Annotated in this window: 62 protein-coding genes; 58 read left to right on the top strand and 4 right to left on the bottom strand. The window is 62.3% G+C overall.

The annotated features are described in order from the left end of the window. The 8 genes from WC683_08260 to WC683_08225 form a co-directional block, all read left to right on the top strand. Positions 1 to 417: site-specific DNA-methyltransferase (locus tag WC683_08260; GenBank protein ID MFA4972595.1), on the top strand; the 417-nt coding region annotated here is incomplete at its 5' end. Beyond that, entirely contained in the window at positions 417 to 719 is a 303-nt protein-coding gene (locus WC683_08255; protein ID MFA4972594.1) for a hypothetical protein, read from the top strand. The genes WC683_08260 and WC683_08255, both read left to right, overlap by 1 nt. Further along, positions 716 to 1,534, top strand: a complete 819-nt coding sequence (locus WC683_08250) for a hypothetical protein (GenBank protein ID MFA4972593.1) — start codon at positions 716 to 718, stop codon at positions 1,532 to 1,534. Before WC683_08255 ends, WC683_08250 begins: the two co-directional genes overlap by 4 nt. A gap of 19 nt (positions 1,535 to 1,553) precedes the next feature. Then, a complete protein-coding gene (locus WC683_08245) occupies positions 1,554 to 1,841 on the top strand; it encodes a hypothetical protein (protein MFA4972592.1) in 288 nt (95 codons plus the stop codon). Positions 1,842 to 2,120: 279 nt separating this feature from the next. Then, positions 2,121 to 2,288 carry a hypothetical protein gene (locus WC683_08240; GenBank protein MFA4972591.1) on the top strand — a complete coding sequence of 56 codons (168 nt, stop codon included), beginning with the start codon at positions 2,121 to 2,123 and terminating at the stop codon, positions 2,286 to 2,288. 51 nt (positions 2,289 to 2,339) lie between these two features. Further along, entirely contained in the window at positions 2,340 to 2,636 is a 297-nt protein-coding gene (locus WC683_08235) for a hypothetical protein (protein ID MFA4972590.1), read from the top strand. After that, a complete protein-coding gene (locus tag WC683_08230) occupies positions 2,629 to 2,859 on the top strand; it encodes a hypothetical protein (protein MFA4972589.1) in 231 nt (76 codons plus the stop codon). Before WC683_08235 ends, WC683_08230 begins: the two co-directional genes overlap by 8 nt. Continuing rightward, complete coding sequence (locus WC683_08225; protein ID MFA4972588.1) at positions 2,834 to 3,241, top strand: hypothetical protein; 408 nt, start codon at positions 2,834 to 2,836, stop codon at positions 3,239 to 3,241. Before WC683_08230 ends, WC683_08225 begins: the two co-directional genes overlap by 26 nt. A gap of 34 nt (positions 3,242 to 3,275) precedes the next feature. Here WC683_08225 and WC683_08220 read toward each other — a convergent pair whose 3' ends face one another. Then, positions 3,276 to 4,709: a recombinase family protein gene (locus WC683_08220; protein MFA4972587.1), complete on the bottom strand. Its 1,434-nt coding sequence runs from the start codon at positions 4,707 to 4,709 to the stop codon at positions 3,276 to 3,278. A 2-nt stretch (positions 4,710 to 4,711) separates the two neighbouring features. After that, a complete protein-coding gene (locus WC683_08215; GenBank protein ID MFA4972586.1) occupies positions 4,712 to 4,906 on the bottom strand; it encodes a hypothetical protein in 195 nt (64 codons plus the stop codon). A gap of 687 nt (positions 4,907 to 5,593) precedes the next feature. Here WC683_08215 and WC683_08210 point away from each other — a divergent pair. The 38 genes from WC683_08210 to WC683_08025 all read left to right on the top strand — a co-directional run bounded on the left by WC683_08210 (position 5,594) and on the right by WC683_08025 (position 30,017). Continuing rightward, a complete protein-coding gene (locus WC683_08210; GenBank protein ID MFA4972585.1) occupies positions 5,594 to 5,776 on the top strand; it encodes a hypothetical protein in 183 nt (60 codons plus the stop codon). Further along, a complete protein-coding gene (locus WC683_08205; protein MFA4972584.1) occupies positions 5,769 to 6,017 on the top strand; it encodes a hypothetical protein in 249 nt (82 codons plus the stop codon). Before WC683_08210 ends, WC683_08205 begins: the two co-directional genes overlap by 8 nt. Before the next feature lie 31 nt (positions 6,018 to 6,048). After that, on the top strand, positions 6,049 to 6,348 hold the full coding sequence (locus WC683_08200) for a hypothetical protein (protein ID MFA4972583.1): 300 nt from the start codon (positions 6,049 to 6,051) through the stop codon (positions 6,346 to 6,348). Further along, positions 6,335 to 6,460, top strand: coding sequence for a hypothetical protein (locus WC683_08195; protein MFA4972582.1), 126 nt, complete (start codon positions 6,335 to 6,337; stop codon positions 6,458 to 6,460). The genes WC683_08200 and WC683_08195 overlap by 14 nt, the downstream gene beginning before the upstream one ends. Positions 6,461 to 6,582: 122 nt before the next feature. Then, positions 6,583 to 6,759, top strand: a complete 177-nt coding sequence (locus tag WC683_08190; GenBank protein MFA4972581.1) for a hypothetical protein — start codon at positions 6,583 to 6,585, stop codon at positions 6,757 to 6,759. A 96-nt stretch (positions 6,760 to 6,855) separates the two neighbouring features. Beyond that, the gene (locus tag WC683_08185; protein MFA4972580.1) at positions 6,856 to 7,626 is read left to right on the top strand and encodes a hypothetical protein; all 771 of its coding nucleotides are present in this window, start codon (positions 6,856 to 6,858) and stop codon (positions 7,624 to 7,626) included. After that, positions 7,623 to 7,871, top strand: a complete 249-nt coding sequence (locus WC683_08180; protein ID MFA4972579.1) for a hypothetical protein — start codon at positions 7,623 to 7,625, stop codon at positions 7,869 to 7,871. Before WC683_08185 ends, WC683_08180 begins: the two co-directional genes overlap by 4 nt. A 16-nt stretch (positions 7,872 to 7,887) precedes the next feature. After that, on the top strand, positions 7,888 to 8,076 hold the full coding sequence (locus tag WC683_08175) for a hypothetical protein (GenBank protein ID MFA4972578.1): 189 nt from the start codon (positions 7,888 to 7,890) through the stop codon (positions 8,074 to 8,076). A gap of 3 nt (positions 8,077 to 8,079) precedes the next feature. Then, complete coding sequence (locus WC683_08170) at positions 8,080 to 8,967, top strand: hypothetical protein (protein MFA4972577.1); 888 nt, start codon at positions 8,080 to 8,082, stop codon at positions 8,965 to 8,967. Further along, entirely contained in the window at positions 8,900 to 10,303 is a 1,404-nt protein-coding gene (locus WC683_08165; GenBank protein ID MFA4972576.1) for a replicative DNA helicase, read from the top strand. Before WC683_08170 ends, WC683_08165 begins: the two co-directional genes overlap by 68 nt. Next, the gene (locus WC683_08160; GenBank protein ID MFA4972575.1) at positions 10,303 to 10,527 is read left to right on the top strand and encodes a hypothetical protein; all 225 of its coding nucleotides are present in this window, start codon (positions 10,303 to 10,305) and stop codon (positions 10,525 to 10,527) included. Before WC683_08165 ends, WC683_08160 begins: the two co-directional genes overlap by 1 nt. Next, the gene (locus WC683_08155; GenBank protein ID MFA4972574.1) at positions 10,524 to 10,841 is read left to right on the top strand and encodes a hypothetical protein; all 318 of its coding nucleotides are present in this window, start codon (positions 10,524 to 10,526) and stop codon (positions 10,839 to 10,841) included. The genes WC683_08160 and WC683_08155 overlap by 4 nt, the downstream gene beginning before the upstream one ends. Before the next feature lie 471 nt (positions 10,842 to 11,312). Further along, complete coding sequence (locus tag WC683_08150) at positions 11,313 to 11,486, top strand: hypothetical protein (protein MFA4972573.1); 174 nt, start codon at positions 11,313 to 11,315, stop codon at positions 11,484 to 11,486. A 110-nt stretch (positions 11,487 to 11,596) separates the two neighbouring features. Further along, the gene (locus WC683_08145) at positions 11,597 to 12,199 is read left to right on the top strand and encodes a hypothetical protein (GenBank protein MFA4972572.1); all 603 of its coding nucleotides are present in this window, start codon (positions 11,597 to 11,599) and stop codon (positions 12,197 to 12,199) included. 217 nt (positions 12,200 to 12,416) lie between these two features. Beyond that, positions 12,417 to 12,566, top strand: coding sequence for a hypothetical protein (locus WC683_08140; protein MFA4972571.1), 150 nt, complete (start codon positions 12,417 to 12,419; stop codon positions 12,564 to 12,566). Beyond that, positions 12,563 to 13,237 (top strand): hypothetical protein, encoded by a 675-nt coding sequence (locus WC683_08135; protein ID MFA4972570.1) that lies wholly within the window; start codon positions 12,563 to 12,565, stop codon positions 13,235 to 13,237. Before WC683_08140 ends, WC683_08135 begins: the two co-directional genes overlap by 4 nt. Positions 13,238 to 14,219: 982 nt before the next feature. Then, positions 14,220 to 14,594, top strand: a complete 375-nt coding sequence (locus tag WC683_08130; protein MFA4972569.1) for a hypothetical protein — start codon at positions 14,220 to 14,222, stop codon at positions 14,592 to 14,594. Next, complete coding sequence (locus WC683_08125; protein MFA4972568.1) at positions 14,591 to 14,947, top strand: hypothetical protein; 357 nt, start codon at positions 14,591 to 14,593, stop codon at positions 14,945 to 14,947. The genes WC683_08130 and WC683_08125 overlap by 4 nt, the downstream gene beginning before the upstream one ends. Before the next feature lie 4 nt (positions 14,948 to 14,951). After that, the gene (locus WC683_08120) at positions 14,952 to 15,332 is read left to right on the top strand and encodes a hypothetical protein (protein MFA4972567.1); all 381 of its coding nucleotides are present in this window, start codon (positions 14,952 to 14,954) and stop codon (positions 15,330 to 15,332) included. Further along, positions 15,329 to 15,682 (top strand): hypothetical protein, encoded by a 354-nt coding sequence (locus WC683_08115; protein MFA4972566.1) that lies wholly within the window; start codon positions 15,329 to 15,331, stop codon positions 15,680 to 15,682. Before WC683_08120 ends, WC683_08115 begins: the two co-directional genes overlap by 4 nt. Positions 15,683 to 15,776: 94 nt before the next feature. Then, the gene (locus tag WC683_08110; GenBank protein MFA4972565.1) at positions 15,777 to 16,109 is read left to right on the top strand and encodes a hypothetical protein; all 333 of its coding nucleotides are present in this window, start codon (positions 15,777 to 15,779) and stop codon (positions 16,107 to 16,109) included. Positions 16,110 to 16,324: 215 nt separating this feature from the next. Beyond that, on the top strand, positions 16,325 to 16,516 hold the full coding sequence (locus WC683_08105; protein MFA4972564.1) for a hypothetical protein: 192 nt from the start codon (positions 16,325 to 16,327) through the stop codon (positions 16,514 to 16,516). Next, positions 16,489 to 16,689: a sigma factor-like helix-turn-helix DNA-binding protein gene (locus WC683_08100; GenBank protein MFA4972563.1), complete on the top strand. Its 201-nt coding sequence runs from the start codon at positions 16,489 to 16,491 to the stop codon at positions 16,687 to 16,689. Before WC683_08105 ends, WC683_08100 begins: the two co-directional genes overlap by 28 nt. 353 nt (positions 16,690 to 17,042) lie before the next feature. Then, positions 17,043 to 17,234: a hypothetical protein gene (locus tag WC683_08095; GenBank protein ID MFA4972562.1), complete on the top strand. Its 192-nt coding sequence runs from the start codon at positions 17,043 to 17,045 to the stop codon at positions 17,232 to 17,234. After that, a complete protein-coding gene (locus WC683_08090) occupies positions 17,231 to 17,749 on the top strand; it encodes a hypothetical protein (protein ID MFA4972561.1) in 519 nt (172 codons plus the stop codon). Before WC683_08095 ends, WC683_08090 begins: the two co-directional genes overlap by 4 nt. A 692-nt stretch (positions 17,750 to 18,441) precedes the next feature. Then, the gene (locus WC683_08085) at positions 18,442 to 18,828 is read left to right on the top strand and encodes a hypothetical protein (protein ID MFA4972560.1); all 387 of its coding nucleotides are present in this window, start codon (positions 18,442 to 18,444) and stop codon (positions 18,826 to 18,828) included. Then, positions 18,806 to 20,074, top strand: a complete 1,269-nt coding sequence (locus WC683_08080; GenBank protein ID MFA4972559.1) for a terminase large subunit — start codon at positions 18,806 to 18,808, stop codon at positions 20,072 to 20,074. The genes WC683_08085 and WC683_08080 overlap by 23 nt, the downstream gene beginning before the upstream one ends. A 10-nt stretch (positions 20,075 to 20,084) precedes the next feature. After that, a complete protein-coding gene (locus WC683_08075) occupies positions 20,085 to 21,083 on the top strand; it encodes a hypothetical protein (GenBank protein MFA4972558.1) in 999 nt (332 codons plus the stop codon). A gap of 1 nt (position 21,084) precedes the next feature. Further along, positions 21,085 to 22,524: a right-handed parallel beta-helix repeat-containing protein gene (locus WC683_08070; GenBank protein MFA4972557.1), complete on the top strand. Its 1,440-nt coding sequence runs from the start codon at positions 21,085 to 21,087 to the stop codon at positions 22,522 to 22,524. Between the two features lie 9 nt (positions 22,525 to 22,533). Further along, on the top strand, positions 22,534 to 24,027 hold the full coding sequence (locus tag WC683_08065) for a hypothetical protein (GenBank protein MFA4972556.1): 1,494 nt from the start codon (positions 22,534 to 22,536) through the stop codon (positions 24,025 to 24,027). Beyond that, complete coding sequence (locus WC683_08060) at positions 24,027 to 25,679, top strand: phage minor head protein (protein ID MFA4972555.1); 1,653 nt, start codon at positions 24,027 to 24,029, stop codon at positions 25,677 to 25,679. The genes WC683_08065 and WC683_08060 overlap by 1 nt, the downstream gene beginning before the upstream one ends. Positions 25,680 to 25,885: 206 nt before the next feature. Further along, positions 25,886 to 26,476: a hypothetical protein gene (locus WC683_08055; protein ID MFA4972554.1), complete on the top strand. Its 591-nt coding sequence runs from the start codon at positions 25,886 to 25,888 to the stop codon at positions 26,474 to 26,476. 4 nt (positions 26,477 to 26,480) lie between these two features. Next, entirely contained in the window at positions 26,481 to 26,888 is a 408-nt protein-coding gene (locus WC683_08050; protein MFA4972553.1) for a hypothetical protein, read from the top strand. 15 nt (positions 26,889 to 26,903) lie between these two features. After that, positions 26,904 to 27,995: a hypothetical protein gene (locus tag WC683_08045; protein MFA4972552.1), complete on the top strand. Its 1,092-nt coding sequence runs from the start codon at positions 26,904 to 26,906 to the stop codon at positions 27,993 to 27,995. A 15-nt stretch (positions 27,996 to 28,010) separates the two neighbouring features. After that, positions 28,011 to 28,604, top strand: coding sequence for a hypothetical protein (locus tag WC683_08040; protein ID MFA4972551.1), 594 nt, complete (start codon positions 28,011 to 28,013; stop codon positions 28,602 to 28,604). Positions 28,605 to 28,721: 117 nt separating this feature from the next. Beyond that, positions 28,722 to 29,108 (top strand): hypothetical protein, encoded by a 387-nt coding sequence (locus tag WC683_08035; GenBank protein MFA4972550.1) that lies wholly within the window; start codon positions 28,722 to 28,724, stop codon positions 29,106 to 29,108. 73 nt (positions 29,109 to 29,181) lie between these two features. After that, positions 29,182 to 29,625, top strand: a complete 444-nt coding sequence (locus WC683_08030) for a phage virion morphogenesis protein (protein MFA4972549.1) — start codon at positions 29,182 to 29,184, stop codon at positions 29,623 to 29,625. Next, positions 29,622 to 30,017: a DUF3168 domain-containing protein gene (locus tag WC683_08025; protein ID MFA4972548.1), complete on the top strand. Its 396-nt coding sequence runs from the start codon at positions 29,622 to 29,624 to the stop codon at positions 30,015 to 30,017. The genes WC683_08030 and WC683_08025 overlap by 4 nt, the downstream gene beginning before the upstream one ends. Here the strand turns inward: WC683_08025 and WC683_08020 are convergent. Continuing rightward, positions 30,014 to 30,553 carry an HNH endonuclease gene (locus tag WC683_08020; GenBank protein ID MFA4972547.1) on the bottom strand — a complete coding sequence of 180 codons (540 nt, stop codon included), beginning with the start codon at positions 30,551 to 30,553 and terminating at the stop codon, positions 30,014 to 30,016. The genes WC683_08025 and WC683_08020 overlap by 4 nt on opposite strands. Before the next feature lie 130 nt (positions 30,554 to 30,683). On the opposite strand from WC683_08020, the gene WC683_08015 reads away from it, so the two are divergent. From WC683_08015 to WC683_07970, 10 genes are all read left to right on the top strand, one after another. Continuing rightward, the gene (locus WC683_08015; GenBank protein ID MFA4972546.1) at positions 30,684 to 31,196 is read left to right on the top strand and encodes a methyltransferase domain-containing protein; all 513 of its coding nucleotides are present in this window, start codon (positions 30,684 to 30,686) and stop codon (positions 31,194 to 31,196) included. Next, on the top strand, positions 31,196 to 31,333 hold the full coding sequence (locus tag WC683_08010) for a hypothetical protein (GenBank protein ID MFA4972545.1): 138 nt from the start codon (positions 31,196 to 31,198) through the stop codon (positions 31,331 to 31,333). The genes WC683_08015 and WC683_08010 overlap by 1 nt, the downstream gene beginning before the upstream one ends. Further along, on the top strand, positions 31,330 to 32,379 hold the full coding sequence (locus tag WC683_08005; protein MFA4972544.1) for a glycosyltransferase: 1,050 nt from the start codon (positions 31,330 to 31,332) through the stop codon (positions 32,377 to 32,379). The genes WC683_08010 and WC683_08005 overlap by 4 nt, the downstream gene beginning before the upstream one ends. Positions 32,380 to 32,383: 4 nt before the next feature. Continuing rightward, complete coding sequence (locus WC683_08000; GenBank protein MFA4972543.1) at positions 32,384 to 32,779, top strand: hypothetical protein; 396 nt, start codon at positions 32,384 to 32,386, stop codon at positions 32,777 to 32,779. Positions 32,780 to 32,796: 17 nt separating this feature from the next. Then, positions 32,797 to 33,063, top strand: a complete 267-nt coding sequence (locus WC683_07995; protein ID MFA4972542.1) for a hypothetical protein — start codon at positions 32,797 to 32,799, stop codon at positions 33,061 to 33,063. Further along, entirely contained in the window at positions 33,060 to 33,452 is a 393-nt protein-coding gene (locus WC683_07990; GenBank protein ID MFA4972541.1) for a hypothetical protein, read from the top strand. Before WC683_07995 ends, WC683_07990 begins: the two co-directional genes overlap by 4 nt. Before the next feature lie 164 nt (positions 33,453 to 33,616). After that, positions 33,617 to 37,549, top strand: coding sequence for a hypothetical protein (locus WC683_07985; GenBank protein MFA4972540.1), 3,933 nt, complete (start codon positions 33,617 to 33,619; stop codon positions 37,547 to 37,549). Further along, positions 37,549 to 38,394: a hypothetical protein gene (locus WC683_07980; protein ID MFA4972539.1), complete on the top strand. Its 846-nt coding sequence runs from the start codon at positions 37,549 to 37,551 to the stop codon at positions 38,392 to 38,394. The genes WC683_07985 and WC683_07980 overlap by 1 nt, the downstream gene beginning before the upstream one ends. Positions 38,395 to 38,400: 6 nt before the next feature. Then, positions 38,401 to 42,258, top strand: a complete 3,858-nt coding sequence (locus WC683_07975) for a hypothetical protein (GenBank protein ID MFA4972538.1) — start codon at positions 38,401 to 38,403, stop codon at positions 42,256 to 42,258. A 15-nt stretch (positions 42,259 to 42,273) separates the two neighbouring features. Then, positions 42,274 to 42,666: a hypothetical protein gene (locus tag WC683_07970; protein ID MFA4972537.1), complete on the top strand. Its 393-nt coding sequence runs from the start codon at positions 42,274 to 42,276 to the stop codon at positions 42,664 to 42,666. A gap of 5 nt (positions 42,667 to 42,671) precedes the next feature. Here the strand turns inward: WC683_07970 and WC683_07965 are convergent, their stop codons facing one another. Beyond that, complete coding sequence (locus WC683_07965; protein ID MFA4972536.1) at positions 42,672 to 43,184, bottom strand: HNH endonuclease; 513 nt, start codon at positions 43,182 to 43,184, stop codon at positions 42,672 to 42,674. A gap of 349 nt (positions 43,185 to 43,533) precedes the next feature. On the opposite strand from WC683_07965, the gene WC683_07960 reads away from it, so the two are divergent. Both WC683_07960 and WC683_07955 read left to right on the top strand, forming a co-directional pair. Then, entirely contained in the window at positions 43,534 to 45,027 is a 1,494-nt protein-coding gene (locus WC683_07960; GenBank protein ID MFA4972535.1) for a peptidoglycan recognition family protein, read from the top strand. Next, a partial coding sequence (locus WC683_07955) for a DNA methyltransferase (protein MFA4972534.1) occupies positions 45,020 to 45,458 on the top strand: 439 nt, incomplete at its 3' end. The genes WC683_07960 and WC683_07955, both read left to right, overlap by 8 nt.

Genomic DNA, 45,458 nt, shown 5'->3' with positions numbered 1-45,458 from the left:
TTTTTACCTTTCCCAATCTACGCCGAGGTGGTATGGGATCGTGGTGGGAGCATGGCGCTAAACTGTAAGCGGTTTGCCCCGTCATATGAGATGATATGGGCATTCGGGAAGCGGCGATACTGGAATGATGAAATGAATAAGATGATGGGGGTATGGCGCATAGCGCCCGCGCATGGTGATCATCCGTGCCCGTTCCCTGTTGAGATACCGAATCGGCTTATTGAGGCGTCTTGCCCACCCTCCGGAACAGTGATCGACCCGTTCATGGGCAGTGGCACCACGGGCGTGGCCTGCGCGCAGACGGGGCGCAGTTTTTGCGGCATCGAGATTGACCCGACGTACTACGCTATCGCAGAAAAGCGCATAAACACGGCGCGGGCGCAGCAGCCCTTGCCGCTCATGGAGGCGGCCCAATAATGGCAGACGACAACGGCAACGGGCGGGTGACGCTCGCTATTTTGCAGACGGATATCCGCCACCTCACCGCCGAGGTGGGCCGCCTCGCCGACCTGCTGGGGAAGACATGCGCAGATCAATCAGCACAGCGCGACCGCATCCTCACCCTGGAACAACAGCGCATTGCCGACGCGAAAACGCTAGGCGAAATGGGCGCGGAGGTCAAGCGCATAGACAGCCGTGAAAAGCGGTGGGATGCTTTTCTGGGTGTGCTCGCCACGTTGCTGGGGGCTGTCGGCGTGGGAAGTTGGCTCAAACCGTGAGGCTCATCCACCGCCGCACGGTGTACACCTCGGCCTCGGACACGTTCCGCCTGGTGGTGATTGGCGACACGCACCTGGGCAACGTGGCGAGCGACGAAAAGACGCTGAAAGCAGTCTGCCAGGGCATCGCGGATGACCCACGGGCTTACTGGCTGGGTCTGGGCGATTACTGCGAGTGTATCAATCGCCACGATCCCCGCTTTTCCACTGACGCCCTGGCGGGGTGGCTGTTCGGGCGGGAAGAGATGCGCGATATTGCGCGCACCGAGGCGGATAGATTCCTGGACTACACGCGGCCTATCGCGGGCAAGTGTGTCGGGCTGTGCGAGGGCAACCATGAGGCGAGCATCCTGCAACACAGCGAGTGCGACGTGTACAGCCGCATTGTGGAGGGCCTGGCGAGTGACGACGAGCACCGCCTCGACCATCGCGGCATGATTACCTGGAAGTTCGAGCGCAACGGCGGCGGCTCCTGGACGTGGCCCCTTTTCGCCAGCCACGGCTCTGGCGGGGGGCGCGCGGAAACCGCGCCGACGGCGGCGCTGACCCGCCTGGCTGACCAGGTAGACGGCGTGAGCGCGGTGATCATGGGGCACCTACATCGCTATGAGCACCACCCCGTCGCCAAGTTGCGGCCAGAGGGCGGGAAGGTAAGAGCGGTGACCATGCACCTGGTGAGCATCCCGGCGCTGTGCGGGGAGATGGAGTACGCAGAGCGCAAAGACCTGCGCCGCGCGCCGACGGGTTGGGTAGAGCTGGCCATAACGCCCTATGCGAGGGCGGTGGACGTGAGAGCACATTTGATGGGAGGATGAAATGCAGTTGAAAGACGCCTTGTTGTGGATTTCAACGGTCGGCGCGGGGCTGGCCTCGTTCTGGCTGGTAGAGAACGTGGCCTGGTTTGCGACGCTCTCCCCGCGAGCGCGGCGCGTGGCCGCGTACCTGGTGGCCGCCGCGCTGGGCATTCTAGCGTGGCTGGCAGGGATCGCCATGCTTTACACGCCGACGCCGGTGGGCTGGCGCGCCTGGGTGGAGGGCGCGGTGGCGGTAGCCCTGGTCGCGTCGGGCGTGGGGCAGCTCATTCACGGCGAGAAGTACCTGAGCGCCACGCCGTCAAAGTAGCCTACTCCCGGCCTCCTCCTCCGGGGGTAGGCCCTCCCTCCCGCGTGGCGCGTGCTGGCCTGAGAGAGTACGCTCTCTACAGCGGTGCGCGCCACGTGATAGCGCCTCGCTCGCCTCGGTGAGCGAGTTCAGCCGCCGTCAGGTGCACGCCTGACGGCGGTGGTGTTTTGGGAAAAACGAGTTTTAGAAATTGTCCCCTAAACCTATTGACAAATAGCATAGCATATGCTATAATGGGGTCATAGAACACGAACGCAGAGACACACAGGAGGCACAGAGATGGAAACCAAGCTGACGAGCGAGCAGCGCCGCAGGGTCGAGCAGGCGATTGATGAGTGCCAGCGGAAGATGGAAAAGGAACTTGGTTACTCTGAGGATTTGCAGGACAAGGACATGCTTGACTTCTATCGCGGCCATATCGCCAAGTTGATGGGAATGCTCAAGTAGCGCACACACCGGGCCGGGACAGCCACCGGCCCCACAACAGGAGGTACAGAGATGAAAAGCAACGCAGGCGCGCCCCCACGCGAGGGGCGCACACAACGGGTGGCGGTGTACCTGACGCCGGAGGACGCGGCCTATCTGGAGGCCATGCCGGTGGGGTCACTATCGGCGGCGGTGAGAGAGTGCATCGCGTGGTATCGGCAAACATACAGCCCCGCGTTTCTGTTGCGCTGCGAACAGGCCGGGCGTGCGCCCGCCGACGTGATTTCCGAAATGATGTGGGGCTACGCCACCATGCCCACGGCGGCAGAGGTGCGCGAGGCCATCGAAAGGGGGCCAGAGGATGAGTGACCACGGCTGGCGCAGGGTAAGCGAGGGTGAGCCTGACGAGGGGCGTCTCTGCGTAGTCATCACCTATCGGAACACTCTGGTGATGTGCAACTACGACGGCATGTTCCGCGACCACGACAACCCCGACCGTTGGATGCCGCATGGCATGGCGGTGTGGTGGCGATACTGGGAGGTGCCATTCCCGGAGGAGGTGGGGGATGATAGCGCAAGCCCGGCCTCATAACAACAACTTTGTTGTGCCCGCGCTGGGCCTGGCCATCCTGCTGGCCTTCGTGGTGGCTACGCCGTGGCTGGGGGCGGTGGACGCCGTGCCTTCGGCGCACGTCAGCAAGCACGAGGCGGGGACGCTACCCGCCAGCGTGATCAACGCCGAGATCGTGCGCGGCAACTGCCGCTGGTACTACAGCGCGCGCTATCAGCAACACCTCGCGTTGGTGGAGGTGAGCGGGATGTGTGGCGGCGCGATATTCCGGCGCAACGCGGCCGGCGCGCTTATCGAGGTGACGTGCTTCGGCGGCTCGGAGTGCACCCAGGGGGACTGCACGTATTGGCGCGGCGTCATCGCCAGCGGCGGGTATGTGCCCGTGGCCAGTATGGGCGGATAACCGCGCTATGCACAACAACAAGAGCCTGCCACGGTTACAACCATTCGATGCAGGGCGGATAGGCGCGGTGCACGATCACGCGGGCAATGAGGAGGCGATATAACTGGGATAGACGCTCCGGCGGCAACGTGTCCAGGGTATCCAGAGTAGAGGCCAGCTCCACCAGGCGGTTGTGGCGGCTGGCCTCGCGTTGTGCTATGCTCTCAATGGCGGTGATCCGCGCCTGTAGCGCTTGCTGCGCGGCCTGGATTTCGGCGCGGTGCGTCAACAGCTCGTTGGCGTCAATGCCCCCGGCCTCGTAGAGGCGATCCCAGCGCGCCCACTTGTCGGCGTTGGCGACATATGCGGCCTGATATGTCGCCAGTTCTGCGCTTTCGTCTACACGTTTATCCACTCGCTGGGCCTCGGCAAAGGCGAGAGGGTTATCCAACGCTGCTTTGACCTGGTAGAGCACATAGCCCTCCAGCTCCACGGCGCGGATGCTGTTGACCTGGCACTGTCGCCCGCCCCAGTGAGCGTAGGTGGCGCAACGCAGAATGGCTATACCGTGGTGGGGCGTGGCGTAGGTGAGCGCGCCGCCGCAATAGCCGCAACGTACCAGTCCAGAGAGGATGTAGGCGGGGTTGCGCATTTGGGGCACATGGCGGCGCTGCTGCGCGTCGTGGCAACGTTGCCACAGTTCCGGGCTGACAATGGCTTCGTGCTGCCCTTTGGTCAGAATATCGCCATAGCGCACCATGCCGGCGTAGACGGGATGAGCGATGATGTGCCGCACCGTATCACGATGCCAACGTCCCCCGGTGGGGCCGGGGATACCCATATCGTTGAGGGCAAAGGTCAGCGCCGGCGCGCCCTGGCCCTCGGCGTAGCGCTCGTGTATCCAGCGCACCCAGCGGGCCTCGGCCTCGTTGACGACGAGGTGCTTGTCTACGCGAGCGTAGCCGTAACGGGGCTTGGCCGCGCCCGGAGGCAGGCCCCGCGCAACACGTCCACGCAGGCCGGCCATGGTGCGGCGCTTGCGCGATTCGTTCTCAAGCTGGCTCACCACGCCCGACACGGCGGTGATGATGAGGCTGCTGTCGGAGCTGTGCGCCAGGAGCGCGGGGTCAACAGGTTCGACGGGCTGATTCAGGGCGTAGATTTGCACGCGGTGCTCACGGCACACGGCCATCAGCTGTGCGCGCAGGGCGTCGGTGCGCCAGAGGCGATCATAGTCACGGCACACTACCAGGTCGGTGGCATCGGCGCGGATAGTGCGCAAGAGGTTACCATATTCGGCACAATCTGCACACAACTCGTCGAGCCAGTTGTAAGCGCGGGAATGACCGGCGATGGTGATCTCACCGACCACCTGCCAGGCGCGTTGCGCGCACATCCCCCGGCAGAGGTCGAGCTGCTGGGGGATGCTGTAACGCTCTTCACTGGCCTGAGCGCCGGTAGAGACGGCGGCGACGATGACGGCACGCATGGTCAATCCTGGAAACTCCCGTCTTTGCGGCGGTGATGGTTACGTATGGGGTGGCCGCACTGGGGGCACTTCTTCGTAAACGCGCCAGCCCACCACGAGAAGCAGATTGCCCAGACGATGCGCCAGGGCATGGCGAGACACCCCTGCGCGCCGGTCTCAGTGCAACGGGAACAATCGCGGCATCCGCCTTTGGGCATTCTGGCCTCCCTGTTATCCCAACCTATCCCAACTCACTACAGTGAAAACTTGTGTATTGACAGGACGATAGTAACGCTCCTATAATGAGTGAGGTGCGCGGGAACAATTACGCAAGGAGCGCAACGATGCAAAGTGCGGAAACGGACGAGTTTACGGTTCTTTGGCTTGCGCTATCGGAGGATGAACGTCGGCAGATTCACGGTCAACTAGCAGCCCTCGCATCATCGCAAGGGCTGCCGCCCGTGCTTCTGGATGTAACGCCTCGAATAACGCCAACGCCGCATCCAATTCGGGATCATCTCCACGTCGGTAAGGCATAGGGACACCCAACGCCTGAAAGACATCCGGTGCGGGCAGCCGTAACGCCCGCGCCAAAGCCTTCGTGTTTTCCCTGGTAGGCTTAGCCACGTCATGCATCCATTGCCAAACTGACTGCGAACGTATCCCCAGCATATTCGCCAAGTCAGTTTGCCCCAGCCCCGCATGTGCCATACGCTCCGTGAGCCATTCCCCAAAACTCGCCATAGTCATTCCCCCGTTCAATCGCCGACTACGTCACAATCAGTATAGCATATAGTTTCCAGTCTGTGACTAAAATTCCTACAATTGCCTATTGACAATGCGCCGGGGGTGTGCTATACTGTGACTGTTCGAGCGAGAATCAGTTGCAAACTGGAGGTGAATCAGTGGGAAACTTGAGACGGCGCTGGCCGCACACCATCCCGGTCAATGTGACGGCAGAGATGCGCGAGCGCATTAACGCCGAGGCGGATCGGCGCGGGGTATCCTACGCAGCGATGTACCGCGAGGTGCTGGCCAGTGGGATGCGCGCGATGGGGTTAGTGGAGGAGGCCAAGGGCAATGGCTAGCACACCGACGCACGCCGCCCTGGTTGCCGCGTGGCGGATGCTGTTGAGGGGAGGTGATGAGCATGGCACACAAGGGACGATAGGCAGCTCAGTCTCTACGAGCTGCCCGCCAGTTACGCCGGTCTCTGTTGCGCAGCCATTGACGATGCACTGCGCTACCCGCTGCCAGGGCCAGCCCGCGAGCACCTGGAGCGAGCCAGAGCCAACGCCAGAGAATGCCAGCGCAGCGCGGGCGCGCTGACGGCATATCCGTACCGACACAAGGAGGAAAGATGACCAAAGAGGAGTGGGACGCATCATCCGCAGCCCTGGCCTTCTATATCCACTTTACGCACTTGTTTCCTGAGCCACTGACGCCTCACCAGGCGCGTATCTATCGGCTAACTTGCTACGCGGCACGGGACACCTTTAGCCCATTCGTCATCCACTACTGGAACTATACAGAGTGGCGCGCATTCATGGGCATGGTTGTAGTCGAGGAAGTACTTGTACCCGGCATGGGGAGTGGCGGCAGAAAGGCCATTGCGAAGGCGCTAGCAGAGAGCAAGGGGAACGACCATGAAACTGCGTGACATCTCTCGGCGCGCCGGCCCCCCGGAATGGGCGGAGGTGGTGGCGATGACCGTGGGGGCGGTGGCTCTGGCGCTGTTCCTGGTAGGGGTGCTGATCAAGGCGGGGTGGTGAGATGGACGAGGTAGAACTGCCGCGCTGGTGGATGATCGTGCTGCTGATTCTCTGTAGCATCGTGGCCGTGGCACCGGAACTGTTCGCCGACCTGATGGGCAGGATCATAGGAGGCTAGAGAGATGAACGACGATTTGTACGAGACGATCGAAAGGTTGCAAGCGAAGGTGGCAAGCTTGGAAAAGCGCGTGCAGGACTTGGAGAATCAGCCGCAAATCATGCTCAATGAGCGGGCCGCCGACCTGGTGGGCAAGGCCATTAGCAAGGCGATGGAGCATTACGAGACGGTAACGGCATAACGAAGGGCGCTCTGCTAGGTGGGACTAGCAGAGCGCCACCACGAAAGGGGCGCGAAAGATCACGCCCCATTGTACCATGAAAGGGAAGGAGTGTCAATGGAGAGTCAGGTTATCCCCGTTTCGGTTTCCTCTTCGCTGGAAAAGGTGATCATCGGCGGCGATCTCGCCGGCCTTAACCCGGCACAGCGCGTCGAGCACTATGTGGCCGTCTGCCAGAGTATGGGCCTCAACCCACTCACGCAGCCTTTTGGGTACATCCAACTCAACGGCAAGCTCGTGCTCTACGCCTACAAGAACTGCACCGACCAACTGCGGCGCGTGCATAACGTCAACGTCAGCATCACCGCCCGCGAAAAGGTGGACGACCTCTATGTCGTCACGGCCAAAGCGGTATTGCCGGGTGGACGCCAGGACGAATCTATCGGCGCGGTGTGCACGGGCAACCTCAAGGGCGATTCTCTTGCCAATGCGTTGATGAAAGCGGAAACCAAAGCGAAGCGGCGCGTGACCCTGAGCATCGTGGGGCTGGGCATGTTGGACGAATCGGAAATTGAGACCATCCCCACGGCGCACACCGTGACGGTTACGGAGACCGGCGAGGTAGTAGAACCGCCCAAGTCGCGCAGCAACAAGGCCACGCCGGAAGCGGTGAAGGCGTGGAAGACCAAAGAGGGTGACAAGTACATCAACGTGGAAGGGTACAGGGCGCACTGCGAGATGCTGCTGCTGGACAAAGAGCAGATGCTCGACGGCATTGACGCCGACAAGTTCGAGTTGGCGACCTATGGCCCCATTGAGGCCATGCAGCGTGCCACGGACATCGCTGACCGCAAGCGCACCACCCAGGGCCAGGAGGCGGCGAAATGAGCAACACCATGCGCCCGTGCCCCCGCTGCGCATCGGGGATGGTATCCGAGTATCTGGACGAGGACGGCGAGCCGCAGACGTGCCTACTCTGTCATGATCGCCTGCGCGTATCCACCGAGGCCGCCTACCAGTATCGCGTCGCCGTGGCCGAGGGACAGGACGAGTACGAGTTGATGCGCACGGCGCGCTTCCTCTACGCCAAGTACGTGGCCACGCCGGTTCCCGCCTATCCAGCGCCGTTCTGAAAGGAGCACCATGCGTGTGGGCAAGTATCTGAGTTGGCAAGAGCTTTTCGCGGCAAACGGCGTTATGCCCACGGCGAACGACGCCCAGCGCATGGTGCGCTACGCCAAGGGCAAGGCGCTGATCTACAAGCGTGTGGGGATGCGCCGGGATCGCAGTGAGTACGAGCGGGCCGTCGCTGAGCTAGACAAGTACCTGGGGGTGTAGCCAATGGCTGAGGGGCGCAGGATTGACAGCAACATCTTTGCCGATGAATGGTATGGACAGCTCGACTTTTTCGACCAACAGGTGTGGATAGGGCTATTCGCTCGCTGTGCCGATGACCAGGGGCGATTGCTGGACAATCCCGCGCTCATTCGCGCCGCGCTCTTCCCCTACAAAGACATCCCCTGCTCGGACATCGAGCGCGTTCTCGCTGGGTTCGCCACAGACGCCAAGATCGTCCGCTACGCCAAAGAGGGCAAGAGGCTGGTGCAACTGCGCAACTGGTGGGAGCACCAGCCCCTGCAATGGGCGCGCCCATCCAAGTGGGCTGCGCCTGACAACTGGACTGACCGCGTGAGGGCTACCATCAAGGGCGTCTACCAAGAATCCAACTGGAAACCCCAGGTGGATAGTCCAGGTGGAGAGGCCACCTTACCCCCCACTGTGGACGCCCCTAACCTTAACCTTAACCTTAACCTTACTGAGACTACTACAGCGCTCGCGCGCGAAAACGAAAACCGGATCACTGGCGCAAGCGAGAACACCGGCCCCCTTTTCGCGGCGATTGAACATGCCGGGGTATTGCTGAATCCGCGCCTCGCTGAGCAGTGGGGTGAACTGGCGGACACCTTCGGGATGGCCCTGGTGATGGCCGCGCTGGATGAGGCGGTGGCCTCCAAAGCAGGGGCGTCATTGCCCTACGTGAAAAAAGTGTGCGAGAACTGCAAGCGCGAGGGGCGGATGCCGGGCAAACGCAACGGGCCGCTGCCAGCGGCGGAGAAGCCGCCGCCGAAAGCGAGCGAACCGATTGTAGGCTGGGAAACGGATGTGTTCACCGGCAAGCGCGAAAGGGTTGTCATCAGCAATGGCACGAGCAGCAGCGGATCGCCATGAACCGCATAGCATTGAGGCAGAGGAAGCCGTGATTGGCTCGTGCCTGATTGATCACGACGCTATCCTGCGCGCGCGCGAGGTAGGGTTGCAGCCCTCGGATTTCTACAGCCCCGCCTGGGGCGTGGTGTACGAGGTGATGCAAGAGCTGGCCATGTCGCTGAGGCCGGTGGACATCGTGACGGTGGCCGACGCGCTGGCAGCGCGTCGCAATGGGGATGGGCGCACCATCCTGGAGCACGTGGGGGGAAGCGCGATACTCACGGCCACCATCGAAAAGACGCCCACGGCGATTCACGTGGCGCACTACGCGGGGATGGTGCGAGACGCGGCGCGGCAACGCGAGCTGATTCGCGCTTGCGCGGAAATCACCGGGCTGGCCTACAACCACGAGGGCGAGATCGCCTCGCTCTATGCTGAGGCGGGGCGGGTGTTTGCGGGGGCGGTCAAAACGGTGGGCACGCGCTCGCACATTTACGGCTCGGATGAGGTGCTTACCGAGTACCTGGTTAACCAACAGCGGCGCGAGGAGGATCTGGCCAACAATCCACACGCGCAGGTGAAAACGGGCCTGGCCAACCTGGACGCCATGCTAGGCGACATAGCGCCGGGCAAGCTACACGCCATCGTCGCGCGATCCAGCGTGGGCAAAACGATGTATTGCGAGCAACTAGCGGAGTACAACGCCATGCACGGCCACCGCGTCGCCTACTACCACCTCGAACAGCAGGGGCAGGACATGCTCGACCGCATGATCTGTCGGCACAGCGGGGTGTCGCTGTACGAGCTGCGCAACGGCTACCACGGCCCGGAGGTGGACGCGGCCATAGACCGCACGCGGGGATGGTTCGCCAACATGACCTACGTGCATTGCCCCGGCAAGGGCGCAGACTGGATCGTCGCGGACGTACAGCGCCTCCACGCCGAGCTAGGGCTGGGCTTGGTCGTGGTGGACTATCTGCAAAAGGTCATGCTGCCAGAAACCAACAAGGCCGGTCTCAACAGTGCGCAGCTCTGGGGCGGGGTGGTGGAAACGCTAAAAACGTGCGCGGAGGTGACGGGCCTGCCGATGGTGCTGGGAAGCCAGGTGCGCAAGAGCGCGTTCGGCAATCGCAACGAACCGCCGACAGCGGAGGATATTCGCAACACCGGCGAGCTGGAGGAAAAGGCCAACCAGGTGGTGATCCTGCACCGCAAGAACCCCAACGAGGGCATCCTAGCGCGCGGTTCACGGCAACTGCTCACGGCGGTGGTAGCGAAAAACACGCAGGGGCAAACCGGCGAAACAACCATCGCCCACATCGCGGGGCATTACACGCTGCGGAACTGGGAGGAGTGATGACCGACGACGGCAAGGAGCGCGGGGCTGAGCTTGAGGCGGCCCTACGCGCGGCCTATGAAGCGGGGTTCAAGCGCGGCGCGGTGTGGGAACGCACGCGCGAGTGGGTATGGAATGGACAGCCTCCCACCACGACCTATGAGATTTACTGCGCCGCCGCGTTTGCGATGGCTGAGGAGTGGTTGCGAGAGCACGCGCGGCTTATGCCGGAGGTGAGAGGATGACGCCTTCTGAGCTAGAGGCTGCGCTGCTGCTACAAATCCGCGCCGCCGGGCTGCCGGAGCCGGTGACAGAGTACCGGGCCGTGCCGGGCAGACAATACCGCTGGGATGGGGCCTACCTGGATGCGCGCATCCTCTATGAGGTGCAGGGCGGTATCTGGCGAAAGGGCGGGCACAGTACGGGGGGAGGGATCACCCGTGACTGCGAGAAAAACAACCTCGCCGTGCTGCGCAACTTTCGGACGCTCTTTTTTACCCGTGAGATGATAGAAGATGGCCGCGCCGTCCTGTACCTTCGTGCGGCGCTCTGCCTATAGGTGTCCATCGCCGTTGCAACCGCCGCCGGTGGTTCCGGCGCGAACAATCGCATAACCGTCGCCGCCTTGCCAAAGGCTCACAGGGGAGTATGGCTCCCCGGCTCCGAACATACGTACCCTAAATACAACGGCGCTGACATAGCGGCCCTGGGGACACCCAGGGGAGCCAAGCACGTGGCCCGCAACGCCTGGCCCGGCAGCGGGCAAACGGACGAAATCGCCAGGCGCGCAAGCGCCCCAAGAACAGGACATGGGGCGGGGGACATCGGGGGATGCGAACCCGCCCCGATATGGGCGGTGAGGGCACGAAACTCGCAGCGCGCGGTGCCCAGGCCTAGGTAGTGACGACCACCGTTTGGGGGTTCGATTCCGCCCACCGCCCCACGCTCTACGCCGTGCGTGACGACGCGGTGTGGTGCCTCTAGACGGCGGGGCAGGGCGCTATGAGATTCTGGAAAGGGGGGCGCGTCTATGAGGTGGTTACGTCACTTTCTGTGGATCGTGTTCGGCGTCAATCTGTCCCTGGTGTGGATAGCCTATAACACGGAGGCGGGGCGCGCCTTTATCAGCGCGAATCCGCTGCTTTTTGTGAGTATGCTCCTGGGCTATCTGGGTGCGCTCATTCGGGGCGCGACAGTGGAATAGGAGGCATCCATGGCCTGGTGGGGCTGGGTTATCGCGGTGGCCTTGCCGTGGCTGATCGGGGTGGTGCTTTTTGTAGCATTGGTGAGGGGCGGAACAAAGGGAGGAAAAGGATGAGTGATACGGACACGGAGAGGGACACCGAGATCGAGCGGCGTGTGCAGGGCATTATGATGGCAATCCTGTATGGGGTTGAAGGCCCCGTTGATCTTGACGCAGAGTTGCGCCGCCTCTATCACATCGAGTACGCGCAGATGGATAGCGATAGCGCGCTGGCAAAGTGCGAGGCAGATTTGGCTGCGGAGCGCGCCGCGCACGAGGCGACGCGGGCGGCTCTTGAATGGGAACGCCAAGAGCGGCGCATGGTAGGAGGCGATTACGTTAAGGCCCACCTGCAGGCTAGCGCGCTTGATGAGGCGTGGGGCAAAGAGCAAACCGCGCACGAGGCGACGAAGGCGCGGCTTGAGGCTTGTGTGGAAAAGTGCACCAGAATATCGCTGGCACGGTTTTCAGAGCGCGCCGAGCTTGCCCGTGTCACCGCCGACGGCGAGGCAAAGACGGCGCGCCTGCGCAACGCGGAGAGCGCGTACCAGGCGCTTGTGGAGGAGGTGCGTGCTACAGTTGACGCGCTGGGCGTGCCCTCGTCTGACGACTTGCATCAATGCCTGGCCTGGTTGCGGGATAATGCGATGCGCGGAAAGGCGGTGAGCGCATGACCGACAACGCGACGCCCAAGCCGTGCCCGTTCTGTGGGTTCCCGGACACATTTATCAATGACGTTCGCAGACAGTTTTTTGTAGAGTGCTGTCGGCCCGAATGCGGGGCGAGAGGGCCTCGTGTCTTTTGGCGAGAGATGAAAGCGCATAACAGGACGTGGGCTGAAGCCGAGGCCCTGCGCCGCTGGAACGAGCGGGCGGGAGAGGAGGCGCAGCTATGAGCACAAGGGAGTACATCATCATCCTGGTTATCCTGGTTGTTGTGGCCCTGGCATGGGGCGTGGTGGATATACGCGGCGGCTGCGTCGAGGGGCTGCCCTGCGCGACACCGACGCGGGTGTGCACGTGCGAGGAGGTGGGGCGATGACACTAAGGGCCTGGGCGCGTGATCATCTCTGGCTGTGGTGTTTTGCTTTCGCGGGGGTGATGCTATTCATCCTCGGCTTTTACACGTGCCGCACTACACCACCGTGCCCACCCTGCCCCACGCCGCAGTCTGCGCACGGCGCGCCCACGGTGACGGCCACGCCCCACCCCTGGGATAAGCCCGTCGTCGTGCCCACGGGCTTGCCGATCGTGTTGCCCACCGTGCCGCTGCCTACGCCACTGGGCGAGGGAAGCGGGGGCGTGTTTGTGGCGGCGGTTGCGGCTACCTCGCCGGAGTACGCGCAGTCGCCGCGCTGGTTCTGGCGCGACAAGGCGCTGGGCACAGCCCAGGACTATGATGCGCTACGACGCGCTATCTACGACGCAAGTATGGCCCAGCCCTGGCCGGCGAAGGGGCTATCCCTGGCGAGCATGGAAAAGGAGCGCGCCTGGCAGATCGGCTACACGCACTTACGCGAGTGGGCTACCTCTACGCCGTTTGAGGTGTGGACGCGGGGCTATGGGTTTAGATGCGTCCGCTTTGGCATCGGCGTGGTAGCCGTCTGCACCAACTCGCCGGACGGCAAGAGCACCGATCAGGTATTCGTGATCGAGGCGGCGGCAGGGGTACAGTGGCCGGAGACTAGGCCGCCGGCGACGCCGGCAAAGTAGGAGGAAATATGGTTGCGACCGACTGTGGGGTAGACGGTATTCCTCGTGCTGTTTGGGATGATGTAGCCCTAATTTGGCGCGACATCAAGACGGGTGCGAAAGTTCCCACCTATGAGTATGGCCACGAGGTGTACTACGATAGCACCTACCAGGCGCATTACGCCGATACAGGCAACCTCGTTGACGCGGAGTCACCGCGTCTATGTCCGCGTTGTGGGTGCTATCGTTTACCTGATGGCGAGGACGCTTGCCTGGGCCACATATCAGGGGTAACGGGTGCCTGTTGTGGGCACGGCGTACAGGAGGGCTACGTGCTGTACGAGGACGGGACAGTAAGCGCGCCGCCGAGTACGCCGACGAAGTAGAAGGGAGAGAAATGCTTTACTTTTACATAGACACATCTGCAACGAATGCCCCAACCCGCACGCGCCTGCATCATTGCTATTCCTGTCAGGGCGAAACGCGGCAAGAGTTTGCCGGTATCACTGGCGACGATCCGGCCTATACCACGGCCAGGCACGAAACGATAGTGCGGCATTGGAAGTGTCAAGTGTGCGGGGCAATACTGGTTGAACGCGAGGGGACAAAGGGGTAAAGGAGAGAGATGCGAATACGACTAGCCCTGCTTAGTGAAGCCATTACTGAGGTTTCCTTGTGTCGCATCAATAATCATTGGATTGACGCCTTGTTTTTCAATGAAGAATTGGTTTCCTTCACTATCAAGGAGCCGGGGCAACGCAAGACATTTTCCTTGAAATCCGATCGCCCTCAGGTACAACAGACTCTTCACGATTTTGCTATGACTAGGGAGGTGTCCTTTGTGGAGAGGGAAGAACTAATGTCGAGACTCGATACGGAGACTGAGCGGTTGTAAAGAAGAGCGATGGCCATGTGTAACTGCCACAACCCGCGCCGATGTTGCGTGGAGTGTAGGGCGAACAAGGGGACTTATGCGGACGTTGGAAAGGTAGAAGGGAGAGAGATGGCAGAGAGGTACTTTATCGCTAAAGAGGCTCGGCTTTACGTGGACTTGGATACGGTAACGCTGTGCCAGCAGAAGCATGGCGGTTGGGTATTTGGGCGGCGCGGCAATGCAAATGAATGGATTGATGACGACGCCACCGGCGCGGCCTTGTTAGCCGCTCTCGCCGCCTGGCGCGCCGCGCACCCCGAGCCGGGGCAGCAAGCGCCGACAACACCCTATCCCCCGGTTTATCCTGCGCCGGTGGTTATCCCCACGGATCGCGGCCCGTCGGATTGGCCCCCTGCTACGCCAGTATGGAGCGAGCCGCATACCGGCGACCCGTTGCCCCGGCCACCGAGCGTGACGTGCGACAGTGGGGAGGCGAGAGAATGAATGACGACAATGAGCGCGCGCTGGCAGCATTTTTTGCGCCACTCTGCGAGGCGGAAGCGGCGAGTGCTCTATCTACGGTGCTCGCTCATCTGCCTGAGGGTAGCCGACTATGTTTGGAGCACCGCGACAACGCGTACGTCCTTACGCTGGATCGCGGCCCCTTGGGGGCGGAACGCCACGCGGGGATACACTTCAGCCGCCCGGAAGCCTTGGTCTTACGATTCGGAGAGATGAGACGCGAGTACGCTGACGATAGGACAGCTGAACAAGTGGCCGCACTATTGGCGGAGGGAGAGGCGGAAAAGGTGCTTGCGCTTAGGCTGGATGAGTTGAGAAGACGGGTGGGGAGGTGAGAGGATGAGCAAACGTGATCATACGGTTTTTTGCGAGGAGTGTGGGATAACTAGATTTGATAGTTGGGTAGCTGTGCACGGGCTATGCCCTGATTGCGCCGAAAAGCGCATCGCCTCCCTGGAGGCGCAGCTTGCTCGGGTGCAGGCCGCGCTTGCCCGCTACGCCCCCACGGACGAGGAGGCGAGGTCAACGGACGAACTGGCAGCGGCGTACTTTGCGTTTTGCCAAGAGCCGAATCGCTGGGCCAGCCTATACGCGGAAGAATGCGGTGAGATCGCCGCCGAATGGGATAGCGAGGGAAGTTTCATCGCGGGCTACAAGCACGCCCCCACCGCCCGCGCCGCGCTGCAAAAGGCGCTGGCAGAACGCGAGGCGACGCCATGACGCACACTGACGCCAAGATCAACGCGCTCATCGCCACGAAGGTGATGGGGTGGCATGAGACAGATAGCGTATGGCATTTGAGCCAACGTCGGGGCTGGGCGCATGCCGATGGCGAGGGCGAATGTGTCCTGGCCGACTGGCATCCCCTCACCGACCCCGCCCAGGCGGTGCGGGCGCTGGAAACGTTCTGCGCGCGAGGTGATGTTATTTTAGAACAGATCGCCCTTGTTGACGGCCCCATGTGGCTCATCAATATGACAGTGTGGGATGGAGAATACTTTAATGCGGCGAGTGGTGAGGGAGACTTTTGCCGCGCCGTGTGCGCGGCGCTGGTGGAGGCGGTGGGATGACTGACCTCACTCTCGCCGCCGCACTGCGGGCGCTGTTCGTGCGCATTAAGCGCATGGTGTTGTGGTGATTCCGCTTTTTACCGAGGGGGCGTCAATGGGCCAGTATACTAACGGGAATGTCACGCTGTGCGGGGTGGACGCATCGTGGCAGGATGTGCACATCCCGGAGGTACGCACCGTCTATGTGTCCATCGCCGTGGAATACTCGCCGGAGCCTGGGCACCAGCACGGGCCGCTACTGGAAGGAATCGAGGGGCATGGCGACACTATCGAGGATGCTCTCGCTGACGCGGGGGCACGCCTGGATAACACCGCTGGCAACTGGCGGCCATGCAAGGGGTGCAAGCGCCTTGTGCCGCCACATCGCCTGATCGGCGGATTCTGTCAGTTCTGTGCCGAGGATAGGCTGGGGAGCATGGCAGAATGAGGGGGAATGCACAAGGGGGCGTCGCGTTGACGCCCCCGTTTTGCATACACCGTATTGCGTAAGGTGGGGAGGTGACTATGTGCTGGGAAGACATTTCCAGAATCCTCTTCCGCACGGCCTGGCGCGTCATGCTGGCTATCCTAGATGTGGTGGTAGAGGGCGTGATGCGGGCCACGTTTTTTGCTGTCTCTGGTAAGATTGAGTAGGAGGCGAGCGTGCAACAGAATTCCTGGGCTGCCGCAGTAGAAACGGCGGCGAACATCCGCAGAATATTCGATGCGCTGCAGGACTTTTTGGCTTGGCATGAGGGAATGCGTTTGGCGCCGCTGGCGCAACTCGTCGCCGATCTCAGGCTCGTGCAAGAGCATAAGGAGGGCGAGTGCAACGCGACCAAATGGACGCGGTGATTGACCTCGCCGCAGCAATGGCGCGCCTGACTGAGAAACAGCGGCGCGTCATTTCGCTTTGGGTGCAGGGGTACACGCAAGAGGAGATTGCCCAGATCGAAGGCATTGCCAGAACCACGGTGCAGGAACAACTTGATGCCGCCAGGCGGACGCTCGCAAACTCGTGTCAGTGAACACGTCAAAAAGTGCTCCGAAAAGCAATAACGGAGTAGGAGGATACGTTATTGCGTTGCGGAACTTGTGGAAAGCGAATAACCGGCACGGCCTATTTCTGCCACACCTGCGCCAGGGACTATGGTCTCATCAAGTGGATGAATACCCCACGCGAGACGTGGCCCCCGTGGTTGCGCCAGTTTGTGCGCGATTGTGACAGCGAGCGCCGCCAAGAGGCGCGCATGGCCAGCGTGGAACGGCTATACCGAGAGGATTCTGTTGACCCGGAAGAAGCTGCTGACGAGGCATACGCTTCCGGGCTTGATTGTGTTGACGCCCATTTGTACATAGCGCGCCGAGCGAAGCTGCAACCATGACTGACACTGACCGCCTGGCTATGGCCCTCGCCGCCGCGAACGGCGTGATCGCCATATTGATGGATGGCCTGGTTGACGAGCTAGACGCCGACGCGCTAGAGCAGGCGCTAGAACTGTACCGCCAATGGACGGCGCGGGTAGAGCATATCCTTGAGAGATATGCGCATACCAGGGACGGGTTGAATTGACCAACACGATTGCGGATCTGAAACACGACCCCAAGAACGCGCGCAGGCACAACCCGCGCAATATCGGCGTTATCGCCGACTCGCTGCAAAAGGTAGGGGCGGCGCGCTCCATTGTCATTGACGAGAACAACGTCATTCTCGCTGGCAACGGCGTGGTAGAGGCGGCGGGCCAGGTGGGGCTGGAAGACCTCCAGATTGTAGAGTCGGACGGCAACAAGATCATCGCCGTGCGACGCGTGGGGCTGACGCCGGAGCAAAAGACGCGCCTTGCCCTGGCCGATAACCGCGCCTCAGACCTGAGCGACTTTGACCCGCAAGCCATCGCCGCCCTGCTCGAAGAGGGCTTTGACATGGCGGGGATGTTTACGGGGGAAGAGATTAGCACGCTGATGAGCGGAGCCGCCGACGCCATTGTGCCAGACTTTCAGCCCGTTGGTGAGGATGAACAGGGGCGGCTTGATCAGAAAAAGCCGGTGACGTGTCCGGAGTGCGGCCATGAGTTCATCCCTAAATAAGCCGACGTTGCGCCTGGACTGGTGCAGCTACGAAGCCGCCAAGTACGCGGTGATGCACTGGCATTACAGCCATTCAATGCCAATGCCCCCCTTGGCAAGGATTGGCGTGTGGGAAGGCGATGGCTTCATCGGGTGCGTTTTGTTTGGCCGTGGCGCGAATAACAACCTGCATAAGCCTTACGGCATTGCCAATACGGAAATCTGCGAGCTTGTACGAGTGGCCTTGTGTGCGCACGTAGCGCCCGTTAGCAGGATCGTTAGCATTGCAATAAAGATGCTTGCCAGGAGTCAACCGCTGTTGCGTCTCATAGTCTCATACGCTGACCCCAACAACGGGCATGTAGGCGGGATCTATCAGGCGGGGGGATGGCTCTACTCTGGGGAAACGGGCGCAGATTTTAAGGCTATAGATAAGCATGGGCGAGTCTGGCATAGTAGACAGGTCTCCCATACTGGCGTGAAACGCCAGTATGGGGTGTTGCGCAGGGTTCCTAGGCATGATGATTGCACGCTTGTGCCATTAGAGGGGAAGCACAAGTATCTCTATCCCCTTGACGCGGCTATGCGCGCACAGATAGAGCCGTTGCGGAAACCGTATCCTAAACGTGCGGACGAGGCGAAAGAGACAGCGCGCCCCGCTTCCAGCGGGGAAACTGAGGGCGCACGTCCCATCCGTCCGCTTTGAGGTTCTAATGGCCGACCACTACACCGTCGCGCAGTTCCTAGCCGCCATTCCCGGCAGTGGCGGCCTGGTGACGGCTATCGCCAAAAAGGCCGGCGTGGACTGGCACACCGCGCGCAAGTACATTACCAAGCACGTCACGCTGCAAGAGGCGATTGCCGAGGAACGCGAAAAGTCCGTTGATCTGGCTGAGGCGGTGGTGATTCGCAACATCCAACTTGCCTCGCGGCAACAGAATGAGCCAGACGCGACGCCAGTGGATAGCGCCGATGCGCGTTGGTTTCTGTCTATGCAGGGCAAGAATCGCGGTTACACCACGCGCCAGGAGCTGACCGGCGCGGACGGTGGCCCCCTGATTGTAAAGCGGCTGGCCAATGTCAGCACAGACGACCTATAGCGTTGTCGAGGGGGCGCCGGATGGCGTGGTGATGCGCGGGGCGGCTAAAGAGCTATGGCTGTGCAAAGACCACGAGGTGATTATCAGTGGCCCCGCCGAGACGGGCAAGACCTATGCGGCATTGCACAAGCTCGACGCGCTGCTATGGAAGTACCCGCGCGCGCAGGCGGTGATCGTTCGCAAGACGTACAAGAGCACCGTGGGAAGCGTGCTACAGACGTTTGCCAACAAAGTGGCGTGCAAGGCGGTGCGGCCCTTTGGGGCGGCGCACCCGGAGTGGTACGACTACCCCAACGGCTCGCGGCTGTGGGTCGGAGGGATGGACAACTCAGACAAGGTGCTTTCAAGCGAGCGCGATTTTGTCTATGTCAATCAGGCCGAAGAGCTAGAGCTATCCGACTGGGAGACGCTGGCGACGCGCTGCACGGGGCGCGCGGGCAATTCCCCCTACGCGCAACTATTCGGGGACTGCAACCCCAGCGTCCTGGATCACTGGATTCGCAAGCGCGCGGCGGCGGGGGCTTTGGTTTTGTTGCGTTCTCGCCATCAGGATAACCCCGCCCTCTACGATGCGTGGGGAAACCTGACAGAACAGGGCGAGCGGTCGCTGGCGGTGTTGGACGCGCTCACCGGTGTGCGACGCAAGCGCCTGTTAGAGGGCGAGTGGGCTACCGCTGAGGGCGCGGTGTACGAAGAGTTCGCGCGGGATGTTCATGTGGCGCGGCGCACTGTGGCATGGCGCGCCGTGGTGTTGGGTGTGGACGAGGGATACACCAACCCCGGCGTGATCCTGGCCGTGGGCGTGGACGGCGATGGGCGTGTACACGTCATAGAGGAGTTCTGCCAACGCCACGTGTTGCAAGGCGCTTTCGTGATGGAAGCGCAACGCATGGCGCGGGCCTATCACGTCAGCGCGGTTTACGTTGACCCCTCGGCGGCGGGGCTGATTGCAGAGATGCGCTCTATCGGCCTGCCTGCCATTGCGGGCAACAATGAGGTGACGCCGGGGATTCAGGCGGTCAAGGCGACGTTGGCCGTAGCAGGCGACGGCAAGCCGCGTTTCTCAGCTGACCCGTCTTGCGTGAACCTGATTTCAGAGTTCGAGAGCTACATCTGGAAAGAGAATGATGGTAGCCGACGCGAAGAGCCGGAAAAGATGAACGATCACACAATGGATGCGCTGCGCTATGCGATACAGGGGATAACACGACAAGCGGCGGGCGCGGTGAGCGTGCTGCCATACTAAGAGGTGAGCAGTGGGTAAATCTACGCCGGTGAAACTGGTTGACGAGGCGAACGCCGCTATCAGCGCCACGAATCCGCTGGATGTAGCGGGCGCGGTGACGGCGACCGACCTGGACATTCGCAACCTCACCGCTACAGACGTGGTGACAGTGACGGGTGGCGCGGGGCAGGCCGCCGACGTCAAGGTGACGCTGGACTCCGAGGCGGTGGTGCTTGGCGCGGGCACGGCGGCTATCGGCAAGCTCGCGGCCAATGACGGGGTGGACATCGGTAACGTGGATGTGGCCTCTATCGCGGCGGGCACCAACCTCATTGGTAAGGTCTCTATTGACCAGGTGACGGCCAATGCCAACGAAGTCGTGGTGAAAAGTGGCACAGTAACCGCTGTTACCGCGATTACGAACGCGCTCCCTGCGGGGACTGCGCTCATGGGCAAGGTTGGGATTGATCAGGTCACTGCAAACGCGAACGAGGTGGTGGTCAAGAGTGGCACGGTCACGGCGGTAACGGGGATCACGAATGCGCTACCCGCCGGAACGAACCTCATGGGTAAAGTTGGCATAGATCAAGTGACAGCCAACGCCAATGAGGTCGTGGTCAAGTCGGGAACCGTGACGGCAGTGACGGCCATCACCAACGCGCTCCCGGCAGGCACGAACGTTATCGGCGTCACCCAGGACGGCGGCCCGGCGGCGGGTGCGGGGGTTATGGCCGCGCCGGTGCATGGCGACCTTTCCACGGCCACGGCGGTGACGGCGGCTCCCACGAGCGGGCAAAAGTGGGTGGTCACCGACATCTTTATCAGCACCGCAGCGGCGGCAGAGATTGATCTGCGCGAGGAGACCAGCGGCACCGTCGTCTTCGGCCCCATCCTCATGCCTGCCAACGGGTATGCGCAGTTCACGCCGCGTGGGAAGCTAAAACTCCCCACGGCGGACAGGAAGGTCATGGGCAAGTCGAGCACCGCCGACCATGTGACCATCCAGGTATCCGGCGTGTCGGAGGCGTAACGTGCCCTACCCGGTAGCAGCGGCACGAGGCAAAAGCGGCGGGCCAGAGGACGCGCTCTACGTGGCCAAGACGGGCAACGATAGCAACCGTGGCGATAGCGCCTCGCCCTATCTCACCATCGCTAAGGCGCTGACGGTTGTAGCGGCGGGCCAAACGATCTATGTGCGCGCTGGCACGTATACGGAAAATCTTTCCATCCCTCGCAGTGGCACGGCGGGCAAGCGCATCACGTTGCGCGGCTTCCCCGGCGAGACGGCTACCATCGCGGGCGGCGCGTCGGCGTGCATCAAGTTCTTGGACAATTACCAGTATTGGACGATCTCTGACCTGACCTTTACCAGCACCGCTTCGCTCAACTATGGGGCGATGGGGTCAGCCATCGAGCAGGACTCGGCCACGGGCGTAGACAATCTGATCGTGGAGCGCATCAGCGCCAACTGTGCGGTGATCCTGAGCGGCGCGAACAACATCATTCGCAACAACACATTCAATGGCACAGGCAACACCACGTATGCCATCAACGGCGCGATCTTTTTCCGTGAAAGCCGTACCACCGGCTTGCAAATATATGGCAACACCATCTCGAATTGGGCCGGGCGGGGCATCTGGCTCTACCAGGACATCGTTGACCCGCAGGTGTACAACAACACCATCCACGACATTACCGCCATAGACGATACCCACATGGGCATCAATGCCGACGGTTACGGCCACGAAAGCAACGGCGGCGACTATTACGGCAATGTGATCTACAACATTATCGGGACGTATGGCACGGGCATCACCTTCGAGAACGGTCTCAACGCGCCCGTGGCGCGCAACAACCTCATTCACGATTGCACGCGGGGTATCGGGTTCATCAACTATGAAGAGGACGGGTTAGACGAAACGGCCTGTAACGCGGTGGTGAAAAACAACATCCTTTACCACTGTCTGAACCCGTTCAATATCATCACCGCTCCGGGCTTGTCCTTCTTCCACAACACCATCGCCGACTGCCTGACCGCCGATGATCAGAACGTGTTTTACCTTCAGGGCACGGCGGCGCAACTCGCCGGCCTGGTGGTCAAGGGCAACATCTACAAACACAACGGCGACGGGGGAACGAGCGACAGCATCTTTTCCTTCCAGTCCGACTACACCATCCTCACCACAACGAACGTGGCCTACAACGACTGGTATCATCGCAGCACCAACGTGGTGCACCGGCGCTCGGACTGGGCGGGGCAAAACTGGGCGGCGTGGACGGGCGCGGGGTACGACGCCAACTCCATTGAAAGCGATCCGCTCTTTACCGATGGCACGAACCACGATTACACGCTACAGACCGGCTCGCCGGCGAAAGACACCGCCACCAACCTGGGCGTAGCGGACGACTACGCGGGCAACGCGCGGCCCCTCGGCGCGGGGTACGACATGGGCGCATACGAAAGGGCGTAGGCAATGCCAGTGGATTACAACCAGCAAGCGCAGATAGCCTACCTCAGTTTCCTGGCTAACCTGGACGCCAGCGAGCAGGAATGGGTGCGCACATGCCGCGACTATGCGGAGGGCAATCACCCTCTTTACATCACCGAGCGCATGAAAGAGTTTATGGGGCTGAAGGCGCGCAACACCGTCTACCCCTACGCGCACAACATGTGCCAACTGGTGATTGACTGCATCTGTGAGCGCCTGAGCGTCGAGGGCTGGGAGGCCGGGAACGAGGGCGACGGCGCGGAGAACGACATGGCCGCGCTCGCGCCGTCGTGGTGGACGGCGAACGGCATGGATACGCAACAGGACAATCTCTATGCGGCAGCGGCGCGGGATGCCAGCTCTTACATCATTGTGGACTGGGACGCTGGGCGCGGTATCCCTGGTTGGTATCAGAACGATAAGTACGACGGCACGCAGGGCGTAGCCGTTTACACCGATCCCAACACCGGCGCGGTGGTGTTCGCGGCGAAAAAGTGGCAGGTCTCTGACCCCTACACCGGCACGAACAATGGGCGCACGAGGATGAACCTGTTCTTTGCCGACCGCGTGGAGAAATATATCAGCGCACAGGGGTCGAATCGCGGCGTAGCGGGTACACAGTGGGAGCCGTTTCAGGACGTGGGAGACACGGTATGGCCGATCCCCTGGCGAGGACGCGACGGCGCACCGCTGGGCTGCGCGGTCGTTCCCTTCGACATGCCGGGCGGCTCGGTCTTGACGCCGGTGATCCCCATTCAGGACATGCTCAACAAGGCTGACCTGGATCTCATTGCTACCACGGACAGCGCGGGCTTTCGCATCCTCTGGGCGGCGGGGATGACGCCGAGCATTGACAGTAGCACGGGCGAGGAAAAGGCCGTCAACGTGGGGCCGGGCTACATGATGCGATTCACAGACCCGGCGGGCAAGCTGGGTGCGCTCGACCCCGTTGACCCGGCGCTGATGATCCGCTCTTGCCATTACTGGATCGAGTCGGCGGCGGGCATCACCCGCGTACCGCAATACCTCTTGCAGATGGCCGGGGCTGACCAACCCAGCGGCGAGAGCCTGAAACAGCAGGAGGTGGGGCTGGTGGCGCGGGCCACGCGCTGTCAAGAGGTCTTCGGCGCGGCGTGGCAACAGGTCATGGCGCTCTCGGCGCGGCTGTACGACGTGTACAACCCCCCACATATCCCGCGCGAGATTGCGCCGATGTGGAAAGACGCCAGCCTTGCCGAGCCGGGCGGGGTGATTCGTCAGCGCGAGGCAGAGACGCTACAGGCGTATGTGCAGGCGGGAATGCCTTTGGAGGCGGCGCTGAAAGAGCTGGGGTGGGATGATGAGCGCATTGCCGAGGTGATGGACGCCAAGAAACGCGAGAGCGAGGCGCAACAGGTGACGTTGGGCGCGGCGATGGCACGGGCGCAACGTCACCTTGACCAGAACCAACCCCCGACGCCGGGGCTGGGTAGCGACGTGGCCTAATGGCCGAGCCGCGCATCGTTGCCATAACCCGCGAGTTTCGCGAGGCGCTGCTGGACAGAGAGAGTACGCAGTTTGCCGAGATGACGCGGCGCTGGGGGCAAGTGGAGCGGGCGGTACAGCGCGAGATGGACGCTATTCTGGAAGAGATCGCCTATCGGCAACGTATCGGCGACACCGTGACGCGGGAGAACATTACCACTCTGGCCCGCTACACGGAGATGCTGGCGCAGGTGCGCCGTGAGGTGCAGAGCTTTCAGGGTTACGCGGAGGGCAGCATCCAACGCAGCCAGGAGGCGGCGCTAGAGGCGGGCACGATTGACGCGACGGCGGCGGTACGCGAGGCGCTGGGGGCTGAGGATATGCGGGTGCGCTTTGACCGTGTTGACCCCGGCTCGCTGCAAAATATCGTCGGCGTGTGCCAGGACGGTTCTCCGCTATTCGATGTGTTGCGGGGCCGGGCGCTCTTTCCGGCGGCAGTGGGGGGCTTGACCGACGCGCTGGTAGAGGGCGTGGCGATGGGCTGGAACCCGCGCAAGACGGCGCGCGAGATGATGGACGGCATGGCGGGCGGCCTGGATATGGCCCTGCGGGTGGCGCGCACGGAGCAGCTACGCGCCTATCGTGAATCCAGCATGGCGCAGTATCGCGAGTCGGGCGTGGTGGGGTACGTCAAGCGCATGTGCGCGCATCAGGCGCGGACGTGCTTGGGGTGTCTCGCTCTTGACGGCCAGGTGTTGCCGCTCGATGAGCCGTTTTTCGATCACCCCAACGGGCGATGCACCACCATCCCCTGGGTCAAGGGGCTGAAAGAGCCGAGCTGGAAGAGCGGCGAAGAGTGGTTCAGCGAGCAGCCGGAAGCGGTACAGCGCGACATGATGGGTGCGGAAAAGTACGAAGCGTGGAAAAAGGGCGAGTTCACTTTTCAGGACTTGGCGAAAATCAGCGATGATCCGACCTGGGGCAAGAGCGTAGGGGTGCGGTCGCTGAAGGACTTGCGCGGCGGGATGCAGGGGCAAGGGGCGAAGGTTGTTGCTTTTACGGCACAAGATGATGACTTGCTGCCATCATGGGCTAGACCAGCAACCGCGCAAGAGCTACAGAGAGTCAAGGATATTTATGATCGTATACCGAGTGAACTGCGGTCATTTGCGACAACGAGTAAGGTAAAGGTGGGGATTATAACGGATGACTCCCATCTTGCCGTAACCGGTAACGAGATGCTTTTCCGCCCAGAAGACCTAACGGTAGGCCAGGGATTTGCTATCAGGCATGAGCTAACACACGCCGCGATAACGCCCCAAATAATCTCAAACAACGGCGGGGCTGATAATCTCGCTAGAGATTTAGTTGCGAGGGAGGTGCGTGTACCTGCTCATGCTGCGCGTATGTACGCAAGGAATAACGGCAGCAATCTGGCCCTTATTGATGAAACGGTTACAATCCTCGCCGATGACTATGCTAGTGGCGATACTATAGCATCCCTGGCACAAAGGTATCTGCAGCCGAGAGGGGTGGCTTATTACGTGGTGGATTCAGCGGATAGCTACCGCGGGGGTTATTCCAAGAGGCCGTGGAGCACACAAGAGGCCGAAGAGGCCGCGAGGTTCCTCATTGGGCTCTTACGCAGAGGGCGGACAAGTGACCGACGGTGACGACCTGCGCGAGTTCCTACTCGTGCTACGCCAGGGCCTGCTGCTGATTGTGTCCTGGATCGAAAGGCGTTACGGACTGAAGCGCGCTTAACAACCGCATATTGGCAGTGTACCTAGTGTACCCCGCCCCGTTTGACTGGCAGTGCCGCAAGGCCCCGCCGGTGAGACGGGGCTTTTTTTATTTCACCCACAAGGAAGGTTTAGCAATGGCAGAGGAAATCACGGGCGCGGTTCCCCAGGCGGGAACGCCAGCGCAGCCCCAGGCGGGCAATGTGACGGCGGCCACCACCCCGGCGGTGACGGCTACCACGGCGGCGAGTGAGACGGCGGAAACGCTGAGTATCGAGGAAGCAAAAAAGTTGCGCCAGGAGTCGCAGAGTCTACGCAAACGGCTGAAAGAGCTGGAAGACGCGGCGAACAAGGCGCAGGACGCCAACCTGACCGAGGTACAGCGGGCGCAAAAGCAAGCGCAAGAGGCCAGCGCCAGGGCTGAAGAGTTTGCCAAGCAGCTACGCGACGAACGGGGCAGGACGGCGATCACCGACGCGGCGATCAAGTTGGGGGTTGACGTGGAGCTGGCTCGTTCCCTGGTCAAGGTCGAGTTTGACGAGGAGGGCAAGCCGCTCTCGGACGCTTACAAGCTCTTGGAGGCGGCACTGAAAAAGTGGCCGCAGCTCAAGGGCGCGCCCCAGCCGACGCCGACGGGGATCAACGCCGGGGAAGGGCGCGGCGAGGCCAAGCCCAACCCCAAAGACAAAGACGAAGAACTAAAGCAACGGTTCAATCTGAGGAGATAACGAAATGGCTGATTTGACCATTACGGCGGCCAGTGTGCGCCCGGTGGGTCACTGCCTTATCGGTCGGTTCACGGCGGGGGCGACCCTTACCCCCGGCCAGCCGGTGTATCTGTCCGGCAACGACACCGTGAGCCTGACCGATGGGAGCGCGCTGACCACCGCCGCGTGCATCGGGCTGGTGGTTTCCAACAGTAACGGGGCGGTGAGCTTTTCCAGCGGCGAAGAGGTGGACGTGGTGATGTTTGGCCTGGTGACGGGCTTCGCCACCAACCTTGCCGCCAACACCGCTGTGTACGTGGATGACGACGCCGGCGTGCTTGCCGACGCTGTGGGCACCAAGGTTTGCCGGGTAGGGATTGGCAAAAACGCCTCTACCCTGCTCGTCAATCCCATGCTGCTGAGTTCGAGCTAAGGGGAGGATTAAACAATGGCTACTGTGGGATACAACGATCTGAAACAGTACGCCCTCCCCTCCTACTGGGATGCGGCGGAACTGCGCAAGTGGCAGTTGATTGACGGGACGACCTATGACCAGTTCGTGGCCGACATCGGGCGCGCGCTGGCGATCCAGAACGGGCAGATCCTGAGCGACCCGCTCATTGCCTCGCTGGTGAGCACCACGACCGAGATGGCTACCGAGTATCAGGTGGGCGTGTCAAACGGGATGCAGAAACACACCGAGTATGCGCGGCCCGAGCAGCGGCGCGGCGCGACCACGGGGCACATGCTCCCGCTGGAGGCGTATGATCGTGGGCTGGGGTGGACATGGGACATGCTGCGCAAGGCGCGGCGCATCCAACTGGACGCCGACATTGCCTCGGCAATGGCCGACGTGCGCAACCAGTGGGAGAAGGACATCCTGACGCGGCTGTTTAAGAGTACCTACACCGCCGTGGGTTCCAGTGGGCGCTCTATGCCCCTGGCCGACGGTGGTACGGCGGACGCAGCCTATATCCCCATCGCCGTCCCCGCGCGTGGGGGCACCTTCCTCTACACGCATGACCACATCTCGAATCTCAACGGCATCACTCAGGCCAACATCGAGACGGCGGTGGCGAACCTCTGGGAGCACGGCTATGACGCGCCCTTTGACATCGTGGCCGCCTATGCCGACCTGTCCTCGTGGACGAACACCACCAACGTGACGGGCTTTGTCCCGAAGGCGAATGGCCTCATTCGCTATGGCAATACGGCGGACTTGGCGCAGGTTGACGAGACCTACGTCGGCGTCATCGAAACCGACTATGGCCCTATCCGCCTGCGCGTGACGGGGCGCATCCCCACCACCTACTGGGCGATCTACAAGAGCTATGGCGCGAACGACCAGCGTAACCCGCTGGTGATTCGCCTCAGCGACTATGGCGTGGGCGCGGTGCTGCTCAAGGGCGACCACATCCGCGAGTACCCGCTGGAAGAGGCCATCCTCTTCAGCGAGTTTGGCGTGGGCGTGGCCAACCGTGTGGGCGCGTGCGCCTACATCAACAGCGCGGGCGGCTACACCGACCCGACCATCAGCTAACGAAAGGGGGCACCGATGAACCGCAGAATGTGGCGCATCGTGCCCCCGCTTATCGCGGGGCTGATGCTTCTGGGCTTTGTAGCGGCGGGCGGCGTAGCGGCGGATGTGCCCTACACGCGGATGCGCGCGCTGCGCGTGGAAATCCTCGCCCTGATCAATGGGGCGATGGACGTGGACGGCGCGACCACGCTCAACAGTACTCTGGACGTGGACGGGCTGGTGACGGCCAACGGTGGGGCAGTGGTGGCCGGGCAAACGTCGAGCGGCGCGGTCGTGGCGAGCACGGGCGCGTTTACGACCACGCTGGCAGTGGGCACTTTTGGCAGCCTTACGGCGGCGACGGGCATCACGGTGACGGCGGGCTGTACGCTGACGCCGACGGGCACCTACCAGCCTATCGCGGCGGATGGCAACCTGGGCCTGTCCGACATTGCCGCCGATAGCGCGGGGCGCTTGCTGATCCTCACCAACACGTCGGATACCAGCATCGTCATCACGGACACCGGCACGACCATGCTTTCGGGCAACATCACCCTGACCCAATACGACACGCTGACGCTCATTTCGGACGGCACGAACTGGCTCGAAGTGGCGCACAGCACGAACTAGGAGCGAACCATGATGGCAGAGCGCGCCTTGCTGACGGCGATTCTGGAAGAGCTAAGGGCCATCCATGTGCTGCTAGAGCAACTGGCGGCCAAGCCTGCACGGAAAAAGGAGTAGGCAATGGCCTTTACCTATGACCTCACCACCGCTATTGGCAAGGTGCGCTTTCTCATCCCCGACGATGACAGCGCCAACTACGATTTCGAGGACGACGAGATCACGCACCTGCTGACGCTGGCAGGCAGCAATGTCACGGCGGCGGCGATCAAGGGCTGTCGGTTGCTTTCGCGCAAGTACGCCAAGCGCGCCACGCTGGTGACCGACGCGCGCGGGCAAGCCTACGCCATGCGCTCGAATGATCTGGCTAAACGCGCCGACGAACTGGAAAAGAGCGAGATCGGCGGCATGAGCACGCTGACGCTGACGCGACAGGACGGCTATCACGACGAGAGTACCACCAGTGAATACGAGCGCGCGGCCAGGATAGTCTACATAGACCAGGGGTGAACATGGGCGGGAAACCATCGCAGGGGACGCCGCGAGACAAGCGGCTGAAACGCAATCGCAGACGGGGCGGTTGATGCTGAGCGTCAAGATCGAGGGCCTGGACAAGTTTCAGAAATCGCTCGACCGGCTCAACGGCGCGCGCGGCGTGGTGATGAAGGCGGCGCTGCAAGCGGGCCTCATGGTCTTGGAGGGCCAGGTCAAGCAGAACATCCGTGACGCCGACCTCATTGACACGGGCAACCTGCTCAACAACTGGAAGCAGGAAGTACGCGCCGATTATGCCGCGCTGGTGACGGACACGCCCTACGCGGCGATCCACGAGTATGGCGGCGTCATTCGCGCGCGCGGCGGGGGCTGGCTGACCTTCCAGACCAAAGACGGCGCGTGGCATCGCGTGAAAGAGGTGACCATGCCGGCGCGTCCCTACATCCGCCCCGCCATTGACGAGCACCGCGACGAGATCATGGGCGCGGTACAGGCCAAAGTGGAAGAGATGCTAGAGGCGATGCTCAAATGACGCTGACTATTGGCCAGGGCATCGAGGCAGCGCTAAAGGCGCACGCGGGCACGGCGGCGCTGGTGGGCACGCGGGTGACGGCGTTCATTCTCGGCGAGGGCATGGCCCTGCCTGCCATCACCTATCAGCGTATCAGCGCGTCGCCCGGCCCGGCCTTTGGCACGGCCACAAGCACGGTGAGCGAGCGCTGGCAGGTGGCGTGTTGGGCGACCACGGCCAGCGGCGCGCAGGCAGTGGCCGACCAGGTGCTGGCCTGCCTGGACGGTTACGCGGGCAAGCTGGGCGGGACGACGGGGATTCAGTCCACGGTGACCTACCAGGGCGCAAACGACCTGGAGGACGCCGTGACGGGGTGGGTGCAGGTGATCCTGGAGTTCGAGGTGTGGCATTAGTCCGTGCCGTTGGGATGCCCCTGATACCCGCCATCTTTGGCGCGATAGTGCTCTAGCTGATGGCAGTTGGGGCACAGCAGAAGCAGATTCTCGCTGGTATTGTTTCGGCGGTTACGGTCTATGTGGTGAACCTGCAAGATGTGTGGCTCAGTGTTGTACCCACATGCCTGGCATTGGCCAATAGTATGTCGCAGATGCTCTTGCCACCACTGCGCGGTGGTTCCCTTGAACCCGAAGGCATAGCGGGCGACGTTAGGGTTGTCGGGGCCAGCTTGGAAGCGCGGTCTATTGGGATTCGCGACGAATTTCTGGCGCGCTTCAGCAGTGTGCTTCTTGCCCCACATTGGATTCTTGTCGCCGGTCTTGTCATAGCACTTGGCAGAGCAGAATCGTATGTGCACACCGTGCATCTGGGCCTGTTTTATGCGCGACGGCCTAACGTAGAAGACGCGACCGCATGTCTCGCACTCAATCCATTGTCCATTGCGAGGGCGCATCTGGGGGGCGAATTTCATGTCTTCGGCTTGCTTAGGCATCTAGGTTTATCCTCCTGGCGCGCATTATAGCACAAACGTGAATGTGGAGCAAATGGAAGAATACGCGGATGTTGATGCACTGGCACGAACTGTTGACCGGCGGCTGAATGTTGGGAGCGGCGAATTCCCTTTGAGCTACTACAGGAACCTCGATAGCAACCCGGCTATGCCCGCCGACTATCATGCCGACGCGACCGAGTTCCTGAGCAACTGCGACGCGGGTGACCTGGATGAGATTTACGCTGGGCATTTCCTGGAGCATTTGAGTTACACCGAGGGGCAGGCGTTTCTGCGCGAGGCGTTCCGCGTGCTCACGCCGGGGGGCAAGATCGGCGTGGTGGTGCCGGACGCGCGCGAGGTGTTGCGGCGCTGGCTGGCCGGAACGATTGACGCCATCGAATACCCGGAACGGGTGTGGTGGCCTATTGCCGACCTCAACGCGGTGTGTCACCTCATTCTCTACTCGGACGCGCAAGAGTCGCCGCACAAGTGGGCCTATGACCGCGAGACTCTGGCGCGGGCGCTGAAACAGGCGGGGTTTGTGGAGCTGGCAGAGATTGACCGCTACCGCGACCCGCGCATCCCGGTGGGGGCGTGGTATCAGTGCGGTATCCAGGGGGAGAAACCAAAGGAGGGGGAATAATGGCGAGGGCATGGTGTCTCTGTGCGGTATGTCACCGCGTGTTGTACCTGGAGGACGGGCCGGTGTGCGAGGATTGCCGCACCAAGCAAGAGGCGGCGGGCAAAGAGGACAAAGAGCCGGAGCCGACGGCGGCATGAAGGTGCTCTTGGTTCACCCCGGCGCGACTTGGGCGGTAGCGGACGTCTGGCGCGGCGTCCATGACGCGCTGAAACGCCAAGGGGTAGAGATTGTGGAGTACGCCCTGGACGGGCGCATCCAATATTGGGGCGGTTTTCTCACGTGGGCCTGGAAGCACAACAAGGGCCGCACGCCCAAGCCGTCGGCGGGCGATTATCTCTACATGGCCACGGCGGGGATATTGGAGCGCGCGCTGTGTCACCAGGTGGACTGGGTGCTGATCATTTGCGGCAGCTACATGCACCCGGAGGCCATGAAGCTCTTTCGGCGCGCGGGCCTGCGCGTAGCGACCATTCTCACCGAGTCGCCTTACGACGATGAACGCGAATGCCGCATTGCCGGCATGTCCGACGTGGTGTGGACAAACGAGCGCGCCAGTGTGGAGACGTTCAAGCCGCACTGCGAGCGGGTGTACTACTGGCAGCACGCCTATGAGCCGGAGCGTCATCACGCCGAAACGCAGGAGGGGGACATCCCGAACGCGCCCGCGCACGACGTGGTCTTCGTGGCCACGGGCTTTATCGAGCGGGTAGAGGCGCTGAGCGCCGTCAACTGGGACGGTATTGACTTTGGGCTTTACGGCGCGTGGGGGTTGCTGGGTTCGCGGCATCCACTGCGCAAGCACCTGCGCGACGGGGTAGTGAGTAACGCTATCACCGCCGCGCTGTACCGCAAAGCCAAGATCGGGCTGAACATTCACCGCACGTCTATCGGCTGGGGGCGCGACGCGCTGCACGTCCTGGGCGCGGAGAGTATGAACCCCCGCTGCTACGAGCTGGCGGCGTGCGGTTCGTTTTTCATCACCGACTATCGCCCCGAAGTGGGCGAGATATTCGGGGACGTGGTGCCCACCTTCAGCACCCCGGCGGAGCTGGAGGGACTGATTCGCTACTATCTGGCGCATGGCGAGGAGCGCGCGCGTCGGCTGGCGCAGGCGCAGGCGCTCATTCAGGGGCACACGTTCGACGCAAGAGTGGCAGACCTGATAGCAAAACTGAAGGAGTAGAGCAATGGCTCTTTACCATGGTCGGCACGGACTGGTCTACATGTCCACCACGGGCACGGGGAACGCGACAAGTATCACCTCGCTGACCACGTGGTCGTTGGACATGAGCCGCGACACAGTGGAGGTGACCGCCTTTGGCGACACCAACAAGGTCTACGTCGCGGGTCTCAAGGACATCAAGGGCAGTTTCGAGGGCTTTTGGGACGATACCAACGATAACATCTATGACGGCTCGGACAGTGCGGACGGCGTGAAGTTGTACCTGTACCCGTCGTCTGACGCCATCACGAAATACTGGTACGGCCCGGCGTGGCTGGACATGTCGGTCGAAACCGGCGTGGGCGATGCGGTCAAGATCAGCGCTAATTTCAGCGCAAACGGGGCTTGGGGGCAGAAGTAGTAAGGGACTGGTAAAGAATGCAAGCCAGTGGAATAAGCGGGCGGTTGCTTTCGGCGGGACGCGAGGCGGCGCTGCTGGGCCGCTGGCAGTTGCAGACCACGGGCGGGGGCGCGTCGGTCACGGCGGCCCTCGCCGCCTTTGACGAGTTTCTGCTAGAGCACGGCGGGCGCTTCACCCTGGTGTTGGCCGTGGGGCCACGGGTGTGGCGCTGGCGCAACGCGCAGGTGATCGCGCGCAGTGAGACAACGATTGGGATAACGGGAGAGGGGAGGCCAGAGGAGTGAGCAGCAGACGAGGCTTTGTGACGGCGGAAACGAAGGTGCTGGACTTGCCAGGCGGCGGGTGGATCGAGGTCAAGACGCGCCTGAACCACGGCGAGGTCATGGCGCTCAAGTTCAACTCCTGGGGGCGCACGGCCATGAAGCTCCAGGACGGCGGCGCGGATATTCCAGAGTTCGAGTTGGACATGGCCCGCGCTGAAAAGATGCGTTGGCTGGCCTGGATCGTGGACTGGGCGCTCGTGGACGACCACGACAAGCCGGTGCGCGTGACGGAAAAGGCATTCGCAAGCCTCAAAGAGGATGTGGCCGCCGAAATCGAGGCGGTGCTTAGCGAACACATCGCCGCGATGGAAAAGGAACAGGCGGAGGAAGCACCAAAAAACGTATCGTGACCCGGCTCAGCCGGGATGCGTTTTGGGAGGCATGGGACGCGCAGAACAAATCTGACGCGGAGGTGATGGTAGCGATGCAGTGGAGTTGGCGCGACTTGTGCGAGTGTCCAGAGGACGTGCTAGAGCGCGTGATAACCCGCCTCCAAAGCGAGAGGAAATAGCGAATGGCGATGACGGCGGCGGAACTGAGGGTGGTGCTTTCCGCCAAGGACGAAATGAGCGCGGTGCTGAACAAGGCGCGTTCCTCGTTGCAAGGGCTGGGCGGTGAAACGTCTGGCTTTGCGGGCAAGGCGTCGGGCGCGTCGGGCGCGGCCAAGTCGGTGGGCGCAGCGATGGGTGGCCTCGGCTCGGCGGCCTCTGGCGCGGGTGCGGCGATGGCGGGCATCAGCGCCAAGACGGTGGCCCTGGGCACGGCGTTGGGGCAACTGGCGCTGGGCGGTATCAGCGCGGCGGCGAACGCGCTGAAAAACAACCTCGGCGCGTCCTACACCGCCGTGGCAGATCAACAGCGGATGCAAGCCTCGTTGGGGGCGATGGTCACCAAAGAGCTGATGAAGGGCACCACGGAGGTCGTGGCGGCGGGGCAGGTGCGCGTACAGCTCACGGCCAAAGAAACGGAAAAGCTCCAGGACTTGCAGCAGGCGGTGCGCGAGCACAGCAACGCGGTGAGTATTCAGGAGCAAAAGACGGCGGCGGCGCTGGCAAACGGCAAGCTCTCGGCGGCGCAAAAGGAAAAGGAAGTCATTGCTCTGGACAAGGTGCGGGGCAAGCTCTCCGAAGAGCAGGCGGCGATGGCCGCGCTGACGGCCAAGAGCAACCAGCTCGTCAACGTGACCAAGAGCGTCACCACGGGGCAGCTCGACCTTAACGCGGCGCGTGACGCGGCGGCTCCTATCGCGGCGGACCTGCTGCGCTGGGTGGAAAAGATGGGTGCGCAGTCGCCCTTTGAGAGCGGCATGATCGGCGACGCGCTGAAGACGAGCATGGCCTTTGGCGCAACCCGCGAGGAAGCCAAGGGCCTGGTAACGCAGCTTGTGGACTTTGCAGCGGCCACGGGCAAGAGCGACCAGGTGATCCAGCAGCTTGGCCTGGTCATGGGCCAGATTCGTGGCAAGGGCAAGCTCATGGGCGATGACATGCTGCAGCTGGTCGGCGCGGGCGTGCCGGTCAATGACATTCTGGCGCGCATGGGCAAGCAACTCTCGGACGTGTCTGAGGGCACGGTCGGCGCGGCGGGCTTTTTCAAGGCGTTCGGGGAAGAGATGAAGGGCAGCGGCTTTGAGGGCGCGGCCAAAGATCAGGCGACCTCGCTGGCTGGCCTCGGCTCCACGATCAAAGAGACGATGAACATCGTCAAGCGCGATATGAGCAAGGGCGTGTGGGAAGCCTTGCAGGGGCCAATGGCGAGCTTCCTGAACGTGCTCACCGACGAAAAGAACATGACCGCCATCGCTGCCTTTGGCAAGCGCATCGGCGCGGGGCTGACCGCTGGCATGAGCAAAGCGCAGAGCGCAGCGGCATCGGCGCAAAAGGCATTCTCCGCTGTCGGTGGGGGCGCGAAGGGTATCAAGGCCGGGGCTATCTCGGTGTTGCCTGACCTGCTGGGGGCGGATGCGCCCAAGGCGGCGGCGGTGATCGGCCCGGTGCTCGACTTTATCACCGGCAAGGTCGAGACCTTTGCGGCGCGCGTGCAGGCGGTCATGCCCTCGGTGCTCCAGGTATTCAACACCCTCTCTGCCAACATCGGCCCGATCATGGCCACGCTGGGGCCGGTGTTCGCGCAGGCCGGGGGCATGATCACCACGGCCCTCGGACAGATCGCGCCGGTGGTAGCCTCGGTCATTGGCACGATCATCACCTGGATTGTCGGCAACCTGCCTCTCATCCGCGATACCGTGGCCTCGGTCATGACCTCCATTCAGGCCATTTGGAATGCGGTATGGCCCGCGCTGGGTCAGGTGATTCAGACGGTTGTGCCGCTGGTGTTGGACATCATCAAGGCGATGATGCCCGTGTTCGCGCAGGTGTTCTCGGTCATCGCCACGGTGGTTAAGGCGGTTATGCCCGTGGTGGTCAGCGTTATCACCACCATCGCCGACATCATCCGCGAGAATCTCCCCGCGATTCAGACCATCATCAGCACGTCAATGGACATCATCTTTGCCGTGTTCAATGCGGTGTGGCCTGCGATTCAGGCCGTTGTCACCACGGTGATGGGCGCGATTCAGGTCATCGTGAGCACGGTCATCAACGTGATCCAGGGCATTCTGACGGCGGTGATGCAGGCTATTCAGGGGGACTGGGCGGGGGCGTGGCAAACCCTACAGAACACGGTATCCGCGTTCAAGGAAACGGTGGAGGGCTATCTGCGCATTTTCCAGGTGCAGTTGCGTACCCTCTGGTTTGACATGATAGCAGAGCTGAAGGCGGTGTGGGTTGACGCATGGGCGATCATCGGACAGACGGCGCGGGACGCCTGGGACGCGATCAAAGCCTTCTTCTCTGGCCTGCCCGCGCAGATGCAGAGGCTCGGCGAGGATATGTTCAACGGCCTGAAAGAGGGGCTGACGCGCAAGGCGCAGGAACTGGCTGACGGGGCCAAGCGGCTGATCGCCAACATCATCGGCGGGATGCGCGACGAAGCGAACAGCCATTCGCCATCGAAGGAAACCTGGCAGATAGCCATTGACCTGGTAAACGGCCTGGTGGGTGGACTCGACCAGGGCACCCGCGACGCGCTGAGTGCCGCGACCGACCTCATCGGCAAAGTGCTGGGGGTGTTCTCGCAACTCTCGAATATGAAGGGCGGCCCGGCGGCGATTGACTGGGCAGCGTGGGGCAATGCCATTCGTGACGGTGCGGTGACGGCGGCGCGGGCCATGAAAGAGGCCGAGGCCATCATGGGCGCGAACACGCTCAACGAAACGGGCGGCGAGGCGGGCATTGCCGACAAGTTCGCCAAGCTGTTCGGGGTCATGCCCGACTTTAGCAAGATAGCGCTGCCCAAAGAGATGCCCGACCTGGAACGCTGGGGCGCGCTCATGGCCGGCGTCGCTATCCGCGTGGTGGAGGTGATCCGCGCAGTGGAGGCGGCCATCGGCCCGGACGTGCTCATGGCCGCAACGGGCGTAGCCGACACGTTCAGCAAGCTGTTTGCTATCATCGGCGCTGACCTGGCCAAGCTCCAAGTACCCGACAAGTTCCCCGACCTCACCCTCTGGGGGGCACTGGCAGCGGGGGCGGCCATTCGCGCTGCCGAGGTGATCATGGCGGTCAAAGCCAAGATCGGCGACACCATGCTCTCCACGGCGGCGGGGCTGGCCGATAACGTCAAAAAGCTGTTCGACATCCTGGGGGTGCAGCTCACGGCGGTGGTGCCGCCCGCACCGACGTTCGTGCCCTTCTTGACCGCATACCTGGCCGCGCTGGAAGTAGCCGCGCCACTCATTGCCAACGCGCTATTGCGCGTCAAGGCGGGATTCGCGGACAAGGCTCTTGGCGCGGCAGCGGAGGTAGGCGGGCAGATCAAGAGCATCTTTGAGGTGCTTAGCTTGGGCGAGATGCTGAAGGGGCTGAAGGACTTTAATCTCAACGCCTCGGAGACCGCCGTGGGCGGGCTGGTGTCCTGGCTGTACAAGTTCGTAGCGGCGATGAAAGCGGCGGTTGGCGTGCTGGTTCCGGCGCTGGTCTCTATCGGCACGCAGTGGGGCGACGCGCTCACGAGAGCCGTGGAGACGGCGAACAAGATCAAGGCAGTGATGGAAGCCATTGCTGGCGTGGTCGTGGCGCAGAACGCAGCGGCGGAGACGGGCATTGACGCGGCGCTCATTGGCGAGCTGGTGCGCCAGCTCAACGCGGCGGGGGCGATGATCGGCACGGGCGGTGTTCCGGCGGGCATGGCTACCACACCCACGACGCCGGCGCCCGCGGTGGGAACGCCGGCGGGCGGCGACCAGGCGCAGGGCGTGCAGCCCGTCACTATCAACATCTTTGGGCTGGGCGATGCGCTGCTTTCCAGTACCACGGTTGTGGCGCGTCTGGCCGAGGCGGTGAACATCCTTATCGGCGAGAACTATGTGCCAGGGGGGGCGTACTAATGGCCGCCAACGACCTGAGCTACACCAATAGCGCGAGCACGGTGCTCAACCTCAACGACGGCTCGACGTACAAGCTGCGCGCTATTCGGGGCATTTACAACGACACGGCGAAACCCGTCTCGGTGCAGGTGGCGACCAAGACGCCGCCGGAACAGTTCCAGGCGTACAACCGCACCGCACGCACCTTCGAGGCCGACCTGTTGGTGTACGGCTCCAGCTACAGCAACGTCGTGACCAACCTCGCCGCGCTGGGCGCGCACTTTGCGGTGGACGCGCGCGGCGACGGGCTGGGCACGCTCACCTACACCTCCTGGGCCAACAACCAGCGTAGCATCCGCTGCGGGCTGGCAGAGCCGTTCGACGACAGTAAGTGGATTCCGGCGGCGACGAAGGCGTGGACAGAGGTGACGCTCAAGTTCTACGCGCCCGACCCGACCTTCTGGAATCCCACGGCGGTAACGGGGGCGAGCGCCTTCAACGGTGCGACGCCGGTCAATCTATCCTGTGCCAACACCGGTAACCTCAACGGCTATCTGACCCTCACCTACACCGGCACGGCGACGGCCACGGTGAACCCGAAGGTGACCGACGCCTATGGGCACTGGGTAGAATTGGAGGGCACGGTCAGCAACGGCGACGTGGTGGTGATGGTGCTCGACCCCTCCGCGATTAGCGTGCTCTACACGCCGTCGGGCGGATCGGCGACGAACTGGTGGGGCAAACGGAGCGCAACCAGCACAATGGTCTATGCCAAGTATGGCACGAATAACCTGGTTTTTAGCGCCACGTCGGGCACGGCGACGATTGCCACGACGTTTTATCCGCGCCACAGTCAGCATGGGTGATCATAAATGACGATGACCGTTCCCGCAATTGCGCGTTGGGATGACTGGCGCTTCGACCTCTGCGACAGCAACGGCGTCGCGTTGTGTTCGCTCAACGAGGAAGCGCAGGACTTTGAGGGCACGGCGATACCGGGCGCGACGGCGCACCGGCTGGAAACGTGCTCCTTCAAGCTCCCCGCGCACGGGCGCGCCGCGTCCTACATTGACCCCGACGTGTTGCAGATGATCCGCATTACCCCCTACGAGCAGAGCGCGCAGGCGCTATGGGGATTGATCGGGAAGGTGCGCGAGCAATACGGCAAGACCGCCGAGCAGGATTATCTCACCGTCTCTTGTGTGGGCGTGGAGTACCTGCTCCACTCTCGCCAGGTCTACCACTGGGACGGCGCAACCATTGGCTGGATCAACGTCACCGGCGGGGTAGATGACTTCCTGAAAGAGATGGTCAGGCAGACGGCGGTCGCGGCCACGTGTGGCACCGACGTGGACGGCAATAGCCGCGCCTGGACGTGGGGCACGCTGGTTGTGGCCGCCAATACGACGGCGGGCACGGTGGACAGTTACCGCGAGGGCGAGGGCTTCCTAGATGAGGTCATCGCCGCCTACGCCAAAGATCACGGTGTAGGCTGGGAGTTGCGTCCCACGGTATCCGGCGGCGCGGTGACGTTTACTTTTGCCACGGCGGTGCCTAACAACGGCACGAACAAAAGCACCGGCGCAAGCCGCGTCATCATCAATGACTTTGCGGATGTGCTGGTGCCCAGCGCCTCGCGGTATCGGGACTGGCAGCTCCTCGTCACCGACATGCACGGCATGGGCTACTCTCTGGTGGCCTCCGACACCACCCTCAGAACGGCGTGGGGGCGCTGGGAGGGCGCGTGCAACGAGACCGTGCACAACCAGGTCGAGCTACAGCTCGCGCAGTTCGGCCTAAAAGAGGGCTTTGAGGCGGAGTTTGAGGCGAGCGCGGCGGCGGGCGGGGCCTGCCGCTGGCTGGCCGAGTATTACGTCGGTGACATTGTGCTGCGCAACAACACCCGCCTGGGCATTGTCAGCGAGGCGGCTACCATCGCCGCGATCAAGTTTACCTTCCCCAACCGCGTCCTAAAGTTGGAGATTCGCTGGGGCGAAAAGGAACCCAACCAGAAGCAGAAGCAGGGGGGCACCTATCACCGCCTCGCGCCGGGCATTCCGGTCTTCCCGCGCTACGCCACGCCGGTGGCCGTAGGCGCGGCGAACGCGATGGGCACCATTGCCAACCGCGACATGGTGACGGGCGACCACGTGCACAAGGCGGTCATGGTCGTCGGCGCGCAGACGGTAACACCGGACTCTGGTATCTGGACATACGTTGCGGGCACGGGCATGGTCATCACCGGCAACAGTCCCAGCGCGCACCAGATCACCTTTGCCTCTTCGGTAACCGGCGGCTGCTACTGGGATCGGGCGGCCAATGGCGGCGACCCGTATCTGTTCCCGCGCACCTCCGGGGATGACGTGCACGTGCTGGGCGGCGGGGCCTTTCGTCTTTACCGCGCCGACTCTACCCTCGCCTACCTGTTGGAAAACACCGGTGACGTGCTCATCTATGGCAACGATGGCACGACGCAAAAGATAGGGCTGGAAGCGCAAAATGGTAGCGTGGGCACGGTGCACTGTTTCACTGCTGGGCGTCTCTCTTCCGGCGATGGGCACGAAAACGTCGGGCGACTGAACCTCTATAAGGGCCTGAACGATGACGCCGACGCGCACTTTTACGACGGCTCTATCGCCCACTGGTACGCGGGCGACGAACACACCGGGCTAGAGTTGGTCACCATCAGCGGCACCGACGGCTCCATCATGGCCCGGCGTGCAGTCGCAGCCACGCTTGCGGCGAGCATTATCCCCACGGGCGCGGATAGCGTGTTCCAGACCAAACGCGCCAACGGCACACTGGCAACCTGGATCAACGATGATGGTGATGTGCTGATCTATCGTGATGCGGGCGGCGGCTCTACAGAGCAAACCGTCGGATTGGAAGCCCAGTATGGCGGCGTGGGGGCGCGCAAATGGGGTTGCTTCGGGCGCATGCCCGATGCTGGCGGACTGCGGACACAGTATGCGCTACAGCTCTTCGCCGGCAACTCCTACGGCGGCGGCTCCACTAATGCCAACCTGATCCTATTCGACTCGGGCACCGCCTATTGGTCTACCACCGAGGCCACCTACGGGAGCTATCGCGTGGCCATTGGCGGCGCGAACGGTGACATCTGCGGCTATACTGCGGCGGGGGTGCTATCGTTCAAGGCGGCCAGCTCGGATGGCAACCTCGAGCGCATCAAGGGCTTGGATTACAGTTGGCCCGCAGCACACGCCGCGGGGTATCTCTACGATAACGGGTCTGGCACGCTTTCGTGGGCGGCGGCACCGGCGCAATACTGGACGGATTCCGGTTCCGCGCTCTACCCCACCACTGCCGGGCGCGATGTGGTGGTGCGCAAGGCGGACACGACCACGACGATTACGCTGGCAGCTGCGACGGGCAGCGCTACGTTCGCAGGTAACGTCACGGCGCAGGGTAATGCAGTCTACGTGACCGACGCCAACACCTATCTCAACCGCACCGCCTCGCTGCTAAACATCAAGACCGACCGGGCCAGCATCTACCTGTGGAATGCCACGCATACCGTCATTCTGGGCAACGGTACATTCTACCCATCAGCGAACAACACGATCAAGTGCGGCGACACGGCAACGCGTTGGTCGAATGTGTACAGCGTGCTGGGTAGTTTCACCGGCCAGATCACCTGTGGGGCGGCGGGGGCCGCGCCGCTCTCGGTGCCGCTCACCTCTACCAAGGTGCTCTACTTCGACTCCGACCTGCACGACGGCTACCATGCGACCGAGGCCAGCGAGGCGAGCAAAATCCCCGTGCGTGACGCCAACCAACTCATCAACGCGGCGGGGCTGGTACAGAGCGTCAATTACTACCTCAAGCCCGGCGACACCGGCACGGCCCTCGCCGTGGCCGGCGACATTACGGCCACGGGCAAGAGCGTTTACGCGAGCGCACTCGTTCACGGCAGCTATCACGTTACGCCGGGCGGCGCAACGTCGGCGGTGTTGGCGGGGACGGTATCGGCTACTCAGTATACCAGTACCATCCCCACGGCCAGCGGCGCGCCGTTCGTGGTCGCCTCGCAGACCGAGGTGACGAACCTCAACGCCTATCTGCTCAACGGGCATTCCAGCACCACCGCCGCTACGGGGAACACCATCGCCCTGCGCAGCGCCAGCGGCGACCTGACCGGACGGGTACTGATCTCTAGCGTGAGCACTGGCACTCCGCCCTTTACCGTGAGCAGCGCCACAAAAGTTCCCCTCCTCAACGTGACCTATCTCAACGGCTTCCCGGAGTCGGACACGGCATCCGGGGACACCATCGCGCGCCGTGGCCTGGTGGGGCAGCTCGCCTGTGCTGCGCTGACCTGCACGGGGATCACTGTGAACGCGGGCAACATCGTCCTTTCCGCGCTAGGTGCCACGGTGGATGGCGTAGACCTGAGCGCGTTCTACACCGCCTATGGCCTGCACCCCCACCACTTCACGGCGACAGGCACGATCAGCAACGGCGCGATCACGCTATCAGGGTCTACCAACACCAACACCAATTTTCTGGACAAACAGATCGTAAGCAGCGGGACGGGTGCAACGGAGAAGTATTTCTATATGAGCGATTCCGCTGGCGGGGGTAGCCCCTATTGGTCAAAAGCGGTGCTCCAGGATGGCACGCACACACATCCGCTCAGTTCGGGCACGGCATCGCAGGCGGCAAGTACGTTTAGCGGGACGGTGGATCAACACACGTCCGCACCAGTATAGGAGGAGGAAGGCACAGTGGAGGCTCATGAGGTTCGGGAGTTTGATTTTACGGTTTGGGAGTTCATCAACGCCGCCGCGTGCGTGAATAACGTGCGCGAGTACAGCGTGGGAGAGCACGCTATCCTCTACCCGCTCTCACACAAGCTCAGGATGACCGACGCGGAACGCGAGGCTACGGGATTCCAGGAGCGGCGGGACGGTGACGAGGTGGGCTATCAGTGGCGCGTTGATGCGCCGCTCATTCGCCGCAAGTTGCGCGGCGAGGCGGTGACGCTGCTCATTGCCCTGGTGATGCATCCGCCGCGCCCGCTATTCACTATTGCCGACGGCGACTTGCGCCGCGCCCTGCTCGAAAAGCTGGGAGCCACGGCGGAACAGCTCAACGAGCTATTCGGGAGCGACGAATGAGCAAGTTATGGACAGAGGATATGCCTCCAGGACTTCCCGGCGAGGATATTGCGGATAGCGCGTCGCGAAACGCCATACTCTCTGGCAATGGCGGTCTGGCTGGGCGTCCCGTGGACATAGCGCACGCGGATCTCGCGCACCTGCGCTTCTGTAAGCTTTGCCTGCCCGTTCCTTTCGCCACGCAGCCTCTGCTCGGGGTGTTTATGGCTGTAGTGGCCCTCCCCACGCGCCACACATTCAGGATGGCGTCGAGAGAAATGGGCGTTGCCGTGTTGCAGCTTTTCAGGATGCGCCTGTGCTACATGCCTGCCTTTGTTGACCATATCCTTGGCGTTATCAGATCTAGTTCCCAGGAAGAGATGCGAGGGATTGACACAGGTAGGGTTATCACAGTGATGACAGACGCAAAGCCCCCCAGGGATAGGGCCAATGCAGAGTTCATAGGCGACACGAGATGCCCTTTTCAGCCTTGTTCCAATACTGATATGGCCATAGCCTTTGGCGTCTGCGCTTGCCATCCACAACCAACACCCATCCGCGCCAGCGGACTTGTCAACCTTGGCCCAAAAACGCTGCGCGAGAGGGCGCTTGCGCGCCTCGTGAGAACAGGCTCTACTACAATATTTTCCAAATCCACGCGCGACCTGAGAAGGAACGGTAGAGAAGTGAGTACCGCAAATCTCACAAACGCGATCAAGCATCTTGCTCCTCTCACAAAAGGTGACACCCACGATCTTGGGCGGTTCTTGCTGAGGGAACCAGCGCAAAAGATCATGGGTGTCATAAAAAAGAAAGCCGCACCACGCTATAGGTTCCCTCAGCACCCTGAGTATAGCATATTCCAGCAGAAATGCAAGGCGGTGGCGGGTGTCTAAATTGTCCCTGCAGTGGATCCGTATGCCCGAATGGGCCAAGGAGGTTGCGCCGCGCCTACGCTGCGTCAAGCTCGTTGACCCGCCCAGCACGCCGCCGTGGGGCGACCTGCAATACATCATCCGCACCCCGGACGTGGACGCGCTACAGAACAGGTTTATCCATCTTGGCGCGGACGGCGCAGACGCCTGGTGGCTCACCTATGGCCCGTTTTTCCGGGCGCGCTCTTGGGCGCACGCTATTGAGATCGGCAATGAGCCAGACACCAGCGAGAGCGCGCTGCCCGCCTGGGTGGCGTTTACACGCCGCGCGGTGCAGCTCGTGCACGAGGCCGGACTGCGCGCCGTGGTGGGCAACTTTGCGCGAGGCACGCCACAACTGCGCGCCGCCGATGCCAACAGCCGCGCCTGGTGGATCATCGCCCCGGCGCTGGACGGTGCGGACTACCTAGGCCTGCACGAATACGGTTTCCCGGACATGATGCGCGACCATGCCTGGCATACCCTGCGCCATCGCTTTGTAGCGCAAGAGCTGGCCGGTATCGGCGTGGCCATGCCGCCGACGCTGATTACGGAGTGCGGCATAGACGGCGGCGACCGCCAAGGGTGGAAGGCATTTACGGACGGCACAGAGCACTACCTAGACCAGCTCGCCTGGTACGACGCGCAACTCTCGCAGGACGAGTACATCAAGGCGGCCTTTCTGTACACGTCCGGCCCGACATGGGATTGGGAGTCGTTCGACGTGACGGAGACCATCGCCCGCGCCGTGGCCGCGTGGGGCGGCGTGTCGCTCGTGTCTACCCCGCCCATCATCGCAGAATCGCGCAATATACCACCGGAGAGTAAGACGACGCCCTGGCGGGCGCTCTACATCCATCATACCGGCATTGACGCGCCCTTTTACGGCCAGCCCTCGGTGGACGCCACGATCACCTATTGGAAAGGCCGGGGCTGGGACGCCTGGCCGCACTGGATTGTAGGGCCGGATGGTAGCACCTGGCCGACCTTCGACATAAGCAAGGACGGTATCGGCGTGAGCGGGCACAACGCGGGGGCGCGCCACATCGAGATGTGGGGCCTGTTCACCGACCATACCCCGCCCGTTACGCAGTGGGATGCCACAGCCACCCTTGCGGCGCGCCTGCTCTACGACGCGGGCCTCGATGAGAGGGCGCTGCGGATGCACAGAGAGGATGAGCGCACCGAGTGCCCAGGCCAGGCTTTCGCGCAAGAATGGCCCTGGTTCGTGGCCGACGTGGGAAGCGCGCTCGACGCGCTGCGAGATGAGGACGCCGCCCCGCTTGGCGACCCCGACCACCCTATCACGCCGGTGTCGCTACTCTGCGAAAAGGCGCGTTGGCAGTGGGAGCAGACGGTGCGCGAATTGGAGGCAGGCGACACGGCCACGGCCCTCGCACGCGCGCGCACCTGCGCGGCGTGGCTGGGGGAAGCGGAACGCTACTACAAAGAGGCGCGCCATGCCTGAGTTCACGCTCATCGAAGGTGACTGCCTGGAGGTGATGCGCGGCATGGCCGATAACAGCGTTGACGCCGTGGTGACAAGCCCACCATACAACACCCTGCCTACATCGCCCAATGGCAGCGGAATGCATAAGCATAATGCCTGGTTGCAGAAGGCGAGTGATGGCTATTTTGACCAAAGGGATGAGGCGGATTATCAGGCGTGGATTAGAGATGTGATAACCGAATGTCTGCGAGTTTGTAGCGGCCTGGTATGGGTGAATCACAAAGTGAGGTATCGCAGTGGTGAGGCAGTGCATCCTGTGCGGTTTTTACCTTTCCCAATCTACGCCGAGGTGGTATGGGATCGTGGTGGGAGCATGGCGCTAAACTGTAAGCGGTTTGCCCCGTCATATGAGATGATATGGGCATTCGGGAAGCGGCGATACTGGAATG

The sequence above is a fragment of the bacterium genome (assembly GCA_041648665.1).
Classification (GTDB): Bacteria; UBA10199; UBA10199; order 2-02-FULL-44-16; family JAAZCA01; genus JAFGMW01.
This window is presented reverse-complemented; position numbering and strand designations above follow the sequence as displayed.

What these genes read in the sequence shown, in the direction of transcription:
- WC683_08165 (MFA4972576.1), top strand. Translation starts at nt 8,900, where the DNA reads ATGTGTTCACCGGCAAGCGCGAAAGGGTTGTCATCAGCAATGGCACGA.
- WC683_08080 (MFA4972559.1), top strand. Translation starts at nt 18,806, where the DNA reads ATGTCAGCACAGACGACCTATAGCGTTGTCGAGGGGGCGCCGGATGGC.
- WC683_08130 (MFA4972569.1), top strand. Translation starts at nt 14,220, where the DNA reads ATGGCAGAGAGGTACTTTATCGCTAAAGAGGCTCGGCTTTACGTGGAC.
- WC683_08170 (MFA4972577.1), top strand. Translation starts at nt 8,080, where the DNA reads ATGGCTGAGGGGCGCAGGATTGACAGCAACATCTTTGCCGATGAATGG.
- WC683_08050 (MFA4972553.1), top strand. Translation starts at nt 26,481, where the DNA reads ATGGCTGATTTGACCATTACGGCGGCCAGTGTGCGCCCGGTGGGTCAC.
- WC683_08000 (MFA4972543.1), top strand. Translation starts at nt 32,384, where the DNA reads ATGGCTCTTTACCATGGTCGGCACGGACTGGTCTACATGTCCACCACG.
- WC683_08055 (MFA4972554.1), top strand. Translation starts at nt 25,886, where the DNA reads ATGGCAGAGGAAATCACGGGCGCGGTTCCCCAGGCGGGAACGCCAGCG.
- WC683_08190 (MFA4972581.1), top strand. Translation starts at nt 6,583, where the DNA reads ATGAACGACGATTTGTACGAGACGATCGAAAGGTTGCAAGCGAAGGTG.
- WC683_08235 (MFA4972590.1), top strand. Translation starts at nt 2,340, where the DNA reads ATGAAAAGCAACGCAGGCGCGCCCCCACGCGAGGGGCGCACACAACGG.
- WC683_08185 (MFA4972580.1), top strand. Translation starts at nt 6,856, where the DNA reads ATGGAGAGTCAGGTTATCCCCGTTTCGGTTTCCTCTTCGCTGGAAAAG.
- WC683_08125 (MFA4972568.1), top strand. Translation starts at nt 14,591, where the DNA reads ATGAATGACGACAATGAGCGCGCGCTGGCAGCATTTTTTGCGCCACTC.
- WC683_08160 (MFA4972575.1), top strand. Translation starts at nt 10,303, where the DNA reads ATGACCGACGACGGCAAGGAGCGCGGGGCTGAGCTTGAGGCGGCCCTA.
- WC683_08220 (MFA4972587.1), bottom strand. Translation starts at nt 4,709, where the DNA reads ATGCGTGCCGTCATCGTCGCCGCCGTCTCTACCGGCGCTCAGGCCAGT.
- WC683_08240 (MFA4972591.1), top strand. Translation starts at nt 2,121, where the DNA reads ATGGAAACCAAGCTGACGAGCGAGCAGCGCCGCAGGGTCGAGCAGGCG.
- WC683_08205 (MFA4972584.1), top strand. Translation starts at nt 5,769, where the DNA reads ATGGCTAGCACACCGACGCACGCCGCCCTGGTTGCCGCGTGGCGGATG.
- WC683_08225 (MFA4972588.1), top strand. Translation starts at nt 2,834, where the DNA reads ATGATAGCGCAAGCCCGGCCTCATAACAACAACTTTGTTGTGCCCGCG.
- WC683_08180 (MFA4972579.1), top strand. Translation starts at nt 7,623, where the DNA reads ATGAGCAACACCATGCGCCCGTGCCCCCGCTGCGCATCGGGGATGGTA.
- WC683_08120 (MFA4972567.1), top strand. Translation starts at nt 14,952, where the DNA reads ATGAGCAAACGTGATCATACGGTTTTTTGCGAGGAGTGTGGGATAACT.
- WC683_07995 (MFA4972542.1), top strand. Translation starts at nt 32,797, where the DNA reads ATGCAAGCCAGTGGAATAAGCGGGCGGTTGCTTTCGGCGGGACGCGAG.
- WC683_08030 (MFA4972549.1), top strand. Translation starts at nt 29,182, where the DNA reads ATGCTGAGCGTCAAGATCGAGGGCCTGGACAAGTTTCAGAAATCGCTC.
- WC683_08035 (MFA4972550.1), top strand. Translation starts at nt 28,722, where the DNA reads ATGGCCTTTACCTATGACCTCACCACCGCTATTGGCAAGGTGCGCTTT.
- WC683_08195 (MFA4972582.1), top strand. Translation starts at nt 6,335, where the DNA reads ATGAAACTGCGTGACATCTCTCGGCGCGCCGGCCCCCCGGAATGGGCG.
- WC683_08005 (MFA4972544.1), top strand. Translation starts at nt 31,330, where the DNA reads ATGAAGGTGCTCTTGGTTCACCCCGGCGCGACTTGGGCGGTAGCGGAC.
- WC683_07975 (MFA4972538.1), top strand. Translation starts at nt 38,401, where the DNA reads ATGACGATGACCGTTCCCGCAATTGCGCGTTGGGATGACTGGCGCTTC.
- WC683_07980 (MFA4972539.1), top strand. Translation starts at nt 37,549, where the DNA reads ATGGCCGCCAACGACCTGAGCTACACCAATAGCGCGAGCACGGTGCTC.
- WC683_08020 (MFA4972547.1), bottom strand. Translation starts at nt 30,553, where the DNA reads ATGCCTAAGCAAGCCGAAGACATGAAATTCGCCCCCCAGATGCGCCCT.
- WC683_08200 (MFA4972583.1), top strand. Translation starts at nt 6,049, where the DNA reads ATGACCAAAGAGGAGTGGGACGCATCATCCGCAGCCCTGGCCTTCTAT.
- WC683_08135 (MFA4972570.1), top strand. Translation starts at nt 12,563, where the DNA reads ATGACACTAAGGGCCTGGGCGCGTGATCATCTCTGGCTGTGGTGTTTT.
- WC683_08060 (MFA4972555.1), top strand. Translation starts at nt 24,027, where the DNA reads ATGGCCGAGCCGCGCATCGTTGCCATAACCCGCGAGTTTCGCGAGGCG.
- WC683_08010 (MFA4972545.1), top strand. Translation starts at nt 31,196, where the DNA reads ATGGCGAGGGCATGGTGTCTCTGTGCGGTATGTCACCGCGTGTTGTAC.
- WC683_08095 (MFA4972562.1), top strand. Translation starts at nt 17,043, where the DNA reads ATGACTGACACTGACCGCCTGGCTATGGCCCTCGCCGCCGCGAACGGC.
- WC683_08045 (MFA4972552.1), top strand. Translation starts at nt 26,904, where the DNA reads ATGGCTACTGTGGGATACAACGATCTGAAACAGTACGCCCTCCCCTCC.
- WC683_08215 (MFA4972586.1), bottom strand. Translation starts at nt 4,906, where the DNA reads ATGCCCAAAGGCGGATGCCGCGATTGTTCCCGTTGCACTGAGACCGGC.
- WC683_08230 (MFA4972589.1), top strand. Translation starts at nt 2,629, where the DNA reads ATGAGTGACCACGGCTGGCGCAGGGTAAGCGAGGGTGAGCCTGACGAG.
- WC683_08140 (MFA4972571.1), top strand. Translation starts at nt 12,417, where the DNA reads ATGAGCACAAGGGAGTACATCATCATCCTGGTTATCCTGGTTGTTGTG.
- WC683_08145 (MFA4972572.1), top strand. Translation starts at nt 11,597, where the DNA reads ATGAGTGATACGGACACGGAGAGGGACACCGAGATCGAGCGGCGTGTG.
- WC683_08040 (MFA4972551.1), top strand. Translation starts at nt 28,011, where the DNA reads ATGAACCGCAGAATGTGGCGCATCGTGCCCCCGCTTATCGCGGGGCTG.
- WC683_08025 (MFA4972548.1), top strand. Translation starts at nt 29,622, where the DNA reads ATGACGCTGACTATTGGCCAGGGCATCGAGGCAGCGCTAAAGGCGCAC.
- WC683_08115 (MFA4972566.1), top strand. Translation starts at nt 15,329, where the DNA reads ATGACGCACACTGACGCCAAGATCAACGCGCTCATCGCCACGAAGGTG.
- WC683_08085 (MFA4972560.1), top strand. Translation starts at nt 18,442, where the DNA reads ATGGCCGACCACTACACCGTCGCGCAGTTCCTAGCCGCCATTCCCGGC.
- WC683_08155 (MFA4972574.1), top strand. Translation starts at nt 10,524, where the DNA reads ATGACGCCTTCTGAGCTAGAGGCTGCGCTGCTGCTACAAATCCGCGCC.
- WC683_08150 (MFA4972573.1), top strand. Translation starts at nt 11,313, where the DNA reads ATGAGGTGGTTACGTCACTTTCTGTGGATCGTGTTCGGCGTCAATCTG.
- WC683_08110 (MFA4972565.1), top strand. Translation starts at nt 15,777, where the DNA reads ATGGGCCAGTATACTAACGGGAATGTCACGCTGTGCGGGGTGGACGCA.
- WC683_08255 (MFA4972594.1), top strand. Translation starts at nt 417, where the DNA reads ATGGCAGACGACAACGGCAACGGGCGGGTGACGCTCGCTATTTTGCAG.
- WC683_07985 (MFA4972540.1), top strand. Translation starts at nt 33,617, where the DNA reads ATGGCGATGACGGCGGCGGAACTGAGGGTGGTGCTTTCCGCCAAGGAC.
- WC683_07965 (MFA4972536.1), bottom strand. Translation starts at nt 43,184, where the DNA reads ATGGCAAGCGCAGACGCCAAAGGCTATGGCCATATCAGTATTGGAACA.